Below are 57,671 nucleotides of genomic sequence, written 5' to 3'. Positions count from 1 at the left end.
CTTCGACCTGCACCAGTTCCAGGGAGAATTTGATACCCTCATTGCAGAAGTAGCCAGAAATTTCAGTAAAGGCAACATCTCTCTCCTGCAGTTTATCGATTACTTCAACAGCTACAGCGACAACGCAAAAAATATCAATAAGTTTTTATCCAACCGGGTAAATGCCTACGAAGAACTCAACTATGCAACAGGACAAGAACTATTTAAACTTTAAGCGCATGAAACGGCCTATTATATTCCTCGGCTTTTGTTTATTGGCGGCCATTATATGGAGTGGCTGCAAGGATACCCAGGCAGAAGAAGCCGAGAAAAGTACCTTCGTACTCAGTGATACTATGCTGAAAAATATCCGCATAGACACTGCCCGTATGGAACCGGTACTGAATGAATTGCGGCTTTCCGGTAAGGTAGCACCCAATGGTGGTAAGGTATTGAAAGTATATCCGCTGGTAAGTGGCTATGTGGAAGATATTAAAGTACAGCTGGGCGATTATGTACAGAAAGGACAGGTACTGGCCGTGATACACAGTGCGGAAATTGCCGACTATGAAAAACAACTGGCGCAGGCCAGGTCTGACCGCAATGTGGCAGACAAAAACCTGAAAGTAGCGCAGGACCTGTACGACAGCCGTCTGAGTACCGAAAAAGATGTGGTGAATGCCAAAGGAGAGGTACAAAAATCAGATGCAGAAATCAACCGGCTGAACGACCTCTTTAAAATATATCGCAAAGGAAAAGGCGCCACCTATCTTGTTACCGCACCTATCTCCGGCTATATCATCGAAAAAAACATCAACAACAGTATGGAAATCCGTACCGATAACAGTACGAATATCTTTACCATTTCTGAACTGGATGATGTATGGGTAATGGCCAATGTATTTGAAACAGATATCGCCCGCATCAAAGAAGGATACGAAGCAGACGTGGTAACAGTAAGCTACCCCGATCAGCCCTTCCACGGCAAGATCGACAAGATCTACAACTTCCTGGACCCTGCCACCAAAACCATGCAGGTAAGGATACGTATCGACAATAAAAACATGCTGCTGAAACCGGAGATGTTTGCCACGGTATACGTGACCTATCAGGATAATGACGAGCAGATAGCAGTGCCTTCTGCCGCCATCATTTTTGACAACAGTAAAAACTTTGTGCTGGTATTCAAGGATAAATTCAATATCAGCGTACGTCAGGTAGAAGTAGCCAAAACAGCGGGTGATATCACCTACATCTCTGCCGGATTGAAACCGGAAGAGAAAGTGATTTCAAAAAATCAGCTGCTCATTTACGACGCACTGAAAGACTAATACTGCCATGATTCATCTTACCAGGCTACATATTGCTTTGAGCATCGTTTACAGCCCCTCCTGCGGGCGAAACAACCACTTAAAGTGAAAGACCAGCATGGCTATCTAAAGCACCGGATTTATGAATAAATTCATCAGAAATATTGTAGCATTTTCTCTCAGGAACAAACTGTTTGTTTTTATCAGTGTGGTCACACTGGTGATAGCAGGTGTTTTTTCCTTTTTGCACACACCTATTGAGGCCTTCCCCGATGTCACCAATACACAGATTGTGATTGTGACCAAATGGAATGGCCGCAGCGCCCAGGAAGTGGAACGCTTTGTAACACTTCCTATAGAAGTATCAATGAATGCCGTGCAGAAAAAAACCAGCGTACGTTCTGTTACGATGTTCGGTTTATCTGTGGTGAAAATAATTTTTGACGATGATGTGGAAGATTTTTTCGCCCGGCAACAGGTCAATAATATGCTGGCCAATATTGGATTGCCGGACGGCGCATCGCCCGAAGTACAGCCCCCCTACGGCCCTACCGGAGAAATCTTCCGGTACTACCTGAAAAGCCCCAAACGGGATTCCCGGGAGTTACTTACCTGGCAAAACTGGGTGATAGACCGGCAGCTCCGCAGTGTGCCCGGCATCGCAGATGTGGTAGCCTTTGGCGGACAGGAAAAAATATACGAGATCTCTGCCGATCCCGTACGCCTCGCCAAATATGATATTACGCCGCTGGAATTATACCAGGCCGTCACCAAGAGCAATGTGAATGTTGGTGGCGATGTGATTGAAAAAAACGGACAGGCATACGTTGTAAGAGGTATTGGCCTGCTGAACAGCATCTCCGATATACAGAACATCATTATCCAGAATATCAATGGGGTGCCTTTATTGGTAAAGGACCTCGCCCATGTACATGAAGCATCGGCTCCGCGTGTGGGACAGGTAGGTCTCGACAAAAACGATGACCTCGTGGAAGGCATCGTGGTAATGCGTAAGGGAGAGAATCCCACCGAAGTGCTGCATCGCCTGAAAGATAAACTGAAAGAGCTGAACGAAACGGTGCTGCCGGAAGACATCACCATGGAAACCTTCTATGACCGGGATAACCTCATGGAGTTTTGTACACACACCGTGATGCATAACCTCGTGGAAGGGATCATCTTTGTAACTGTGATCGTCTTTATCTTCATGGCCGACTGGCGTACCACGGTGATTGTATCCATTATCATTCCGCTGGCCCTCCTGTTTGCGTTTATGTGTCTCCGCCTGAAAGGGATGAGTGCCAACCTGCTGTCGATGGGGGCGATAGACTTCGGTATTATCATAGACGGCGCCGTTGTCATGGTGGAAGGCGTATTTGTTATGCTGGATCACAAGGCTACCAAATATGGGATGGCCCGCTTCAACAAAATGGCTAAACTGGGATGGATCAAACAAACCGGTGGAGAGCTGGCCAAAGCGATCTTCTTCTCCAAACTCATTATTATCATCTCCCTCATCCCTATCTTCTCTTTCCAGAAAGTAGAGGGTAAGATGTTTTCTCCGCTGGCCTGGACACTGGGTTTTGCCTTGCTGGGTGCTTTATTGTTTACCCTCACGCTGGTACCCGTATTGTGTTCTATCCTCCTCCATAAAAATGTAAAGGAGAAACACAACGTAGTGGTAATTTTCTTTGACCGCATAGTGACCAGGGGTTTTAACTGGACCTACCGGAACAAGCGTTTAAGCCTCGTGCTGGCACTTTCCTTTATGGTACTCACCTTCTTCTCGGCCCGGTTCCTGGGAACGGAATTCCTGCCGCAGCTGAATGAAGGCTCTCTTTGGGTAACCACCGAATTGCCAATGAGTATGTCGCTCACCGAAAGTACCCGCATGGCACACCTGATCCGTTCGGATCTGGGCAACTTCCCGGAAGTGAAAAAGGTATTATCGCAGGTGGGCCGTTCCAACGATGGTACCGACCCCAATGGCTTCTACTTTGTACAATACCAGGTAGACCTGGCGCCTAAAGCGGAATGGAAACGTGCTATCACGCAGGATGAACTGATTGCGCAAATGGAGCAACGCCTGAAGAAATACCCCGGTATTATCCTCAACTTCTCTCAGCCTATCAGCGACAACGTATCAGAAGCCGTAGCCGGCTTTAAAGCCGCCAATGGCGTGAAGATTTTTGGCAGCGACCTGGTTAAACTGGAAGCCTTATCGCAGCAGGTCATGGCGCAGCTGAAAACTGTACCCGGTATCAAAGATCTGGGGGTGATCCGTAACATCGGGCAACCGGAAATGAGCATTAACCTGGACGACAACAAGATGGCCCAGTATGGCGTTTCTACCGGTGATGCGCAAGCGGTGATTGAAATGGCCATTGGCGGTAAAACAGCTACCCAGCTGTATGAGGGGGAGAAGAAATTCGATATCCGTATCCGTTACGATGAGAATTACCGTAAAACCGAAGAAGACCTGGCCAACCTGATGGTGCCCAGCATCAATAACAACAAGGTACCGCTGAAGGAAATAGCAGATATTAAAACCATTACTGGTCCTGCTTTCATTTATCGCGACAGCAACAAAAGGTTTATCGGGATTAAGTTCTCCGTACGTGACCGCGACCTGGGCAGCACCATTGCGGAAGCACAGGCCAGGATCAACAAAGTGATCAAACTGCCGAAAGGCTACAGTATTGGCTGGACCGGTGAATTTGAAAACCAGGTGCGTGCGACCCAGCGACTGGGACAGGTAGTACCTATCAGTATTGTGGCCATCTTCATGATACTGTTTATCATGCTGGGGAATGTAAAGGATGCCGGCCTTGTACTGATGAATGTACCTTTCGCGTTAATTGGTGGTATCCTGGCATTACATGTGACCCATATGAACTTTGGTATTTCTGCCGGCGTAGGTTTCATTGCCTTGTTTGGTATCTGTATTCAAAACGGGGTGATATTGATTTCGGTATTCCATAAGAACCTGCAGGCGAGGCTAAGCTTGAACGAGTCGATCCGACTGGGCGTACAAAGCCGGATACGGCCTGTGGTGATGACAGCCCTCATGGCGGCTATTGGCCTGGTACCGGCAGCGCTGTCGCACGGCATTGGTTCTGAAACGCAGAAACCCCTGGCGATTGTGGTGATTGGTGGATTAATTACAGCAACTGTACTGACATTGCTGGTATTTCCCATCATTTTCTATGGCGCCTATAAAAACAGAAAAGAAGCATTGGTATAATCCTGACAACAGGAGCTATATAAATTTTTAGTTCGCATATAGGTTGATAGAATGGTTATGGAAAAAGGAAAGGCCAGCTGATGGCTGGCCCCTACTGATTTTGTAATCTCTACTCCGCCCTGCCGAGAAGAAACAACGCGGGGCGGATTTTTTATGTTTAAGCGGTACTATTCCGCTGTTTTTCTTCTTCGTCTGGATTTGTTGAACATCAGTCCTTTTTCTACCCCTTTACGTAAGGCAGCCTGTTCTTCTTCCGGCAATGCATGCACGGTCTGGCAGGCCTCACTGCAGCAGCCATTGTATTTCTCTGCGCAGGCAGCACACTGGATAAACAACAGGTGGCAACCGTCATTGACACAGTTGGTATGGGTATCACAGGGCGCACCACATTGGTGACATTCGCTGATGATTTCGTCTGTAATACGCTCTCCCAGCCTGTCGTCGAACACGAAATTTTTGCCTTTGAATTTAATCGGCAGCTCTTGTTCCCTGGCTTTGTTGGTGTATTCGATGATACCGCCTTCCAGGTGAAAAACATTCTTGAAGCCATGGTGCAACATGTACGCAGATGCCTTCTCACAGCGGATACCACCGGTGCAGTACATGATGATATTCTTGTCTTTTTTGTCTGCCAGCATATCCACTGCCATGGGCAACTGATCGCGGAAGGTATCGGACGGCACTTCAATGGCGCCTTCAAAATGGCCTACTTCAAACTCATAGTGGTTGCGCATATCCACGATCACGGTTTCCGGATCAGCAGATAGTTCATTAAAGGCACGGGCATCTACATAACGGCCTTTGTTGGCCATATCAAATGTAGGATCGTCAATACCGTCTGCCACAATTTTGTCTCTCACTTTAATCTTGAGTACAAAAAACGATTTGCCATCATCATCCACCGCAATATTCAGCCGGATACCATTCAGGAACGGTACTTCATAGAGTTTCGTTTTGAATGTTTCAAAATGATGTTCCGGTACGCTTATCTGCGCGTTGATCCCTTCGTGGGCTACGTAGATACGTCCGAATGCGTCGAGTTTGAAAAGGGTTTCGTAAAGTTCATCCCGGAAAGCCTGGGGATCTTCGATTTTCGCGTACTGGTAGAAGGAGATAGTAACGCGCTTAATTGTTTCCAATGCCAGCCGTTTTTTCAGTTCGGCGGCAGATACTCTGTTGTGTAATGCCATGTTTTTTTGAAATTTTAAGGACACCTGCGTCGTGAACAAAACTTCAAATTACGCACTGATAATCAATGCAATAACTCAAAAATAAAATCCCGTTTAGCTAATATTTGCTGTAGCCATTATTACTTTTTTATGGCTATTGAGGCTGCAAGGTACGAAGTTTCAGCGGAACAATGGCTGGTAGCGCAGGTATCGCTGCTCTAGCCATTATTATTTCGTTGTCCGGTTACGCTGTTTACGCTGGGGATTTCCAGACTGATACGCCAGGCAGACGGTCTGGAATTATCCGCTACCACCCCACCCTCACGCACAGCTGTGCACATTTTTTAGTTGCCTGAAAAAATAATGATGCCCGTCGCTGGATATGGTGATATTCTCTGCAATGCTTTCGCTTGCAATACTATCAACATTATTACATAATTAGTTATCCTTACTAATTAAACACCTGCCAAATCCCTTAATACTGCAGGGTTTAAGGGAGTTACCGCACCTCAACATTTGCGTCCTCCATGCCTCCCCCTACCGTAACAGGCATACTATGTTTCCGGCAGTAGCAAATTGACAGGCGTGGATCAATACGCGGAAAAACAGGTGAAGTTACCCGAAACCCTATTCACATTAAAAATATTTTACACTTGAAAACACGATACCTCAGAACGAGAAAATCCTGACACACTTCATGCCGCAGTCAGGGGTCTAAAAGCAATAATGGGGAGTAGATAGAATAGGCTTAACAACTCAATAACAATCTGCCGCAGGCAGCTAAAATGAACAAACAAACGGGGATAGATAAGCTTAATTTTAGGAATTCCCGGGATCTACTTCCTTACTCCACTGATAGAGTTGTTGTAAGGAAAACCAGGCAATAGCACTGATAATGAAGATATAGCCTATGAAACCAAATGTACGCATGGGAACTGCTCCCGGCAAGTCATTCGTCTCAATAATGTAGGCCACGGTCGCCATTATTATCCCGAAAAGCAATGCAAAAAAGGCAATCCGTTTCATAGTCGTATGGTTTAAAGGATCTGCGGATAATGCCAGGCTACATCCAGGGAAAATAAGCATAATGGGTAGTAGCCTGCTCTACTGTATGATAACATACTTTATAAAAATTTGTTTACAAAGTGCAGAAAAAATATTTATCGATTTATAACTATTTGATAATTATTGTATATAACTTTGCCTATACGTTTTATAACCCCAGTTGGCACCTTTTTTGAAAATTACACTTTTGATAAGTGAATATTGTTTAACCCAAAAAATGTAATGTTATGAGTATTTATGTTACCTACTTTATTTATGCAATTGTTGGAATCTGGATCTACAGGTTACTCGCGTACTTCTTTGATGAGAAAAAAGAACTGAAAAGCAGAAAAAGAACTGTGAAATTCTAATCAGATCGGTATTCATCATACAAATAAGCGATACGGAGATTTTGTTTTAGCCGGATAAGTGGGCAGGAAACAAAATCTCCGCCATCCAACGATTTATTGCTGCGCTTTTACCATACCACCCAGAATGCCCCCAAATCCAACTCTAACGCCTATACGTGTATCTTCTTTCGTCTGATAACCGGCTACTACATCTACCCGGATCATCTTGAATATATTTTCAATACCGCCAAATACTTCCACATAGTTATTGTCGCTATTTACATAGAATGCATTGGAACCAGCTACCAGGTGCCATTTCAAGCGATTGAACAACGGAATTTTATTGGTCAGTAAACCATTGAAATGATGTTCCACATTTGCGGTAGCATAAAACGGCGCAGTAGTACTATACCGGTAATAAGGCGCCAGCTGAAAACTATTGAGGTACTTGGTATTGTAGAAAGTCTGATTACCATTGAAATGCTGGTAATCGGGCAACTGGACATTACGGTCGTTGATAAAACCACCCACACTCACATGATAGCGAAAGGCGCCAAATAATTTAAAGTTCATATCGTCCCGCACGGCAAACTGCCATTTATCAAAGTCGACAATGCTGTTGGCTACATTGGGAATGCCTTTACTATAGGCGATTTCAAATGTCGGATATTTGGAACCAAACGGAATTTTCCGATCCGGCAGTTCTATAAACTGTTGTCCGGGCTGAAAGCGGAAATGCAGATCCAGCACCAAAGCCTGATGCCGGGTAAATGGTATGTTGGAAAATTCGTTTGGATGATTGGGCGTAAACTGTTTACGATCATTCCGGAAAATGACGAAGTCTGTTGTATTTTCTACCGGTATCCTGCTTTCGTAGGTAATACCTGCGGTTAGTTTATCATTTGTCTGAAAGGTACGGCTGTATTGAAGATGGCCAAACCAGTTCTCATACAGTTTCATATAGTTTTCTTTCAGGAGCAGGGTATAAAACTCGTTGGCAATATTATCAATGGGATTATCCTGGTTAAACTGACTGATGCGCTTCCCTCCTGCCAATGTCCAGTTGTTACGGCCATAGCGGTTTTTCAGGCGGCTGCCGTTACTGAAATCAATCTGCGTATAGGCATTCAGGTGAGTATTACTCAAACCATAACGGATAAACGGCGATATTTTCAGTGTATTTTCCTTTCCGGTATTCAGCGTGAGTGTAGGTTCCAACGCCAGTACCAACCCTTCTACCGTATTATATTTCAGCGATTTTAACAACGACTTCACCTGCAGGGAATGATACAGGATAGCGCTATCGCGGCGGAAATAATACTGGTGTTTTACACCATTCCACAACACATCCATCATTTTTACCGGTTTTTGTTTTTGCTGCAGGGAATCCAGCCGGTAGCGGGAAAAAGCGGAATCTCTTTCTGCCTTGGCGATACTGTCTTTCTCGCGGTAATCCTTTACTTCGGCCTGCTCCAGCGGCACCGGACGGATGCTATCCCACCAGCTGCGTGGCTGTTTATCGAAGGCCGTATCATATTTCATGAGGGTCTTATCAAAATAACCGGCAGGCAGGTTAGGCTGCACGTTATAATCACTGTATACATTCACAAAATTACCCGACATACCGAAGCCAAATCGTTTCACGGCGAAGTGCAGCACCTGGTCTTTTATCCGCCAGACCTCCGGTGTAACCGGTACATGCGTTTGGCGGATTTGCAGGGTGTCCATCAGTTCCAACTGGTATTCGTTGGTCAAAATCAGATCGGTACTGTGAATACGCCAGTCTTTATCCGTAATAAAAATATAGCCGGAAAACAGGGGTTCCTGTTTTCGTTTAGGCATTACCTTTATCCGGCTTACCGTATGTCCATCTTCCTGAAACTCCCCTTCCAGCCGGTACTTATAATACGATAATGCATTTTCTGCGATCGGGGAAATATAGCCACGGGGGCCCATCTGCGTGATCACCGCAGATACGTTGTTATCATAAAAGCTGATAATGGCGGGGAAGTCTAACCCCAAGCCACCACCACTTTTCCGGGAGGAGATGACTTCCAGTTTTATTTTGTCGGGCTGGCGGGCTACTATCTTCGTTACAGATTCTGACAGGAACACCATGCCTTTCCCGGCACTGTCTACCCCCATTTCCTTTTTATCCATCTTCTTACCCAGGAAACGATCGGGTACACCATTCATGGCAATGGCGCCTTTGATATAGGACATACAACTGTACTCCTTTACCTGTTGCTGATAAAAGCGGCGTTTCTTAATAGCCTGCCGGATAATGGCATAGGCAGGGTCCTCGCCACCCGCTTTTATCACCACTTCCCGGATTTGCATGTTCACAGGCTCCAGGTGGAAATCGAGCGTTTGCAGCGGTGTACTGAGTTGTACCTCCACAGTGGTTTTACGGTAACCGATATATTGACAGATGAGGGTATAATTTCCGGGGGCCAGCTCCAGCTGATACTGACCGGCTGCATTGGTGGTTGTTCCTGTTGTAGTGCCTTTGATAAATACAGTGGCATATGGGAGGGGTTGATCTTTTTCATTGGTCACCCGGCCACGAATCGTATTGGCCTTACATAACCCGGCAATAAGCAGGCAAAACAGGGCAGATAGGTATTTCATCATGACGTAAAAATACATAGCCGCAGCATATAGGGTATACACTGCGGTTATTTTACCAGAATCTTAACAGCACATGATAATTAAAATCAGGCAGTTGCTTTGGCAGCAGCTTTTGGCGCACGCAGGAAAGCGGCGGTGCTGGCGGCAAAACCAGCTACCAATGCTCCCAGTACGGAACTGACAACTCCAATCAACGGCGCGCTTTTTACCTGTAAGATCATTTCGCTCATACGGTTGGCCAGCAGGTGGTCATTACGTACGTCGGCATAAAATGCCAGCAGCATCCATAACACAAAAACGGACAGGAAAGCACCGAAAAAGGATTTACCCGGAGACAAGGGTAATACCAGGGTTACCAAAAAAGCGACCAGCGCTACACTCCACCAGGGCAGTACCAATCCGGCTACAAATGCCAACAGGAGTATTAACAAAAAATGAGAAGTGGATTTCATGATTGTAATATAACAAAGAAATTAAAAATGACGAATTAAAAAGTGACGTGTGGGAATACCTACACCTCATTATTAATAATTGTTGTCTGGTTTAAACGGGCTATTAAAACACGACCCCGCAAACAAGTATATAAAGTAAGCTTACGCACCTCAAAATAGGGTCATGAAAAAGGGAAAGTGATACCTGCATGATACAATATTACCCAATATGCTTACTACTACCTTAGCACCATGCATGCACTACCTTAGCACAATGAATGCATTCGGATTTTTTGGTTAAAATAATATCAGCAGCGGAGTAAGGAGGAAAGTATCGCGTGGAGATGGTATGCTAAAATAAGCATTTTTTTAGGCCAAAGAAAATAAAGATGGTTCAGCAAATATATCTCATCCTATGTTGCTATCGCATAGCAGATACCCCACCATATTTGCTATATAAAACCGGGAGTAAGCCATAACTCTTATAGCTTACTCCCGGTTAAACATATTTGTAGCTGCCAACAATGATTGCTGATAGCGATGCCTATTTGCTTTTATCGAGCGCCTGCTCAATATCGGCCAGGATATCTTTGATATTTTCCAATCCTACGGAAATACGTATAAGCCCTGGCGTTATACCTACGCTGGCTCTTTCTGCGTCTGTGAGTTTGGCATGTGTAGTACTGGCCGGGTGAGAAGCAATACTACGGCTGTCGCCCAGATTAGCCGTCAGCGACAGGAGCTGCAGGGAATCCAGGAAACGTACCCCTTGTTCCAGCCCGCCTTTCAGTTCAAAGCACACGATACCACCGCCGCCACTCATTTGTTTGGTAGCAATGGCATATTGTGGATGCGTAGGCAGAAACGGATATTTTATGGATAACAGGTGTGGGTTGTTTTCCAGCGCCTGCGCCAGTTTCAACGCACTGTCCGAGTGGCGTTCCATCCGCACGTACAAAGTTTCCAGGCTTTTGCTGAGTACCCAGGCATTAAAAGGCGACATGGCCGGCCCGGTGCTTCTGCAGAAAGTGTGGATGTCTTTAATCAGGTCTTTTCTACCTACAATCACACCTCCCAGTACCCTACCCTGGCCATCGATCCATTTGGTAGCAGAATGCACTACCAGGTGCGCGCCTGCAGCGATGGGCCGCTGTAATACCGGTGTGGCAAAACAGTTATCTACATTGAGGATGATATTGTGTTTATTGGCGATGCCGGCCAGCCATTCCATGTCAATGATCTCCAGACCCGGATTAGACGGGGTTTCCACGTAGATCATCCGGGTATTGGGTTGAATCATGGCTTCGATGGAAGCCGGATCATTCATATCAAAATAGGAATACTCAATCCCCCATTTAGGCAGGAATTTAGTCACCACCGTATGCGTGGAGCCAAAAATGGAACGGGCAGAGAGAATATGATCGCCGGCTTTCAGCAGGGCCATAAAGCTGGCAAAGATGGCACTCATACCGGAAGCAGTAGCGTAACCCGCTTCTGCACCTTCCAGGGCACACATCTTTTGTATAAACTCATCTACATTCGGATTACTGAAACGGCTATAGATGTTGAAGTCGGTTTCATCAGCAAAAGTAGCCCGCATTTCTTCCGCGTCATCAAAACAAAAGCTGGAAGTCAGGAACATCGGTGTAGAGTGTTCCATCTGGTCTGTTCTGGCTGTTTGAATTCTTACGGCGTGGGTATCAGGTTGGTATTGATTCTCTTTATGCATGAATATATGGTGGTTTCTGCAGATTACGCGTTCAGTTTCACTTCCCAGGTCAGTTTGGTATTCGACTGACGCAGGGTTTCCGCTACGGAGCAGTATTTATTCATAGAAAGCTCTACAGCCCGTGCTGCTTTATCCGGATCGATATTACCGGTAAAATGGAAGATGATATGAGCCGTTTCCCATAAAGCTGGTTCTTTCCCTTTTTCTCTTTCTGCATCGATTTCGATACGGAAATCCGTTACTTCCTGGCGTTGCTTTTTGAGGATCATTAACACGTCGATAGCAGAACAGCCTCCCAGTCCCATAATCATCATCTGCATAGGTCTTACCCCATTGTTTTTGCCGCCGTTTTCCACTGATGAATCCATCAGTACTTTGTGACCGCCTTCGTCTACAGCCTCCATGTTAAAGCCGTCGTCTACTCTTTGTAATGCTATCTTCATAGTTAGTTATTTTCTATAGCAAAGATAAAAAATTCACAGCCGAATTACGAATTACTAAACATTTAGGGATGGATATTGTAGTTTTGCGCAAATTTAAAACAGATTGTCGGTTAAGGTTTTCCATAGTACAGCATCATTCCGGTTAGAATCCGGCCAGGTTTTACCCTCCTTGCACATCGCTTACCATACGTATGGTACCATGAATGCAGATGGCAGTAATGTGGTGTGGATATGTCACGCGTTGACCGCCAACAGTGATGTTGCCGACTGGTGGGCCGGACTTACGGGAACCGGCAGGCCCATAGATCCTGCCCGGCATTTTATTGTCTGTGCCAATATTATAGGTTCCTGCTATGGCAGTTCCGGCCCGCACTCCGTTAACCCGGATACCGGGCAACCCTGGTACCATACTTTTCCGGCGGTCACCATCCGCGATATGGTACAGGCGCACATCTTACTGCGGCAACACCTCCGGATTCCCCGAATAGGCCTGCTTGTAGGCGGTTCTATGGGAGGCTATCAGGTATTGGAATGGGCATTGACAGAGCCACAGCTGATCGGCAAACTGTTCCTGCTTTGCACCGGTGCTGCGGAAAGTGCCTGGGGTATTGCTATACATACCGCACAGCGGCTGGCCATAGAGGCAGACCATACCTGGGAAGACCCCACCCCTGCTGCCGGCGCTGCCGGACTCAAGGCGGCACGGGCAATAGGCATGCTGACGTACCGGAACTACCAGACCTTTGTACGTGCACAGTCTGACCCCGACAAGGAAAAAACAGATGGCTTCCGGGCCTCTTCCTATATTAATTATCAGGGCGACAAACTGGTCAAACGTTTCAATGCACAAACCTACTGGCTGCTCACCAAAGCCATGGATAGCCACAATATTGCACGGGGACGTCATGAAGACATTACAGCCGCCCTCTCCCATATTACCCAACCCACCCTGCTGATCGGCATCAGCAGCGATATTTTATGTCCGCCGGAAGAACAACGATTGCTGGCAACTCACCTGCCACAGGCGACCTACCACGAAATAGACTCCACTTACGGACATGATGGCTTCCTCATCGAATTCGAAACCATCGGCACCATTTTAAACGACTGGCTGCACCAGGGATAAACGAAAGTTTCATATAATATATAACAGGACGCTTTTCCAGGAAGAAAAAAGACACCCTTCTTCCTGAAAAAGCGTGCTGCTTTATGTGTAATTCATAATTCTTTCGTTATATTTAACTAAACCAAGTCTAAATCCTCTTTGTATGAAAAGCATTCTAGTCAAAGCTGGTATGGCTTCCCTGTTGCTATTATTATCCCTATATCCGGTAATCTCAGCACAAACGCCCGGTACTATCAGCGGTACTGTCACCGACAAAACAACCGGTACACCTATGCCTGGTGTTACCATTAGTATCAAAGGCGTTACGGCCGGTACCATCACCGGCGCCAACGGATCCTTCCAGCTTAAAACCACGCACGCATTCCCCCTGACACTTGTATTTTCCTATGTTGGTTACAAGTCTGCAGAACAAACTGTCAACAGCGCTACCGAAAAAGTAGCGGTGCAACTGGGCAGTACAGAAATCCTTGGCCAGGAAGTAGTCGTAGCCGCCAGCCGTGTACAGGAAAGTATACTGGAGTCGCCGGTTTCCATTGAAAAACTGGATACCCGCGCCTTAAAAGCTTCTCCTGCACCCAGTTTTTACGATGCCCTCATCAACCTGAAAGGGGTGGAAATGAGTGCACAGAGCTTAACCTTCAAATCAGTGAATACCCGTGGCTTCAACAGCAATGGTAATACGCGGCTGTTGCAACTGAGCGATGGTATGGATAACCAGGCACCCGGACTGAACTTCTCCGTAGGTAATATGGTGGGTATTCCGGAGCTGGATCTGGAAAGCGTAGAACTTATTCCCGGCGCAGCTTCTGCCCTGTATGGTCCCAATGCCCTCAATGGTATTGTACTGATGAACAGTAAAAATCCTTTTCAGTACCAGGGACTCAGTGCACAGGTAAAAACCGGCTTCCTCCAGGATAAAGGCCGCACCAGCGCCACCACCGGTTATTATGATGTATCTGTACGTTATGCAAAAGCATTCAATAATAAATGGGCTTTTAAATTAAATGTTGGTTACCTCCAGGCGAAAGACTGGCAGGCCTATGATCAACGCGATCAGAGTCTCGCCAACGGACATACGTTGCAAAACGGTACCCGCGCCAACAACGAAGGTTACAACGGTGTGAATACCTACGGCGATGAAAACACCGTCAATATGTATAATACCCTGGCATCACAGGCTAATACGCCCGGTTCCGCCCTGGGCGCGCAACTGGCTGGCCTTGCCGGTATGCTGGGTAACACGGTTACTCCCGCTCAGATCCTGAACGCCGCCATTCCCGGGGCAGCCATGGCCGATGTAACCCGCACCGGCTACAACGAATCCGATGTGGTAGACTACAATACCAAAAACCTGAAACTGAACGGCGCCCTGCACTATAAAATCAATAATAACCTGGAAGCCCTGATCCAGGGCAACTTCGGTTATGGTACGTCTGTATATACCGGGGCAGACCGGTACTCCCTCAAGAATTTCATGATGGGACAATACAAAGTAGAACTGAAAGGCAGTGATTTTTATGTACGGTTGTATACTACCCAGGAAAGATCGGGCGACAGCTATGCCGCCGGTACCCTGGCTTCCGGCATTAATGAAGCCTGGAAGAAGAGCACCCAGTGGTATGGTGAATATTTCGGCACTTATGCCGGTGCCGCCCTGCCTGCCTTTGCCAAAGCATATGGTGCGGCACTCGCCGGAGGTGCTACCCCTGCCGCTGCATTAACCACGGCGCAAAACGCACTTGATGCACAGCGCGGCGCCTTTAATACCGCTGCCAGAAATAAAGCCGATCAGGGCCGCTTTCTGCCAGGCTCCAAGGAGTTTAATGATGCGGCAGATGCGGTGAAAAGCAAACCTATCCCCGGCGACGCCACAGGTATAGGCGCTAAATTCACCGATAAAACCAACCTGTATCAGGCAGAGTTCATGTACAACTTCCATCGGTTCATCCACTTCGCTGAAATCCTCGTAGGAGGTAACTACCGGCTGTATACCCTGAACTCCGAAAAAACCATCTTTGCAGTAGATGATAACGGCAAAGAATTCCGGATCAACGAATATGGTGGCTATGTACAGGTGATGAAAAAATTAGCGCAGGAACATTTGAAACTGACCGGATCTATCCGTTACGATAAAAACACCAACTTCAAAGGACAGTTCAGCCCCCGTTTATCGGCGGTATATACTTTCCTGGAAACCCACAACATCCGGGCTTCCTATCAGACCGGTTTCCGTATTCCGCATAACCAGGATCAGTACATCGACCTGCTGACGCCACAGGCAAGGCTCATCGGCGGTCTGCCCTTTTTACGGGAACGTTACGGCCTCAACAAAGGTCCGGTGTATACCCTGCAGTCTGTACAGGCAGGTGCTCCCAAACAATATACTTTCCGTGAATTCCAACCGGAGAAAATCCAGGCATATGAAATCGGCTATAAAGCCCTCATCGCTAAAAAGCTGTTGATTGATGCCTACATCTACAAAAATGATTTCAAAAACATGAATGGCATCCAGGTATTGATACAACCTACCGGAGCCAGCACCCGGAATGTGTTCTCGATCCCGGTAAGCGCAGAAGAAACTGTGAAATCATGGGGTTGGGCACTGGGCCTCGATTACAGCCTGCCAGCTAATTTCACGGCAGGTGGTAACATCTCCTACAACGAACTGACAAATGAAAAGGATCTGGGCAGCTTCCTGGTGATGTACAACACGCCTAAAGTACGGTACAACCTGAATTTCGGTAACCGTAACATTGCCAATACACAGATCGCCTTTAACATCGCCTGGCGCTGGCAGGAAGGTTATATCTGGCAATCATCCTTCGTAGGACCTAATGTAAACGTAGCCGGAAAAAGTGAAATTCCCGCCTATGGCACTCTCGATGCGATGGCCAGCAAATTTTTCCCGAAAGCCAAAACCACTATTAAACTGGGCGGTACCAATATCCTGAATAAAGGATATACGCAGTCATGGGGTAACCCGACAATCGGTTCCCAATGGTATGTGGCGCTGGGTTACAACCTGTAATGCTACAACGGGGCAACCTGTATAAAATAAGAAAGGACGTATGCTGTAGCATACGTCCTTTCTTATTTTATATGGCATTTCTTTTATACAATCTTCCACCAGGAGTCCTCTCCCGCCGCTGGCGGTGGCGTGGTGGCTGCGGCCACAGATGCCGATGCAGCTGGTGCGGGTGTAGGTGCGGGTGTTTCAGTTACTCCTGCGGCAGGTGTTTCCGCAACAGGCAGGGGCTCGCCGGTCCATATCTGACGGGCTTCCGCTTTGATATCTTCCCGTTGTAACAGCGCTGCCAGCGTTGCTTTCAGTTTAGCCCCCTGTTCTGGCTTTACCATGTATACATAGTTGGCATATCCTTCGATGCTGCTGATAATGTTTTTGCCTTTGCCCCAGGTTTTACCTGACAGGCCTGTTTTACCAATCTGGTGCAACAAGGCACGGAAGCGGTGCAGGGTAGTCCGGTCCAGGCTCAGTTTATCATTCACCACAATACCGGTTACTTCCCGGCGGTCGCCTTTCTGCATCACTTTCAGCTTATCAGGATGCAGGGTGAATCCTTCTTCTTTTACCACCTGTTTAACGGCCCATAACAGCTGGCCGGCATCATCTGCCGCCGTTGCCTTGGCAGAGAAAGTCATATCATCCGCATATCGCGTATAGGCGTAACCGTATCTGGCTGCCAGTCCTTCAAAACGCCTGTCCAGTTTAAAACAAATCAGGTTGGTAATGGCCGGGCTGGTAGGCGCGCCCTGTGGCAGGTGACGGGCTGTTTTGGCCACATAGTATTTGCGGTTGTCCAGTGTAATTTCATCTACTTCTGGTTCCGTACAGATTAACCCCAGGATAGTGGCCACCTGTTCGGAATATCCCAGTTTACAGAATAATCCTTTCACGCGTTTATAGGCGATGGAAGGGAAAAAGTCGCGCAGATCAAGATTGATGACAATGTCTTGCCCGATATGCGGCGCGGCATTGGTGACAATTGATTTACCGGGTACGAACCCGTGCGCGGACTCACTATTTTTTATCTTGTAAAGAATATTTTCCAGGATCCAATGCTGTGCTGCTTTCAGCTGGGGCATGGGCGCAGAAATCACCCGGGTACCACCGGATTTTTTAGGGATCTGAAAACGCTGGTAGTGGGTATGCGTACCTGTTTTTCTATTGAATGCGAGGTAACGCAGTTTACCCAACGTGGTACCCATGGCCAGTGCCAGGGCAGTAGCATCGTGGAATAGCGGCAGTCCGAATTTCTCCAGCTGTGCCGTATCAGATACGGTTTTATTCAAACCGGCCGATACTTCCTCTCCCAGGTATACGATCTGTTGCTGGCTGAGTTCTGTCCAGGCAGCAGCGCGTTCCTTTCTTTTTTCTTCGTTCCGCTTTTTGGTCTCCGCTCTTTTGAGTTTTGATTTGGCCATGCGTTCTTTCCGCATGTCGGCCAGCATCTTTTCTTTGTTGCGGTATTTCTGTCTTTCTTCGAGTAACTGGTTCAGTTCACGACGCAGTACCCCTTCCTTGCGGATCAGGGTTTCCGACGGCGATGGCTGTGCTGTATTTTGCGCCCAGAAACCCAGGCGGATCATTTCTTCCAGTATATGTTCCTCTTTGGAGGATGCACGTATTTTATCGTACAGCTGTTGACGGGTTAAGCCTTCGGCCATAATCTCAGCATTTACTTTTTTTGATGAAATCTGTAATCGTCTGAATCAGCGGGGATGTTAATGGGTCCCGGCGATGAAGTGGCTGTTGCAGCCTATGCCCGACCCGGAGAGGGAACAATATTTTTGTAAAGAGGAAAATAGCCTTCGTGCAAACCATTGACTAAATCAATCAACTCCAGGGAGGGGCGTACTATACTGGTATTTAAGCCCCCGGGGCTTATACCGTAAATACCGGTATAGTACGCCCCTCCCAAAGTAAAGATTGCATTTAGTGAAGCATGTATAGTCAATATACCTGAATGACGAAACATCATTCGTCCCTTTTCGGGCGCAAGTGCAATCATTTCCTCTTTACAAAGATCTTGTTATCAACGAGCAGGCAAGTTAGAAAATAATTTCCGGAAATAAAATATATCCGGCAGAATTATTTTCATTTTTATTTTTCTGCATGCGCGATACGCAGGGCCAGCATGTGTTCGCAGGGTCCTTTGTATAATTTATTCGTATTGTAAAAACTACAGTCACAGTGTGCTTCGCTCAATCTTTCGTCGGCATCTATCACTATAACGGGATGGTATACACGATAATCTCCTTTTACATTTCCTTTCAGTTGTATACCTACTCCTGGTAATTCCTGTTCCTTTACTTCTACTTTCTTTTTTTGCACCAGTTCATTGGCCACTGCTTCCTGCGGATTGGAAAAACGCAGGCTTTCCAGCGGCAATGGTTCGCGGCTCAACTCCCGCAGGCGGTAAAATCCGGTATGCAGGTCGTAGATCACTTTACCCGCCTGGGTATAGATACCCAGCGCGCCCAGTACGGTGGCCTTATCCAATCCGGTGGCTGCGGCAATAGCTTCCGGTTTGCCCATCCACCTGGTTTTCAGGTCGGCAAATACTTTCAGTTTGGCACTGTCATCTACTACTGCGCGGGGCGCCATCAGGTCGAACTGTCCGGCACGCGACCAGTCGTTCGCTGTCCACCCGGATAAGCCCAGGGTAAACTGCATATCTCCCAGATCAGCGATGTAGAAAGAAGGCAATCCGTTGCCGGTGAGATGTACCGTGAATTTCTTAGCGATCGGAATAAGTCTTTCCAGAATCAGCAATCTCCTTCTCCCCCATATTCTGATTTCACGGCGCTGCGGACCGCGGTATAACGACCGCGCACATACGATTTCGTGGTTCCAGGGTTCAAAGATGGCCCGTACCGGTTTATCTGGTTCCAGGATAAAACGGATAGAACGGGGCCCCTGCTTTTCTTTAAAGCGGCGTAACCAGAGGCAGAAGTTATAGACGTCCATCGGATGCAGATCGAAGGTGGCTGCCGGTAATGTCATTGCGGAACTTACCTGCAGAAAACCACGTACCCAGCTATCGGGCAGGTCTATCTTCACCTCATGGTATAATTCTTCCTGAGAAGTTTGTACCTGAAATCCTCCCGGATCTATTTTAAAATCAGTTTCCTTATAGTCCCTGATCTTCTGAAATTCGTTGTATAACGCTGCCGAATAATCGATGTTGGTAGTACCACACTCAAATTCGTTGACTTCCTTGAATACGTTGTAGCTGGCGCTCAGCTTACCGTAGGTCGATTCATCCTGACTGAAACATTCAAAGAACATTTCATCGGGATGTACGCTGATCACCGGGTCCAGTACAAACCAGGCATCCCGGTCTTTCTGATACAGGTAGTCGAAGTAATTTTTACGGGCTTTATAAAACGGCGACATCACGCGGTCTTTCTCCGCGCTGATGGTTTGCAGCTCAGCTTTGAGCGCTTCCATACGCTGGTCTGCCGCCTGTTTATCGTAGGCGCCCATAAATTCGGCCAGCCACACGGCTTCCTGTTGCGCAGCCCATTCTTTATAGGCCGTTTTATCTTTCGGTTTGAAACGCAGATCCGATACCACCACATCATGCAGAGCAGAAATGGCTTCCCGGAAAGCAATCTTTTTGTCCAGTTTCCCTACAAAAAAAGTGGGGTCACGGTGGGTATCCGGCGCAAAAGAAATACCGGCAGCAGTAGCATTGCTATATACCTGTGATTGACCGCTATATCTATAGTTAAATAACATAAATGGATTCGCTTTTTAATTTTCTCTAACAGCAGCTGTTTCAATTTGTATCGGCAACGCGATCTCCGGGAAATGCCGGTGAATGTTGCGCATGATTTCGATGCAGCGGGCCTTGTCACCAATAGATACCGTAGCAGATATAGCGGCAATGATGTTACCGATATAGGTAGCGGCAGGCGCTGACCGGAGTGCTTCTTTCTCCAGGAAACGGAAGATCCTTTCTTTGGCGGCGCGTGCTTTATTCACCCGGCTCAGTACCGAACGGAAAAAGTGTTCCAGCTCCTGCAGGTAAGCCAGGTTATCGGCTGCATAATTCTCCAGGTAGCCGGTGGCAAAGAGCTGCATCGCCGCACTGGGGTGCTGGCTTAGTTTCAGCAGGTAGTTTTGTCCGTCTTCTTCCCGGAAGAAACGCATCAGCAGCTCGCGGCCAAATGCCTGGATATCCGGGCGTACGCTATCGGCGATGGCCACCAGCGTTTCCGGTGTCCAGTCATTTTCCGTGAAGTGAGTCCGGAAAAATGTTTTCGCAAAGTCGCGGGTATCGTCCCAGGTGGCATCCAGCAGGCTGATAGCGCCATCGCGTTCATAACGGATGCGGGCCAGCTGCTGTTCAAAGAAACGCCAGCTCCATTCCCGTACCTGGCGCAGTTCGTGGTTACCGGCGGCAATCACCTGTTTTAAGGTCAATGCTTCGGCAGGAATATATTTCTCCAGTACCAGCACGCCGAAGGTCTGGGCTGAGCGGTAGTTGGCATACAATAAACGTAAAGCGGTAGCGGTATCTACGTCGTGCAGGAAGGCTACCAGCTCCTGGCTGAGGACTTCCGCAATATCTTCATGAATACCTTCGGCAGTCTCCTTCCGCATCAACCGGGGTACCAGTTCATTGACGAGATAAACAGCCATCCGGTTATCCAATTGCACCACTTGCGTAATCAGCGGACGGATTCCTTTTCGTACATCCGTATGCGTGGCCACCAGGGTAAACAGCAAGAGTTCCGGGCGGGTTACCAATACACCTGACCCCAGGATACGCAGCATATCCATACCGGATGCGCGTACCGGCGCATAGTCATTGGAGAGGAGATTTTGCAGCAGACTGTCTGACAGCTGTTCAAAATCGAAGTTACCTTCCTTGAGTAGCAGCAGGCGGGCCGCAAAAGCATGACAGGCCGCCACCGGACTTCTCAGGAGGTCTTCAATCACGGAAATAGCCGTTTCTTTCAACGCATGGGCAGCATGTTGCTCCAGCACGCTGCAGGCATCCTGCAGATTAGCCAGGCCTTCTGGCGTTGCCGCCTGCAGCACCAGCAATCCTTCGATCGCGCTGGCACAAAGCTGACGGGCTTTTTCCAGTGGTAATAAGTCCGGCGTCAGTTCTTTACGCACAAACGCACGTACATCTGCATAAGGCGAAAAGATCAGGTGAATGAGGAATTGCATATCGCCCAGGCAAAGTTGCCGCTGCGCTGCAATCCATTCCAGTCCCTGTTTACGGGCCACTTCCAGCGGACTGGCTACCAGGGCATCCAGGAGGCGCAACGAAGGTTGGGCAGGATTATATTTCTCCCGGGCCAGTTCCAGACCGAATAAAGCGGGTATGCTAAAGGTATTGGCGAGGAGTCCGGCGATGACGCCTTCATCCATCTTTTCTTTCAGGTGGTTGTAATCCGGATGTGCTTTCAGCTGCTCCATGGCGAAAATATGCACGACTTCCATTTTGGCGGAAACCAGGAGCTGAATAAATGCCTGTGGCATTTTTTGCCACAACGCCAGGAAAGGCACTTCGCTGGCTGCGGTAGCTGTCACCAGTGGTGTAGCTACATCGGGGCGGAATTCAGGCGGTGTGCCGGAAGTGGCAGCCTGCTTTTCACCACCCAGCCAGCCAAATAATTTGGTGATCAGGTTACCTTTGTTGGCTGTTTTCAGCGCGTCCGGATTGCCTTTCAGCGTGGTCGCAGCGGGCTTTTTACCATCAGCATCTGCCGGCGTTTCAAAATACCATTCCCGTCCATTCTGCTGCAGGTGCAGATCCGGTGCATTTCCCCGGGTAATATAGGTCAGGAATACAGCCTTGGAATTGGCCGGGTATTGTTTATACACAGTGGTATAACGGCCATTGACATACGCATACTGCCGTACTTCGTATTCCTTGCTGGCATCCCTGCTTTCTTCGTATTGCAGCAGTAAAGCCGTTGCCAGCCGCACATACTGCATGTCTTCCTGTGCTCCCATGGCCTGCAGGTTACGCAGTACACGGCGGTTCAGGTAAGTGCGTGTTTTATCGGAGAAAGCCAGTTTGCTGTCCGGACGTTTCAATTCCTTACTGGCTTTGAAGCTTTGTTGCAGCTCGGCCACATAGGCATTGGGAACGTATTCCTCCCCGTCGTAGTCCAGCCGGGTACCCGGATTGGTAAACATGGCGGCTTCGCGTTCAAAACGGGTTGCCAGCAGCCCCACGATCCCTTGGTCATCGCGGAGTTCTGCCTGTTTGAACAGGTGACGGATATGCCGGAAATAGGCAGGCCGCAATGGTAACTGTGTCAGGAAAGCCACCAGGGCTTCTTTTACAGCAGCATTACCAGCAGCTACTATATACAGGTCTTCCAGCAGCGGATACTCTTGTTCCGTGCGTTGAAATACCCTTTGGTGTAATAACACAAAAATTTCGCGGGCGTTGTTGCCGGCGATGGTTTGCTGGAAGACTTCCGGCAGCCGTTGCAAATACGCCTGGATATGCGCTGCTTTTTCTGCCTCCGGCAATGTCAGTAACAACGCGTTGGCAGCCAGCATCCGGATATTGAGCGGATACGAACCGTTGTCGGCGTAGGACTGTAATACCGGAATGGCAGCCGGATCGCCGCATTTACCCAATGCCCACAAGGTGGCATATCGCTGCAGGGCATCTCCCCTTTCTATCAGTTTGATCAGGTAAGGTACTGCTTCGGTTACTTTATATGCACCTGCTTTCCAGATAACACGAGAGGTTTTCCAGGCGGTTTTATAGCCCGACTTTCCATCCAGTGCTCCCTGCAAACGTTTCAGGATAGCGCGGTGTTGTACATTACCTACCTCGTTGGTGTCTACCGGTACGAAGGCCAGATCCTGCACCGCTTCCTGTTCTCCCAGATAGCCTTTGCTTCGTTTTTCTTTTTCAAGCGCATCAAAGATAGTAGTGGCTGCAGCCAATGATACCGGGGTGCTTGTTTTGGTTCCTTCCTTCAGGGCGCCGGAGCGTTTACCATAACGGAAGTTCACCAAATACTGCTCCGGTCCTACTTCACAAAGATCTATTTCATAGGTCTTATCTGAGTTTCCTTCGCGGAAAAAGAGTTTTACATTCCTAACAAATCTCATGAGCTAACATTAAAATAGTCGGCTAAGCTAATAAATAACTGTTAGCCGACAACTTTATTTTTACCTGAACTTTTCTTGACAAGTAACCTTATGATGTATAAAACGTATAGTCCTCCCCGTTAAACGGTCTCTTCTCCCGAAAAAAAAATACGCATGATATAAAAAATAACTTTTTATATCATGCGTACTATAAATTTCTCTTATACAGAGGAATTCGTTTTGTTGTAACCTGCAGTCTTATACGTTGAAACGGAAGTGCATTACATCTCCGTCAGCTACTATATATTCCTTGCCTTCGATACGTAAGCGGCCATTATCCCGACAAGCGGATTCAGAACCATATTTTACGTAGTCTTCGTAGGCAATTACTTCCGCTTTAATAAAGCCTTTCTCAAAGTCAGTGTGGATCACACTCGCAGCCTGCGGTGCTTTCCATCCTTTATGAATAGTCCAGGCGCGTACTTCCTGTACACCCGCTGTAAAGTAGGTGATCAGCTCCAGCAGGTTGTAGGCAGAGCGGATCAGGCGGTTCAGACCTGGTTCGGTCAGACCATATTCGCTCAGGAACAGTTCCTTATCCGCCGGTTCTTCCATTTCGGAGATCTGGGCTTCAATGGTATTGTTCATCACAATTACCTGTGCATGTTCAGCAGCTACGCCTTGTTTTAATGCTTCGGAGTATTTATTACCTGTGTGCAGGGAAGCTTCATCCACATTCGCCACATATAACACTGGTTTTTCCGTCAGCAGGAACAGGTCGGCGATCGCTACCCTGTCTTCTTTGCTGAGTGCCAGTTCACGGATATTGCGACCTTTCTCCAGGTGTTCCTGGCATTTCTTCAGGATTTCAAATTCCGCTTTGGCTTTTGCATCGCCACCGGTTTTTGCCATCTTTTCTGTACGTGCTACTTTCTTTTCAACACTTTCCAGGTCTTTCAGCTGCAGTTCCGTATCGATGATTTCCTTGTCGCCTACCGGGTTAATTGCACCTTCTTCACGGAGGATGTTTTCATCTTCAAAACAACGGATCACGTGAACGATAGCATCTACTTCGCGGATGTTGGCCAGGAATTTATTTCCCAGACCTTCTCCTTTACTGGCGCCTTTTACCAGACCGGCAATATCCACAAACTCAATCGTAGTGGGTACTACCCTGTCAGGCACCACCAGTTCAGCCAGTTTAGCCATCCGCTCATCAGGTACATCTACCTGTCCTACGTTTGGTTCTATCGTACAAAAGCGGTAGTTACTGGCCTGCGCCTTAGCGCTGTTGCTCACCGCATTAAACAAAGTCGATTTCCCTACATTCGGCAATCCTACAATTCCAACTTGCAAAGCCATTTTTTAAAATTTGCGCAAAGATAGGTTAATTTTTGTTTATTTGTTGATTGAATAAACCAATAATCTGATGGCATTAAACTACGTTTGGCTGGGCTTTTTCCTGATTGCATTTGTTGTGGCGGTATTTAAATCTGTGTTTTTGCACGACACTGCTATCTTTGGCCAGATCATGAACGGTATGCTTACCAGCGCTAAAACCGGGGCGGAGATATCCCTGGGGCTGGCCGGCGTGATGACCCTGTGGCTGGGTATTATGCGGATCGGCGAAGTCGCCGGTATGATCAACCGCTTCTCCCGGCTGGTAAATCCCTTCTTCTCCAAGCTGTTTCCGCAGGTCCCGAAAGGGCATCCGGCAATGGGTTCTATGATGATGAACTTCTCCGCCAGTATGCTGGGCCTGGACAATGCCGCTACGCCCATGGGGCTCAAAGCCATGAAAGAGCTGCAGGAAATCAATCCCCATCCGGAGATGGCCAGCAACCCCCAGATTATGTTCCTGGTGCTGAATACCGCCGGGGTGATCCTGATTCCTACTTCGGTGATCGCATTGCGGATGGCGGCCGGTGCAGCCAATCCTGCCGACATCTTCATTCCTACCCTGATCTCTACTTTTGTGGCCTTTATTATAGGTATGTTTACCGTTTCCCTCTACCAGCGCATCAACCTGTTCAAACTGCCGGTATTGGTATTCCTGGCTGGTTTTGTAGCCGTGGTTACCGCACTCTGGTTTTGGGTACGTCAGATGCCGGCTGCAGAAATAGGCCCTAAAACGGCCTCCCTGGGCGGCTTTATCATTTTCGGCATTGTGGTTACTTTTCTCGTGGCCGGGATGGTAAAAAAAATCAATGTATATGATGCCTTTATAGAAGGCGCCAAAGAAGGGTTTCAGGTATCTGTCCGGATCATTCCCTACCTGGTGGGGATGCTGGTGGCTATCAGCGTATTCCGCACCACCGGTTGTATGGACTATATTATTAATGCGATTGCCGCCTTATTTGCGGCGGTGGGTTTCAACACCGATTTCGTACCGGTATTACCGGTAGCCTTTATGAAACCGCTGAGTGGCGGTGGCGCACGGGGACTGATGATTGAAGTGATGAACCAGTACGGTGCAGACTCCTTCCAGGGGAAACTGGCCAGCGTTATACAGGGAACGACGGAAACCACGTTCTACGTATTGGCTGTGTATTTTGGCTCTGTTAATATTAAACTCACCAGATATGCCCTTGCTGCCGGACTGATTGCCGACTTCTGTGGCATGCTGGCAGCCATATTACTGGGTTATTTATTTTTCCATTGATGCAGCGGATTGCTGCTGTATATTTTTCTGATTTCCTATGCAACCACCCAAAAAATTACATGAAGACTGGATAGCGGTCATCCTCGCTTTTCTGACTATCGGCCTGGTTATCGCCGGCCTGCGACCGGCATTGCCCAGGTATAGCTGGAGCAGTGGCGGAGATCTCTGGCACCAGATCAGCGATACTGCCAATCTGCTGAAAGCCGGCACCCTGTTTCTATGGGTACTGGGCAGCTTGCTGCTGGCCCGTTTCCTGGCACGCGACTACCAGCCGGCAGCCTTATTCAGGGGCCTCGTTACCATTGTATTGATTTCTTTGCTGGCACAGCTCATTACTTCCAACAAACAGCTGAAAGACCTGGGACTGGAAGTGGTACTTTTCAGTTTGTTGCTGGGATTGTTTATCAGCAACGTTATCGGGCTACCTGCCTGGGTTAAACCAGCCCTGCAAACGGAATTATATATTAAAATCGGATTGGTACTACTGGGTACCAACGTGATCTTCGGCGATATCCTGGAGGCCGGGCTGTTGGGGATTATTCAGTCGGTACTGGTGGTATTTACGGTATGGTACTTTACTTTCTGGCTCTGTAAGATGCTGGGCCTCGATGATGAATTCCGGATGATGATTTCCAGTGCAGTATCTATATGTGGCGTTTCTGCTGCGATAGCTACCTCCGGTGCCATCGAAGGCGACAATAAAAAATTATCGCATGTGATTTCTCTGGTGATGATTGTGGCGATTCCGATGATGCTGTTTATGCCTTATATCGCCAATTGGGCGGGGATGTCGCCGGCCGTGGCGGGCGCCTGGCTGGGTGGCACCATCGATACTTCCGGGGCTGTGGTAGCTGCCGGCACCGTGCTGGGTAAGGAAGCGCTTAAGTATGCCACGATTGTGAAGTTCTCCCAGAATGTGCTGCTGGGCATTGCCGCCTTCCTGATTTCATTGTACTGGTCATATAATAAGAAGAAGGCCAACTACGAGAAGCCTACCCTCCGCACCATCTGGGACCGGTTCCCGAAATTTGTGCTGGGTTTTATGGCTGCCTCGCTCCTGTTTTCTTTCGTATTGCCGGCACCGGTAGTAGCGGCAGTAAAAGGTCCTTTGAAAGAATTACAGACCTACTGGTTTGCCCTGGCCTTTACCTGTATCGGACTGGAAACCACCTTCAAGGATATTTTCAGTATGGAAAACGGTAAACCGGCATTGGCGTTTATTATTGCTCAGCTGTTCAATATCTTTTTCACCCTGATCGTTGCCTACCTGGTATTTAAATAATTGATAAAGCAGGACAGCTATTATATCACTATAAAAGCTGTCCTGCTTCATTTTTTGTCTTAGTCGTACTTCCCGGTCTTCTCTTCTATCGTTACGTCCTGGTCTTTTTTTATCTGCATTTTTATATACACCAGCAACTGGGAAGCGCCGGCTTTAAAGCATACTTCCTGGGTCTTCCGGACTACTTCCATCAGCTCATCGTAGGTACCTTCCATCACAGTTTCAAAGGGACATACCCTGTACTTTACGCCGGATGCTTTAATGACAGCAATGGCTTCATCCACGACGGCATATACCTCTTCTGAAGGTACGCTGGGAAGGATCTGGAGGGCCAAATTGATCTTATTATTCATCTTTTATTCTTATTTATTAATTTATTGATTATTAGTTATTTAAAATACATTATCTACCAGAATAGTTCAATAAAAACGGTAAAAATTGATTCCATCATTTTCTGTATTTCCGGTCTACACCTCATTTCCGATTCAATCTACCCGACAATCATCTCCCGTAATGAATTGATGATCAATAAAATAAACACTATAAAAACAAACTTCCCCTCATTGCTTCCACTACCCTTTCTTCACCACCTGATACAGGTCATTTCGTATATCCTTCATCGTTTGTACACTCCCAAAAGCATGTAATTCTTTCAGCAATACCAGGTCTACATCTGCGATTACCACCATCTCGGTATTGGGAGTTGATTCGGCCTTCACCCCTGTTACCGGGAAGGCAAAATCAGAAGGCGTCAGTACACAGGACTGTGCATACTGCAGGTCCATATTATTCACCTTCGGCAGGTTACCAATACAACCGGCGATGGCCACATAACATTCATTTTCCACCGCGCGGGCCTGTGCACAGAAACGTACACGGTTATATGCATGCTGGGTATCCGTCATGAAAGGAACAAACAAAATCTGCATCCCCTGTTGTGCCAGAATACGACTGGGTTCCGGAAACTCCACATCATAACAGATCTGTATCCCGATCTTCCCGCAGTCGGTATCAAACACCTGAATGTCATGTCCGCCCTTGATACCCCATGCCGCAACTTCGCCGGGCGTCGGATGTATTTTGATGTACTGGTCCCACGTACCATCACGGCGACACAGATAGGAAATGTTATACAGCACTTCATCAATAACAATCGGCATACTGCCGGAGATGATATTTACATTATAGGCAACGGCATGTTCTACAAACACCTCCCGGATCTGGTCCGTATATTTGGCCAGGCCGCGGATAGCCCCTGCCGGGTCCATCTGGTTAAACTCTTTCATCAGCGGTGCGTTGAACAATTCCGGGAACACGACAAAGTCGGACCCATAATCACTTACGGCGTCAATAAAGTATTCTACCTGTTGCAGGAACCCATCGAGGCTTCCATAATCCCGCATCTGCCATTGCACCAATCCGATGCGCACCGTGGACTTATTATACCGGATGGTGTCCAGGTCCTTTTCATAATAGATATTAAACCATTGGAGTAAGGTAGCAAAGCCTTTGGAGGCTTCGTCGTTGGGCAGGTAATTTTTCAGGATCTTCTTTACCTGGAAATCATTGGAGAACTGAAAAGTAAGAGTGGGGTCATAGATTTCCCGGTCTTGTACCTTTTCGATATACTCCCGGGGAGAAAACCTATCTGCATACTTTTCGTAATTGGGAATACGGCCGCCGGCCACTATCCCCTGCAGGTTCAGCTGCTCACATAAACTTTTCCGGGCATCATACAACCGGCGGGCCAGGCGTTTCCCCCGGTAATCCGGATGTACAAATACTTCGATACCATACAGCACATCGCCTTTTGGATCATGGGTATTAAAGGTATAGTAGCCGGTGATCTGTTCGTAGGTATGGCTATCGCCATACTTACTATAGTTGACGATAATCGCCAGTGCGCACCCTACTACCTTGCCATTAACGGTAACGGCTATCTGTCCGTCCGGAAAAAGGTTGATCAGCCGCTGGATGGTAGGTTCTCTCCAGTAACTGCCAGCCATATCCGCATATGCCGACACCATCGATTCCTTGAGGTCCAGATAATCTGCAACCGTTAGTTTTCTGATTTCTACCGTTTCTGACATACACTTACATTTTTTAGGAGCCCGTAATAATAAATGAACTGTAGCAAATGTAAATGATCAGTAACGAATTATAAACTTTTGGGTAGATGCCCACCGGCTATAACAGCAACGGCTGACCCCAGCAGCATATCGCTGCAGGGCCAGCCCGTTACATCAAAAAACAACTATCTTTTACCGGTTCAACACCTCTTCTATATAGATCACCCGGTTATTCTCCGTTTTCAAAAAGGTTTTGCCGGCCGCCTTAATTTTCAGGATTGCCTTTACCTGGCGGAGCAGGAAAAGTGGCAGATAATATAACGATCCGTAAATACGTTTGTCTTTACTCATTACCGCCACGATAATAAAGTAACTCCAGGCAAACAGACAAATGGCTGCCAGCCAGTATAAGGCAAGTAATGGATTTAACCACAGGTTCAGCAGCATCCACCCCATGGCAGCACCCAGTATCAGAAATAATGGTGGCCGCAACAGATTGATCCCGAAATACACCAGGTTAAAACGACCCCGCCGGATACCGGTGACCAATACATCCCACCCGGTGGCAAAGTATTTAAAGTAAGCATTGATCCAGCGGGTACGTTGTTTTTCGAGCGCTTCGCCGTTCTCTACTTTTTCATCATAGACAATCGCTTCCTGTGCATATGCCAGCAACGGAATCTTCTTCACAATATCTGCCTGGATCTTTTTATCGAAACCGCCCAGGAAATGCTGGTATACAATTTCCTTGTACAAATCGGTTTCAATGGCAATCCCCAGCCCCCATATGTTGGCCGATAAGCCCAGCTCCATCCGCATTTTCCGGTCGGTAAAGTTGTTGAACAGATTACCGGCGGCATCCAGACGGGCAAACAGGCTATCGGTATTTTTAGCCAGCATATTGGTTTGCACAGCGCGATACCCCTTATTAAAATAGGTGTTCAATACCTGCAGATAATCCGGATGAACCAGATTATCTGCATCAAAAATGATCAATACGTCATGATCTTCTTTAAAGTGGTTGATCGCATAATCGATCGACCTGATTTTTGCATTCAATGGTTGTTCCGGTTGCAGCACTACGATCCGGGGATCATTTACCGGCAGGTTCACTTCCGTACAGGCATCTGCCACCACGTAAATACGGAACCGGGAATAATGTTGTTTCAGCAGCGAATCGATCAAGGGAGGTACCAGCGTGAGGTCTTTATGCGCCGTGATAACAGCCGCAAAGTTAAAGGCACGCGGACTGGTACCGGCTACCGGCGGCGTATGAGCATGGCTGCGCCGCCCCCGCAGCACCGCATACAATGCCAGCAATATGGCAGGTTGCAGCAGATAAAAAGCTACTACTACCTGCACTACTACCAGCAGGATGTATAAAAATGAATACACTTATTTCCTGATTGAATGAATATAATATTACCGTTCCTTTACCCAGATGGTAAAAAAGCCTGTGGTACATTGCAATGGCAAGGCATCGGCCAGTTTACAATCCAACTGTTGCAGGAACTTTACCCGGTTGGCTACCAGTGAAAAAGGAAATACATCGGCCAGGAAGTTGGCTTTGCCGTATTTCACAATCCGGAAATTGTGTGCCGCAGATAATTGCTCCAGGTCATTTTTGGTAAAGAACTGTACGTGATCCAGGTTGTCTGCCGCCGATTGTACGGTGGTGCCTTTATACCCCAGGATTTTCTTGATCCGGAGCAGGGCGCGCCAACGCCAGGTATTATTATTACGCATGCGCAGTACCGGTTTGGTCACCAGTGCTTCCCGCGGACCGTTGCCGTTGGGTACGGTTACGACTAAACGACCGGTAGGCTTCAGGGACTGGTACAATACTTTCAGCAGTAAAGACGGCTGATCGAGATGTTCCAGCACTTCACTGCAGATCACGGCATCGTAGGTATTACCGGCAGCTACCAGCTTTTCCGCGCTGATGGCTTCAAAGCGTACATTGGGTCTGCTGGTCAGGCTACGGGCCACCCCTATTGCCTTTTCACTCACATCGATGCCCAGCACATTATACCCCAGCTGTCCCAGGTGCCGGCTGATGATACCGTTGCCACAGCCCACATCCAGTATGGTACCGTTTTCCGGAATCGTATTATGCAGTGCATCCGTTATAAAGTCCAGCCGTTTGCGGTCGGCCATGCGATCGTATTCGTATGTAATGTTTGCCATGACAGTGCTTATACAGTAGCTGCAGCAGTTTCAGGTTTTTTCTCCCAACCCTGCGGCAATTTTTCATAAATCTCAATATTGTCGAACTCTTTACTTTTCCGGGCGCCCACCTCTTTGGCCCACGCCGCCATTTTGCGGATACCTTCGTCCAGGGTGATGCCGCTACCTTCACCAAACACAGCATGTGCTTTGGTATGATCGGAATAAGCATGCATTACTTCGTTTCTGGCCTGGAGGTAATTGATCTGTGGCGTTACATTAAAACATGCACCCACTACTTTCGCCAGCTCATTCACCGTGTAAGGTTTGTCTGCACCAATATTGAATACCTGGTTGTAGGCAGCCGGGGTTACGACAGATTTGGCAATCGGAATTGCTACATCATCAATATAGCTGAATGCACGGGTTTGTTCGCCGTCGCCAAAAATGGTCAGCGACTGGCCCTGCATAATCTGATTCATGAAGATGCCGATCACGTTACGGTATTTATCGCCGATGTTCTGGTTCTCACCATATACGTTATGCGGACGGAAAACAACATAGTTCAGGCCAAACATTTCGTGGGCGGCTTTGAGGTCCAGTTCCACAGCATATTTGGAAACGCCGTACGGATCTTCCGGTGTAGGAATCATATCTTCCCGCATCGGCAGCTGGCCGGCGCCATATACCGCAATAGAAGAGGTGAAAGTGAAACACTTCACCTTATGTTTTACGGATTCATTAATCAGGTTAATGCTTCCGATGAGGTTATTATTATAGTTGAAACGACGTATGAAATGGGATAACCCTTCTGCTGCATAAGCTGCCAGGTGATATACATAATCAAACCGGTAGGTAGCAAACAGTTCACTTACCAATGCTTCATCTGTTACAGAACCCTGTACAAAAACGGCACCTGCCGGAATATGGTCTTCAAACCCACCACTCAGGTCATCGAGGATAATTACTTCATGGCCCATATCCAGGCAATGTTTAGCTACATGAGAGCCAATGAATCCGGCGCCGCCGGTAACGAGAGATTTTATTTTCATAATTTCTTTTTTTCAGACCTGTGAATAGCTTGAGGTAGTAACATTCCAGAAAGTGCCCCGCAGGAATGACTTCAAATGTGCGAACTGTCCTTTTATAGTATACCGCAATACTGATTTCGGAAACGTAAAGAAGGAGAAAAACAAGAGGAAGGTAGTCAGCTGCAGCTTGTTGGTATTTCTGCGCATGTAGAGAATCCGGTTGCGGGTATGGTAATATACCTTCATGGAACTCTCTTTCCCCATCGTAATGGATTCCTTGTGATAAATCAGGCCCGCGGCATTATAATAGATTTTAAAGCCGGCACGGATGATCCGGGCAGACCAGTCTGACTCTTCATAATAGATAAAGAACTTATCCGCAAACATGCCCACCTTTTCGATCACTTCTTTTTTCACCATCATGGCCGCGCCGTGTGCACAATGGGTGGTACCCGACACGTCGTGCTGACCTTTGTCTTCTTCCTGGTTACCGACTGCACCGGTTCTGCCGGTGAGCAGATTCATGGGCCGGAAGCCCGCATACTGAATGACATTCGGATGATGCCAGAACCGGATTTTAGGACATACCACGCCGATAGCCGGGTCCTGGCTAAAAGGAGCCAGCAGCTGTTCTATCAGATCGGGAGTTACTTCCGTATCATTATTGACAATAAACATGTAGTCGCCTTTCGCATGCTGCATGCCCAGGTTATTCCCACCAGTAAAACCGAGGTTTTCGGGGCTGAGGATAATCCGGAGATTCGGATACTGTCCTGCTTCCAGCTGGGCAGTAGGATTTTCTCTGGAACCATTATCCACGATAATGGTTTCAAAGTTCCGGTAGGTCAGTTTTTTGGTAGACTCCAGGAATTCGCAGGTAACAGTTGTTTGATTAAAGTTTAAGGCAATAATGGAAACCAGTGGTGCTGTATTAGGATTCATGTTTATATTCGGTAATATTATTTAAACGGACTAGACATTCTCTTTTTGTACCAGGGCAGCCGGGGTGCTGGCGAGGATACGCATATCATAGATAAAGGAATGTTTACGGGCGTAGTCAATATCCAACCCGATTCTTTCATTCACACTCATATCTTTTTTACCTCGCTTCTTCACCTGCCATAAACCGGTGATGCCTGCCGGCGCAATAAACCGCTGGGCATATTCGTCGGTCGTGAGGGTGTTGGCTTCGTACAGCGGCAGCGGGCGATTACCTACCAGCGACATATCTCCTTTCAGCACATTAAACAACTGAGGCAATTCATCCAGGCTGGTGTTGCGCAGGAAGGTGCCGAATTTGGTAACACGCGGATCGTTGCTCAGTTTGAAGAATACAGGGCCGGCTGTATCCGCCACATCGTATTGATTCAGGTGGGTGAGCTGGTCAACCTGCTTGTCGGCATCGGCCACCATGGTTCTGAATTTATAAAACTTAAACACCTGGTACATTTTACCGGCGCGGGGAGAAACATAAAATATGCTGCCTTTTGATTCCAGCCGGATGATCAGGGCAATAACGGCCATAACAGGGCTGGCCAGCAACAGTAAGGTACCGGAAACGGCTATATCAAAAGCACGTTTCAGGATGTAGTTTAAGCCGGAATTTCCTTTGGAGAAAATACCGAGCCGGGAAGTTTTTTTATAGGGAATTAACGATTTTATTTTTTGTATGAAAGAAATTTTCTGCTGAAACTCTTCCATAGTGGTTTCTGGTGTAATGATACCATCAATGAAACCGGTTTTGACGAGCTGTTCTTTGAGTTCATCATTCATCTTTTCTACGTAGATGAACAATGGAATTTTACCCAGTGCGGGTTTACTGCGCATGTGTTGCACAAATGACTGCAACAAGGACTGTTGCTCTTCGAGGTTAAAAATAATGTATTGGGGAAGCACCTTCATCTCCAGTCTGTCTTTCAGCACTTTTTTCACCACCGACAGCTCATTGACTGTAACGGTCAGCATATCCGGTTTGGAAAGATGACTGTATTGTTTGGCATTGCCTACAGTCAGATAAAACGGCATGACATGTATACCGGGTAATACCAGCATACCAGCATTGCGTTTCTCTTTTTTTCTTTCATTCAACATTAATGGTAAATTGTAAATCATGCTTTGAGGGTTTTACTGATTCGGTTTATAAGAATAGTCGAGGTTTTCGTAATGACCTATGCAGACAATGCTACAGCCACTTCCAGGTTTCTTTCCACCGATATCATCAGCCCTGCAGGATCAAAAGGTTTGCGGATGAATTCAGAATACTTGTAGGCTTCTTTTGCACTCCCTACCGGTGCTTCCGTACCGGATAAAACGATTAAAGGCACGTCGTTATATAAGGCATTTCCATTCAGGTATTTAATCAGCTCCCATCCATCCACACCTGGCATCTGGATATCTGAAATAATCAGATCAGGTTTGTTGCCATTGGCCAGCCATAACATTGCTGTAGGCACGTCCATAGCAGAAACAATTTTGTATTTTTTCCCAAGGATAGCTTCCAGCAAATACCTTATCGGCGCACTATCATCAATGATCAAAACAGTCTTTTTCATCTAATAAATTCTTTAAACTATAGTTTTTATCAGTTAATAATTTCTTTTAAAACTATTAAGCACAAAACGTTACAATAGCAAACCCGAGGCTTACATTGTGAATGCAGAAAATAAGGTCAAAAAATTACGGTATACTATTGCGAGCAAACGCAGAGATACCGCCAACTAAAGCCGACCATATTCAGTTCTACGGGGTTTTCTGGTAAAAAAATGCTGGAAATTCAGAGGAGATGGCAGGTAAAACTATTTGGTTAAAATTATTGATAAATATTGAGTCAGGCAAATTATTTGCCCTTTTTTGCAACCACTCCTTTCAAGCAGCCAGGTATATTTATCATTAACTCGACGCAAATTAGATTATAATCCCTCACTGAAATCTGGAAATTGGTAAATGTTGTATTTTTCCTCGTAAACGGTTGAAATAGTAAAGTAAGTGAATAATATTTTTAGTTTGTCGCTGCTTATAACAAATTAAATTAAAAAAAGTTGACTAAGTTTGCCCTCATCTTCTACCCCTTTGCCAAAGCGCTAACTTTAAAAATAATGGTTGTAATATTCTGGATCAGCTTATTTGTTGTGTTTTATAATTACATAGGATATGGCATTCTTCTCTACCTGCTTGTAAAGGGAAAAAACTTTTTCGCATCCCGCGAAACGCCCGCATCCACTGCTATTGAGCCGGCAGTGACCCTCGTGATAGCCGCCTATAATGAAGCCGGTTTTATTGCTGCAAAAATCCGGAATACCTTCGAACTGGACTATCCACAGGATAAACTGGAGCTCATATGTATTACAGATGGTTCTACCGATCAAACACCAGATATACTACGTAATTATCCTCGTGTAAAATTATTGCATGAAGTACAGCGCAACGGCAAAACGGCTGCACTGAACAGAGCCATGCAACATGTAACCACACCGCTGGTAATATTCTGCGATGCCAATACCTTACTGAACCGGGAAGCCATTCGTAACATCGTCAAACATTATGCTGATGAAACCGTTGGCGGCGTAGCCGGCGAGAAAAAAATCATCCGGTCGGACAACGAAAATACAGCCGGTGCAGGTGAAGGTATCTATTGGAAATACGAATCCTTCCTCAAACGACTGGACGCAGACTGGTACACAGTAGTAGGTGCTGCCGGCGAGTTATTCTCCATTCGTACGGCCTTGTTCCAACCTGTAGAAAAAGAAGTCATCCTGGATGATTTTATTATTTCCCTGCGGATCAATGAAAGAGGCTACCGCATTGCCTATGCACCGGATGCCTATGCAATGGAAACGCCTTCTTCCGATATACGGGAAGAGCATAAACGGAAAGTGCGCATCAGTGCAGGTGGATTTCAGGCAATTGTTAAACTGAAAGCCCTGCTAAATATATTCAGATACCCCAAACTGTCTTTTCAATATATTTCCCATCGTGTGCTGCGCTGGACATTAAGCCCCCTCAGCCTGTTGCTGTTACTCCTCACCAATATTATACTGGTACAGGAAACTGCAGCGTGGTGGTGGTACGGTTGCCTGGTGGCACAACTCTTGTTTTATATCGCTGCCTTTACCGGTTTTGTACTGGCTGAAAAGCAAATAAAAAACCGGCTTTTCCAGATTCCCTTTTATTTCCTGTTTATGAATATTGCCGTTTATCAGGGCTTTTTCAGGTATCTAAAAGGAAACCAGTCAGCTGCGTGGGAGAAATCGAAACGCAGGTAATTATACAGACAGTATCGTGATCGCTTATGTCAACAACTGAATTACGGACCCCCAGGGTCCAGCAACGGATTTATGGATTAGATGCACTGCGTGCGGTGGCTATGCTACTGGGTATTGTGTTGCATGCCACCATCGCCTACAAAGTATTTCCTGAGCCGGGATGGCCGTTTGACAATCGGTTTCATAGCTGGCCCCTTGAAATACTCTATGAGTTTATACACGCCTTCCGGATGCCTTTATTTTACCTGGTAGCCGGCTTCTTTGCCCATATGGTATATCTTAAAACAGGAGAAACAGCGTTTATACAGCACCGTATGAAACGTATCGGACTGCCTTTTATCATCAGTCTGATATTCATATTACCGCTGTCTATGCTGCCTTTCCTGTATAACCGTTATTATATACAGGAACAACACAGCACTGCCGCCTCCTGGCACCTGCTGACCAGCCAGCTGAAACACTGGAACGGCATGGCCCATCTATGGTTTCTCTACTACCTGATGATGTTTTATGTAGCCATGCTGGTACTAAACAGAATACGGATACCACTGGCTATTCGCTTTAATTTTTCCGCTCCCCTGCCATTATTATTGTTAGGCATCATAACTACGCTTATACTGGGTATTTTCTTCGACACCCCTACTGTGGGGGTTTACACCGGTATCATGCCACAGCCGGGCATTTTCGCCTTCTATGGCTTTTTCTTTTTCCTGGGTTACCAGTTGTATACCCGGCAGGAACAATTGGAAGACATCGCCCTCCGCACCTGGCCCAACATCGTTACCGGCCTGGTGCTCACCCTCCTTGTATGTTATCTGTTGTGGGCAGCGCCGCCCCACCTGAATCCCTGGCTGGTGAAAGCTGCTGTGGCATTGCAAACCATCTTTCTGATATTTGGCATCATGGGCTTTTTCCTGAAATACCTGAACAAGGCAAATCAAACGCTCAGATATATATCAGATGCATCTTACTGGATGTATCTCTTCCACATGTGCTGGATTGCCGGCCTACAGCTATACTTCCTGTATACCGGCGTACCCGGATGGTTACGCTTCTGGATGGTGTTGATACTAACACATGTGATTACCCTCCTCACCTATCAGTGGTTTATCCGATATACTTTTATCGGCAACATCCTGCACGGCCCGCGGGAGCGGCCTGCTAAAAAAGCACGCGCAGTCTTGTAGTAAAAAAACTACAACAACCTGCCGGTAAATGTAAACTGATAGATTCTGCCATGTTGCATATCTGCAGGATTGACCGGTACCAGGTATTGCCTGTACTGCGCCAGGAAAGCCGTAATGCTGTCATAGGCAGTTTTATCGCGATACCGGATGGCGGGATCCGGATGCACCATGTCATCCGTGAAATATATTTTATGTCCCTGCCGGATGGTTTTGTCCATTAATACCAGGCAACGGTTAAACGCCTGTTCCGGTGCACCGATACGTGCCTGGGTATAATAAGCGATATACGCCAGTGTCGTACCGGCGCCCAGCGAAAGTACCAGGTCTTCCGGCTGGGTATTGGTTTTCAGCCAGCCGGTACTATAGGCCATATAATCACCTTCCTTTGAGGCAATAATGCGGTAGCCTCCGATCCAGTTATGTAAAAATAGCAACACCACGATCAGCCATAACACTTTCGGCCGGCCGCCATAAAACATGCGCTGTGCACCAAAAGCCAGCAGCAGGATCAGCGGCATCACCAGCATCATCCAGGGTTCCGGTGAAGTGGGATCCAATACCAATAACATGGCTGCATAAATCACTACCCATGCCAGCAGCAGGATTTGCACCGGTAACAACCGGTTGCGGGAAATACTTTTACGATAACGGATCAACGCCCAGAGGATGCTGCCGGCCAATGCGATCACAGTACCCAGGGCTGCATAGTTCCATCCGCCGTTGCGGGCGGCGGCAAAAATTTCTTCTGCAATAACATGCGCCGGGAAATGTTGCTGGATGAATGTCCGGATGACCGGAATACCATAAAGGAAATTAGTAGCCACTACATCACTTCCCAAAACAAACAACGACATTAATGGAGAGCCTTCGGTATAAGTGGCACCGGAAAGCATATAAGGGAGGAATCCCGGCGTAGTGATACCGAACCCGGTATAAACGATATAAAATATACCCACCACCGTTATAGCGCCTGTAAAGCCATATAATAAAAAGGGCTTCCACTGCCGGCTGAATAAAAAGATAAACGGGAAACAAAAAAACAACGGGATCGCATTGGGCTTATATAATAATACGGCTAATCCACCCAGGCTACCTGCCAGTACTGCCTTTAATAATCTGCGGGGTTGCTGCACCGTTCGCATCACCAGGTACAGCACTACGATGCACAACAGGTTAGACAGACTATATACTTCTGCTTCTACGGCATACCGCCAGAAACTGTAGGAAAAAAGCAACAGCAGGCACCCCCATATACTATTGGCAACTGTCAGCAGCAATACCCGTCGCTGAAAACGATAAAATACCAGCAGGGTAACTGTTGCGCATACACTGCTGATATTACACATTACCAGGTAGGCATCTGCCTGCATAAAGCCGAGATGTTGTACCAACAGATAAACACTTTTGGCAAATGGAAGAAACAGCAAATAACGGGGCTCAAATAAACTTACCCAGGTGCCTGTACGCACGGCCAGTGCATAATAAAAGCCGTCGTCATTTTCACTTCTGTTATACGGATATGTAAACAGGAAGAAGCACAGTAATATTAAAAAAGCAATAACATTATAATATATAACTATGTAATGATTCTTTCCTGCCAATTGATTCTCCTGAGTAAATGCAGATGCGTTGGGGTAAGAAAAGAACATGATGATTTTCTCTAATAAGGTTATGGTTGTCAATATCTTTCGCAAGATACGATCTATAATTTTATACAAGTCTTAAAAGATCATTAAGATAAATATCCAGGAGGCTGATGCGGTAATCAACTAAAATGAATGATTCACCGGGTAAATTAATATGTTGACGAAATTCTATCACAACTAAATTCAATTCTTTATAACTTGCGGCATAATAAAAAAATATGCCACGAATTTCAGGCGCGCTTGAGTAGCTAGCGAGAAGAGAGGCGAATACACACTAACTGATTTTTCCATTCCTATTAAGAACCATCGAGGTTCATTTGCTCTTGTATAAGAGACTTGACCCCTTATACATAATTTTTATTGGCCATCTCCATGAAACACTGCGTATGCAGCTGGTTTGTCTTATCTGTTACAACTAAGACATGTCATCGTCGTGCGCTGATAACAATACTTTTATTTTAAGGTTGTCCAATAATTAATTTATGAAAAAATTCTACCACCTACTTTTTTTACTGCTATTCACTAGCATGAACCATTTATGGGCTCAGACGGGTGTATTGGATCCGAATGATCCGATAGTGGAATACAATCAGAGCAGTCCTCCTGCAACACCTCCCTATGGTACATTAGCGAAATGGGTACGCACTTCCCGCTTCAACTGGAACACGAACTCCTACAAAGCTTACTACTACAATGGCTTAGCCTTTCGTTTAAAATTCCCTAAAACCTACACGCCCGGTACTACCAAAAAATATCCCATACTGATCTTCTTTCACGGGGTAGGCGAAAAAGGGAAAATCTACGACAACGAATTCCAGCTATATCATGGTGGGGAAGTCTTTGCCGGCAAAGTAGACAACGGCAGCTTCGATGGCTTTCTGTTGTTTCCGCAGAACCAAAGTGGATTTTTTGGCAATGCACAATACGATGTCATCAACAGTTTGATTAACAATTACCTGATTCCACAGGTAAATGTTGATCCCTGGCGTATATACGTCAACGGGCTTTCCGGCGGTGGTTCCTCTACCTGGGAATACATGATGCGGTATCCTAAACAAGTAGCCACAGCTACGCCGATCAGTGCTGCTTCCGTTAATTTCAAAAGCAGTATCGACATTTACAAATTCACGCCCATCTGGTTATTCCAGGGAGGTAAAGACAACAATCCTGATCCAGGTACCACACAAAATCTCTTTGCGGCAGTAAAAGCAGCCGGTGGTAACATGGATGTAAAAGTATATGAGAATGTGGGGCACTCCTGCTGGTATCAGGCCTGGGCTGAACCCAACTTTTTCCCGTTTCTGCTGAAAGGCCACAAAGCTAATCCATGGCCCTTGTTTGGCAGAACAGAATTTTGCCCTGGTGACCCCATCAGTGTGGTACTGGGTTTAACTGCCGGCTTTGATGCCTATGAATGGCGTAAAGATGGCGAAGTAATTCCGGATGCTACCGGCAATACCCTCACCGTAACAGCCATAGGTACCTATGATGCCCGTATTAAAAACGGCAGCAGCTGGTCTCCCTACTCACCTGTACCCGTAGTGATCCAAACAAAAACAGCGACCATTCCACCGGACATTACCATCCCCGGTATACAAAGTAAAGTGCTTCCAACGCCGGAAGGTAAGACCAGCGTTACCCTGGAAGTACCCATCGGATATGCATCCTATTCGTGGAGAAAAACCACGGATACCGCCACTGAACTGGGTAAGGCCAACACCTTCTCTGCCAGTGCGCCCGGAGGTTATGTGGTAAAAGTAATGGAGCAATACGGATGCGCCAGCGCCTTCTCCAATCCATTCCAGGTGATCAGTGCCAGCGGCGCCAACACACCAGCTCCTGCATCCGGACTAACAGCCCTCGCTGCAGGTAAAACACAGGTGGAGTTAAACTGGACCCGTAATCCGAACGCACCGAATCCGGAAACAGGATACGAAATCTATCGTTCCACCACTACCGGTAGCGGTTACACGCTCGCCGCCATTACGGAGGCAGGAACAGTCAACTATACTGACAATGGCTTAAATGCCAATACCCGGTATTATTACATTATCCGCGCAGTAAACAACAATGGCGCTGCAGCTGTCAGCAACGAAGCCAATGCCAAAACACTGGTAGATAATATCAATCCTACTTCTCCGATGAACCTGCGCATTACCGGTACTTCTTCCAACTATGTGGATTTAGCCTGGGAAGCTGCTACCGATGATGTAGGCGTTGATAAATACGACATTTATATTAACGGTATTAAGTCCTACGTTGTACCAGGTACACAAACTACCTTCACGGCCTACAACCTGACCAAAGGACAGCAATACACCTTTGTGGTAAAAGCACGTGACCTGGTCGGTAATATTTCTCCGGCCAGCAACCAGGCCGCTACACAGGCTGTACTGAAAGGACTGACCTACCGTGTATACAATGGTACCTTCACCAAGATGCCCGACTTCACCACCCTTACCAATCCGGTTGCTACCGGCATTGCACCGGCGGTAGACTTAAGCATCAGAAAGGCTGATACCAAGTACGCCATCATCTGGCAAGGCTTTATTAATATACCTGTAAGCGGCAGTTATACTTTTGGTACTACTTCCGATGACGGTAGCAAAATATATATCAACAAAGCCTACAGCGCTACTGCTACACCTACCATCGATCATGGAGGCCCCCACGGTACCACTTCCAAAGAGGCAACGCTGAACCTCACTGCAGGGATCTATCCGTTCACCGCTACCTACTTCCAGCAATCCGGCGGACAAGCCATGGATGTATACTGGAAAAACACAGCCAACGGTATTACTACTGCCAAAAGCATTGCACCGGAATTCTTCCGGGAAAGTATAGCGGTTCCCGGTAACCCACCGGCAGCAGTTTCCGGTATTGATGTTACCGCCCTGTCGTATGATAAGATCCGTGTAAACTGGAACGATAACAGCAATAATGAAAAAGGATTTGAAATATACCGCGCCAATAATCCGGCGGGGCCCTATTCCACTATCTATACCACAGCTGCCAATGTAACCAGCTTTACAGACAGTGCACTGGTTCCGCAAACAACCTATTATTATAAGGTACTGGCGGTAAACCAATATGGAGATGCCGGCTTTAGCCAGGATAACTATGGTGCACTGGCCTACTCTTTTTATTATACCACCGGTAATGGTACGCTGCCTGATTTCAATACCCTCACGCCTATTACTTCAGGGTATACCAACACCGTCAGCTTAACGCCTGCTACCAGGGGTACTAACTTCTCCCTGTTGTTCAAAGGCATTATCAATATACCCACTACCGGCGCCTATACTTTCTATACCCGCTCTGATGATGGTAGTGTTATGCTGATCGACGGCGCACAGATCGTGAATAACAACTATTCACAAGGGGTTACAGAAAGATCGGGTAACGTAAACCTTACAGCAGGTACCCACCTGTTTCAGGTAGGTTATTCCCAGGGTAGCGGTAGTTCTTATTTAAAAGTAAGCTACAGAGGTCCGAATATTGTGAAACAGGAAATTCCGGATTCTGCTTACGTGAATAACAAAATGAGAGCGACTACCCTGGCGCTTCCAGGCTCTCCGTTATCACCCAGTGCCCTCGTAGCTGCCTCGCTCACGCCTACCCGTATTAAACTCACCTGGAATGATAATTCCAACAATGAAACCGGGTTTGAAGTATACCGGGCTAACAGCAGCGGCGGTACCTACACCCTGATCGGTACACTGGATGCAGCTATCAATACCTATCTGGATACCACTTTGTCTGCCAACACCGCCTACTACTACAAGGTGCGTGCAATGAATGCAGGCGGTTACTCCGGCATGAGTAATGAAGCCAGCGTCACTACTCTCAACAACGCGCCGGTATTCAGCAGCCAGCTGAAAGATTATGCCATTCACTACAGCACGCCGCTGGTCATTAATATTACCGCAACAGATGCTGATGATGAACCGCTCAATTTCACCGGTACGAATATCCCTGCTTTCGGTACCCTCACAGATAATGGCAATGGTACGGCGAGCCTCACTTTCACCCCAACTGAAAATGACCTCGGCATATACAACGACATTAAAGTAACGGTACAGGATCAGCACCAGGGTATCACCTCACAAACCTTTAAACTCACAGTAAAAAATACCTATCCGCCGGTATTGTCTACCATCAATAACATAAATGTTAATAGTGGTGCTACTGCGCAGATACCACTCACCGCTACCAACAATAACGTAGGGGATGTACTGACCTGGAGTGTAAACGGATTGCCTGCTTTTGCTACCTTCAACAGCGATGGTAATACCGCCGGTATTTCCCTGGCACCTGGTAATGCAGATGCCGGCATCTATCCGGTAAGCGTTACCATCAATGGTAATGGCGGTACCGATACCAGAACATTCTCCATCACCGTGAATGCCATCAACCCCAACAAACGGGTGTATATCAACTTTACAGATGGCGTAACGGTAGCTGGCGGTTACTGGAACAACACCACCAAACAACCAGTGCTGAATGACCAGTACAGCAACCTGAAAGATTCTTCCAATCAGCCTACCACACTCGGCTTCCAGATTATGACGCCGTGGCAGAACCTGACCAATGGCAGCAATACCCTGGGTGCTACTACCGGCAACAACTCCGGCGTATATCCGGATGTGGTAATGCAAACGGCTTACTGGAGTACTACTGTTAAACAAACCATTAAGTTCACCGGACTGAAAACCGGCGCCGACTATAAATATGCCTTTACTTTCTTCGGCAGCCGCGGCGGTGTAACAGACAACCGTACTTCGTTGTATACCATCAACGGCGCATCGGTATCCCTGAATGCAGCCAGTAACAAAACCAATACGGTGACGCTCTACAATGTAGTGCCTAATGCCAATGGAGAAGTTACCCTGGACATGCAGAATGCACCCGGTTCCCAATATTCCTATCTGAATGCGCTGGTGATAGATCTGCTCTACGATGATCATACCCCACCGGCCAAACCAGGTAATATCAGTGCACAGCAGGCAGCGAAAGGAGTGAAAGTAAGCTGGACAGATTTCTCCTATAATGAAACCGGTTTTGAAGTATACCGTGCCGATTCCCTGCATGGCGCCTATACCCTGCTGACCAATCCGGCTACCAATGCCAATGTAACCAGCTACATTGACTCTACTGCCAAAGCCAATGCTACCTACGCCTACACTGTGAAAGCAGTGAATACCTATGGCAGCAGAAGCAGCGACAGCATCTTAATTACCACCGGCAACAATAACCCGGTATTACCGGCCATCAGCAATGTAACGCTGAAAACCGGCGACACATTAAAAATCAGTCTCAGGGCTACCGATGATCCGGAAGACCAGCTTACTTTCTCTGCGAGCGGACTCCCGGCTTTTGCTACCCTCACAGATAATGGCAACGGTACCGGCTTACTGACACTGCTGCCTGGCAACAACGCTGCCGGTAACTATAACAACATTACCGTTAAAGTAGCAGATAACAACGGCGGCAGCGCTACCCGTACCTTTAACATTGCCGTGAAAGACAGAAACATCACAGCTGTTTACATAAATGTTAATGATGCCAATCCGGCCGGCACACCATGGAATAATGTCAATGCAACACCCGGCGCCGGTAAAACACTGAGCAACCTGCTGGATGAATACGGCACGGCTACCGGTATCAACCTGGTACAGGTAGATGCTATCCAGGGCTTCAATAGCCTCGGTGCTACCACCGGCAATAACAGCGGTGTCTATCCGGACGCGGTGATGCAAACCAACTACTTTGAAGGCAGCGATAATGCACGTAAGCTGCGGTTGACCAATGTACCTTCAGGTAAAAAATACAACCTGGTATTCTTTGGCAGCAGATCCGGCGCTACCGATAATAAAAACACGGATTATACTGCAGGCGGACAAACCGTTACCTTAAACGCAGCATCCAATACCCGCAACACCGCACAGATCAATGGTCTTAGCCCGGATGCAGACGGTAATATTGAATTTACCTTCAAACGCAGCAGCGGCTCCAGTTATGGTTACCTCGCTGCCATCGTATTACAATCGTATATCGACAACGGTCTTCCGGCGGCTCCGAACAACCTCTATGCAGTAGGTACTTCCAAAAGTGCGATCAAACTGACATGGACCGACCGCGCCAGCAATGAAAGCGGTTATGAAGTATGGCGTTCCAATACAGCAGAAGGTGCCTATTCCTTAATCACCACGGTAGGTGCAAATGTGGTAACTTATCAGGATAATGGTCTGGGCAGCAATACCACGTACTATTATAAGGTAAGAGCCGTAGCAGGAAACATCAACTCTGAATACAGCAATACGGCCAATGCAGCTACCTACGCCTATACTGTGTTCCTGAACTTTAACCGCGATAATCCGGCGGATGCACCATGGAATAATACGAATAACGTACCCATGCCGAACCAGGTGTTCGATAATTTGTTAAACGATGAGGGAAATAAATCCGGCGTATCTGTTACTATCGTAAATAACTTCAGCGGAGAAAATCCGTTTGGGATGAATACCGGTAATAACAGTGGTGTATATCCTGATAATGTGATCAGAAGTACCTACTGGCTGGATTATGGAATCGCCGCCAAACTGCGGATAGACGGTTTAAATCAGTCACAGGCCTACTCTTTCACTTTCTTTGGCAGCCGGGAAGGTGGCGGCGACCGTACCACAGTATATACCATCAATGGTAACAGTGTGTCGCTGAATTGCTCCAATAATATCAACCAGACCGTTACATTAAGTGATATTCGTCCGGATGCCAATGGCGGTGTATTCCTGGATGTAACGTTAGGGCCAACTGCTACCTATGGTTACCTCGGTGCCCTGGTGATCAGTGGTTACAATGCCAAAGAGCCGGATGCAGCCAAAAAGAAACTGCAGTCACTCGTTCAGAACAAAGCAGTAGGTGCAGCCATACTGACCAACAAAAACAGTAGTGGTAATACCATCGCTGACAAGGAAAAAACAGAAATTTTAAATGTTTATCCAAATCCATTTAAAGACCAGGTATATTTACAGATAAATAATACCGGCAGCCCCAAAAATCTGCTGGTGAAATTGTTTACCTCAGACGGAAAATTGGTTAGCGCCAAACAACTCTCCCAGGTAGCTCCCGGAACACAGGTGATCAAAGTGCCATTCGACAATGCCGGAAGTCTCTCTATGGGTGTGTATATACTGCAGATTACAAATGGAAACAAACAGGTTCAAACATTCAAACTAATTAAAAACTAACAGGTCACACGGTTCGGAAAAATCCGGTCGCTGTACCGGATTTTTTCGGACCTATCAGATTATTTTTTTTCATTCTTTATAGAATCCGCCAATATGGATCTTATTTATTTATTTAAGTCGTTGATTCGTAGAAAATGGTTTATCCTTTTCAGTACGTTGTTTGCTATCGTCGCAGCCTTTTTGCTTACCCTCAACCAGGAACGGATGTACAAGTCTGTAGCCCAGATGGCTACTGGCTTTACAACGAATGATGTGGTGAAACTGAAAGATGAAAATTTTAACATCTATGAGATAGATGTGAAATTCAACAATGTGGTAGAAGCCCTTCAATCCTCCAAGGTATTAAGCATGGTAGCCTATACCCTGCTGCTGCATGATCTCGAACACCCTGAAAAACCATATCGTCATCTGACGGCGGAAGAAAAGAAAGAAGATGCATACCGGAATCTGAACATCGCCAAAGCCATTCCGATCTTAAAAAACAAATACAGCACCGAATCATTACTCAGTTCTTATGATCCGGAAGAAAGAAAAATACAGGACGCCCTGAAGCTGTACAAATACGACCTCGAAACCATGCGCAAACTCATGTACGCAGGTCGGGTACAACGCACCGATTACATCGACATCCAATACCGTTCCGTACAACCGGAACTGGCAGCCTACGTGGTGAACCAGCTGTGTGCAGAATTTCTCCGCGGTAATGAGTCATCAAGAACCCTGCAAACCGTGCAGTCTATTGAAACCCTCTCCAAACTGGTAGAACAAAAAAGAGAAGAACTGGACGCGAAACTGTCCAAGATAAAAACCCAGGGCAGCCTGGACGTCTCCCTGGAAAGCACCAGCAAACTGGGACAGATCAGCAACTTTGAAAACAAACTGGCTGACGAGAACGCCACCCTCAATGTGGCTACCATGGCCTTACAGCAGATCAATACCAAACTGGCTGAAATGGAGCGTACCAATGCGCAGACCAGCAGCAGCACCTCTTCTGCCAATGCAGAACTCAGCAACCTGCGTAACCAGAAAAACAGTGCCTACAATGAATATGTAAATAAAGGTTCCAACGACCAGGAGCTGTATGCGAAGTATGTGAAACTGAAAAACGATTATAACGCCAAACTGTCCAGCATGGCCAGTGCGGCGCCAGCTACCGGCAGTGTATCCAAAGCGGATCTGCAACAACGCAAAAGCGACCTGGAAGTACAGATCTCTTCTGCCCGGCAGAACATTGCCCAATACCAGCAAAGCATCCGTGGCCTCAACAGCCAGGTAGGTGCTGCCGCTTCCAGAGGTGCTACCAACGTAGCCCTGCAGAAAGAACTGGATATGGCACAACAGGAATATGAAAATATTAAAAGCCGCTACGATGCGGCCATGAACAATAAAATTGCCCCGCAGGATAATTTCCGTCAAACCTTATACGGACAACCCGCGGTAGAACCCGAACCCTCCAAAAGGCTCATCATCGTGGCCCTTTCCGGTATGTGTATGTTCCTCTTCGGTTGCGTACTGGTCATCCTGCTGGAATACATTGATGTATCCATCAAAACACCGTCTCACTTCCTGCGGGCCATCGACCTCCGGTTGCTGAGTGTACTGAATAAACTTAACCTGAAAAAAACGCCGTTGCAGCAGGTTTTCCAGGTCAACAATGCTAAAAATACGAATGCAGCCCTCTTTCTGGAGAACATGCGTAAACTGCGGTATGAAATAGAAAGCCAGGATGCCGGCATCTTCCTTTTCACCAGCACCAGAAACGGGGAAGGTAAAACCACCATCATCAAAGCGTTGGCACAAAGCTTCAGCTTAAGCAGAAAAAAAGTACTGATCATCGATACCAACTTTTCCAATAATACCCTGACACGCGATTTCAATGCGATGCCTGAACTGGAAAACTTCCAGCTGGCAGCCAACAGCTATCACTACGATAAAATAAAACCAATTATTACGACTACTGATATTGAAGGCGTAGACATTATTGGTTGTGCCGGCGGAGACTATACGCCTGCAGAAATACTGGGTGCCGACAACCTGCTGTTACTGCTGCCACACCTACGTAAAACATATGATTATATTTTACTGGAAGGCGCCGCACTCAATCAAAGATCCGATTCAAAAGAGTTACTGCATTACACCGAAATGGCTGTAAGTATAGTAGCGGCTACATCTACCATTAAACAAACAGATAAAGAAAGCATTCAATTCCTGCAAACATTAAACGGAAAATTCGCCGGTGCCGTACTAAACAATGTACAGTATGAGAATATGAATGCGTGATAAGTACACACCCATGAAATTGTTTAACCTGCATACCATCAATAGTACGGGTCGCCTGGCATGGATAGATTATGCACGCGCCATTGCCATCATCCTGGTACTATACCGTCATATTTTTGAAGGACTGTCAAGGGCGGCCCTGAGCCAGGAAACCTTTGCCGGACTGGAACACGCGAACATTATTTTTTATAGTTTCCGGATGCCGTTGTTTTTTATTCTCTCCGGCGCCTTTATAGCAAAGAGCCTGCAGAGAAAAGGCGTAGCAGCCCTCATCCGGAATAAATTCGATGTGTTGTTTTACCCGTATGTGCTGTGGGCAACGCTCCAGATCACGATTCAATTGCTGTTAAGTCATTTTGTAAATGCCAGCAGAAGCCTGATTGATTATACCTACATCTTTACCTATCCCAGGAATGTGGACCAGTTCTGGTACCTGCTTGCCCTGTTTAATGTAAGTGTGCTGTATATCTTCACCCGGGCCCGCCTGCGGTTATCTATATACTGGCAGCTGGCACTGGGCATCGCCATGTACCTGTACTCCGATTATTTATCGGTACAGCATACAGATGTAGGCCTGCTCTATGACATTCTCCACTTCTACGTATTTTTTGCACTCGGCGATTTTATCGGCCATCAGCTGCTCGATGAAAAAAATACAGCCAGATTCAGCTCCTGGTGGTTGTTCCTGTCGCTGTTACCTGTTTTTGTAGCCGGTCAGTATTATTTTCTGCAGAAAAATCTGGCGATGGAGAACCACCTCTTTGTAGAGCATCATCAGCCATTGCTGTTTGCAGCCATTGCCATCAGCGGATGCGCGTTCATATATAATGTTTCGTTTATCCTGCAACGTTACCAGGTACTGAAATTCCTGCGCGTCATTGGTCATCATTCCCTGTACATCTACCTTACCCATGTACTGATTGCCTCTGCCACCCGGATACTCCTGGTAAAACTGTTTGGTATTACCTATCTCCCGCTGTTGCTGACGATTTGTATTATTACCGCTATTATCATTTCCATTGCGTTATACAATATAGCCATGCATTATGGTTGCTGGTGGCTCTATAGCCTGGAGCGTCCCAAAAACAAATTACAGCAGCCAGCACCCGTCATCATTAAACATACACAGCACAGGATATGAGCGATCAGAAATATACATATTGGTTAAAGTCAGGCATTTTCAGCGGTATGCAGAAGGTGGCAGTTTTACTTTTCGGTATCGGCAGCGTATTAATACTCACCCGTACCCTCAGTAAACCGGATATGGGTGTCTGGAACCTGTTCCTGGCTTACACCGGCTTAATTGAAATCGTACGGCAGTCATTGATCAAAAATGCGGTCATCAAATATATCAACAGTACACAACCTACTTTACACGCAGCCATACAAGGGGCAGCGCTGACCATGAACATCATGATCACAGTAGTAATTGGTTTGCTGATTGCCTGTTTTATTGCGCCCCTGAGCCGCGTGTTGCAGGCCCCGGCATTAAGCGACGTGATGTACCTGTTTCTGCCGGGTTTACTGATGCTCATCCCCTTTTCTCATTTTGAGTGGATACAAAATGCCAACGCAGATTTCCGGGGGGTGTTCTGGGCTTATCTCACCCGCCAGGGTATATCATTCTGCTGCATCGTGGCAGACCTGCTGCTAACCGGCCATGTTTCCCTCACGGCACTGATTCTCTATTTCAATATAGGGTTGTTTGCCGGCATGGTGGTATCCGGTTTTTTCGCCGCCAGATTCCTGCACCGTACTATGCAGTATGACCGCTTCTGGATCAGAAGACTCTGGCACTACGGCAAGTTTGTATTTGGTACCAACATCAGCTCTTCCCTGTTCCGGAATACCGACCAGTTTATTATCTCCTCTTGTATTTCCACTTCCGCAGTCGCGCTGTACAGTGTATGCCTGCGGATATCCAACCTGATAGATGTACCATCACAGGTATTGGGAGATATCCTGTTTCCCAAAAGTGCCCGGATGATGGAAAGCGGCAATATGGAAAAAGTGCGGTTCTATTATGAGAAAGCAGTAGGCAGCATATTGGCGATTGCCGTACCGGTAAGCATTGTCATCTTTACTTTCCCAAAACTGATTATCGGCATCATCGCAGGGGCAGGCTATACCGAAGCCAGTGTATTGTTACAGATCACTGTATTGTACGGATTATTCCTGCCTTTTATCAAACAGTTTGGCACTATTATGGATTCCATCGGCCAGCCACGCACCAACTTTATAGTAATGACCATTACCGCTGTACTGAACATTGGTATCTGTCTGTTTTTTACTACCCGGTTCGGCGTACAAGGTACCGCCTATGGCATGATGGTATCCTATGGAATATGCTTCATTATAACACAGACCATCCTTTATAGAAAATTACAGGTTAGTATAGGGCGCGTATGTCGTTACATGCTGCTCTTCTATCCTGATATGTTATCAGTATTTCAGGAGCGATTCCTGTTAAAATGGAAGACAAGATGATCAGCGGGAAAGACATTGTTATAGTAGGATTACAATCCTGGGACATTACCATCGGCAGTAATTGCAAGAACATTGCAACCGAACTGGCGCGCCATAACAGGGTGCTGTACGTAAACCGTGCACCCGACAGAATTTCGTTGATCCGTTCCCGTAAGGACCCTAAAGTGCGGCATGCGGTAGACAGTCTCCGTAAAAAAACGGCCGACCTCCAACAGATCAGCGATACCATGTGGACGCTGGCGCCGCGCACCTTGCTGGAATCTGTTACCTGGATTCCTTTTACCGGTTTGTTTGATTACTGCAACCGGGTAAACAACCAGCGTATTGCCACAGAAATTAACAAAGCCACACAGCAATTGGGGTTCAGCGACATTATCCTGTTTACCGATAATGATTTTTTCCGGGCATTTTATTTACCGGAGATGTTACAAAATATATCCGGCTCCATTTATTATATCCGGGATAATCTCACCAGTCAGCCCTATTTCAAGAAACATGGCGGCCGTCTGGAACGGGCACTGATGAAGAAGTCCACGATGGTAGCAGCTAATTCTGCCTACCTCGCCAATTATGCCCGGCAATATAATCCGGCGTCTTTTGACATTGGACAAGGATGTGACTTTGATTACCTGCCGGCTGTTTCCCCTTCCCGTACACCGGATAGTATTGCTCATTATCCGCCACCGGTAATCGGATATGTAGGTGCACTGACTGCTACCCGCCTCAGTATTCCTATCCTGGAACAGATCGCCACCCAGCGGCCTGCCTGGAATATTGTACTCGTAGGGCCGGAAGACGATGCCTTTAAAAACAGTTCCCTGCACCAGCTGCCCAATGTACATTTCATAGGTAGCAAAGCACCAGCCGTACTACCGGCCTACATCGCCACGTTCGATGTCTGCATCAACCCGCAGGCATTAAACGAAATGACGATTGGTAATTATCCCCGGAAGATTGATGAGTACCTGGCCATGGGTAAACCCGTAGTGGCTACCCATACAGAAACCATGCAGCTCTTTGCCGATTATGTAAGCCTTTGCCACGATGCCGACGGATACATTACAGCCATCGAAAATATTCTTTCGCAACCGGAAAATCCGGAAGTGATTGCGGGCAGAAAAACATTTGCACTGTCACATACCTGGGCCAACAGCGTGGCGCTGATGAGCAGCCACTATCAATCCCTCGTAAACCAATAAATAATATGGAAGGAAACAGATTTAGTGACGACAATATACTGGAGATCATCGTAACCATTTTCGTAGCTTTTACGATGGTCCTGCTTTTCGTTAAAATAATGTTCTTCTGAAAAATAACTATCACACAGTGAGTACTTATTACCCGGATAAAAAAGGCAATTATTTCAAACAGCTGTCGGCCGCACTGGAGAAACAGGTATTACAATTACACCTGAATACCCCCTTCGGCTACCTGCTGATGGGACTGATGGCATTAGCCATGGCCTTTATTATTGCCAAAATTAATTTCCTACTGGGTATTATCATCGCAGGCGGACTGATTGGCGGCACTGCCGTTGTAGTGAGTCTGTTGCATACAGAACTCGGGTTTTATATGTCGATGATACTTTCTGTATTTGTATTTTTTCTCAACCGCCTCGTAGATGATATGCTGCCGGTAGGTACTGCCGTAGACCTGTTGGTAGGCACTACTTTCCTCGGTATTTATCTGCGTAAAACCGTGCAGAAAGAAAAATACTGGCGCTATTCCCGGAACCCCATTACCTGGATCTACCTGATTTATCTGGCTTACCTGATGATACAACTGTTTAATCCGGATATGCAGTCTTTCGCGGGCTGGGGACAGGTATTCAGAAAAGCCGTAAGCTTGCTGCTGATTTATTTTATTGCCCTGCATATATTCACCCGTGTAGCCGTTATCAAACGTTTCTTCAAAGTGTGGCTGGTGATGGCGGTGATTTGCGGCGCCTATGCCTGCTTTCAGCAATGGCATGGCCTGCTGGGATTTGAAGAACACTGGGTGATGATGGACCCGATTCGTTATGGCCTTTATTTTCAGGGAGGTACCATCCGCAAATTTTCGTTCCTCTCCGACCCTACCGCCTTTGGTATATTGATGGCCAGCTCCATGGTATTTGCCCTTTTACTGGCCATCGGGCAACCCGATACCGGTAAACGCAACTGGTTGCTGGTAGCCAGCGGTGTGATGGCATTGGGGATGGCATTTTCAGGTACACGTACCGCCTATGCCGTGATACCGGCCGGTATTGTCATCTTTGTGCTGATGACCATCACCAGTAAAAAAACGATGGCATTCACGGTAATGTTCCTCATGTTTTTTATGGTACTTATTTTCGGACCGTTTCATAGCATCGGTACGGTCAACCGCATCCGCACAGCATTTGAATTTTCTGAAGATGAATCCCTGAATGTGCGGGATAAAAACCGGCAGTACATACAACCTTATATCTGGGCACATCCGATCGGAGGTGGCGTAAATACCAGTGGCGCCTCCGGCAAACAATACAATCCCGAACACCCGCTGGCAGGCTTTCCGCCAGACAGCGGCTATCTGAAAGCAGCTATCGAAACCGGCTGGATAGGGCTGGCACTTACCTGTCTGATGTACTTTATTGTATTGCAGCGCGGCATACGTGGATTTTATCAATGTCGCAGCAAAGAGTTTCGGAATATCTATGCCGCCAGCGTGGCCGCCATTTTCATCTATGTCGTTGCGCACTATGCCCAGGTTGCCATCGGGCAGATTCCCGGTGCATTTTTCTTCTATGGTCTATATGCCGTTATCATAAAACTTAAAACTTTTGAACAACCAGAAAATGTATAAACAAATCAATATGAAAAGTACCTCAATTGTAAGTTGTGTGCTGCTGTTTTCAGCATTATCCACCGCAGTGAATGCACAAGTTAAAGTAGCAGGAAAAACAACACCACAGGCAGCGTCTGCAGCTGTACCGGCCAATACACAAAACAATATTCAGGAAAAACTGGTAGAGCTGGCGATGAACAATCCGCGCTTAAAAGCGGCACGGCTGGAAAGAGATAAAACCGTATACGAGTTAAATAAAGCCAATGCCAACTGGCTGAACTATGTGACCGTGGGCGCCAACCTGAATGAAGTTTCCCTGAGAATGTACAAAGGAGAAAACAACAATACCCAGAACCTCTACTATCCTTTATGGAACGTAGGTATCAGTGTACCTTTGGGCTCTCTTATCTCCAAACCCAATGATGTAAAGATTGCCCGTAAAAACGTAGAACTGGCTACCCAGCAACAGGAACTGCTGAGCAGAAATGTACGGGCGGTGGTATTATCAAAATATCAGAATTATCTGCTGAAAAAGGAATTACTCACTTTACAGAATGAGATTACGGAAGATGATTATGCTGCTTTCTCCCAGGCGGAACAAAAATTCTCCACCGGCGGTATTACCTATGATGAATACAGCATCAGCTCTAAAAGGTACAATGCGGAACTGGTAAAGAAAATTACCCTGGAAACAGATTTATCCCAGGCCAAACTGGATCTCGAAGAAATTATAGGAATTAAACTGGAAGAAGCACTACTGGCGGCTTCTGCGGAAAGAAGATAATATAAAATGCCGATCCGTTGTTTGTTCCCGCAAAAATGTGATCATAACGCTTATGTGTACACGATTATTTCTATTTGTCGCACTCTGTCTGCACTTTACTACCTCAATGGGCCAACGGAACCTGCAAAAAACAACGGTAAAGATTTCTCCTTATCATACCAGTGGAGCTTTTCTGCAATTACCGGATGATTATAGCAGTACGAATAAAAAATACCCGCTGATTTTATTTCTGCATGGAAAAAGTAAATCCGGCAGTGACCTCGACAAACTCACCCTGGAAGGTATTCCTTTCTGGCTGGATAAAGGGCTCCAGCTATCGGCTGTAAACCCGGTGGATAAACAATTGTATAAGTTTATTACCATCGCTCCCCAGGCGCTTAACTGGGGACTGTCTCCGGCTGCGGTTAACCAGGTACTGAATGATGTGATAGCCCGTTACCGGGTAGACGTTTCCCGTATTTATATCACGGGCTACAGCGCCGGCGGATGGGCTACTATGATGGCGATTACCGATAACCAGCAGCTGACGTCCCGTTTTGCTGCAGCGGTACCAATGTCGCCCGCCAACATTGAAGACAGTAACCTGGTACATTTCAAAATGATAGCCAAAGCCAACCTGCATTGCTGGTATTTTGCCGGATCAGCGGAACCACATTACCTCGAAAATGTGCAACGCTATATCGACAGTACCAACAAATATAAAACAGGGCTTACCCGGTTAACGGATCAGCAACAGCGGCATTGCTGCTGGAAGCAGTTTTATGATCCGCACTTTAAAGAAAAAGGAATGAATATTTACGAGTGGATGCTCCAGTACAAACAGGGGCAGGTACCGGTAACGCCTGCACGTAGTCAGGCTGCAACCAAATAATATCAGGAGCGGCAGTTCAGTCCATAGTGGCTGAACTGCCCGTTACTAACCGGCTTCATAAATCCGGCGCATCTTCTGCGCCGCAGCTTCCCAGCTGTATTTACGTGCATTGGCAAAACCCCGCTCCTGCAGTCCGGCGGTAGCAGCAGGTACATGCAATGCCTGCGCAATCGCTTCTCCGATACTTGCTGCATCATACGGGTCCGCAAAAATGGCCGCATCCCCGGCAATTTCCGGCATACAGGAAGTATTGGAAGTCACTACCGGCGTACCACAGGCTTGCGCCTCCAGTAACGGCAAACCGAAGCTTTCCCGCAAGGAAGGATACAGGTACAGGCTGGCCAGCGAATACACCGCCGGCAGGTCCTTATAGGCGATATAATCCAAGATCTGCAACCGGGGCAGGATATCTTCCAGCTGCAGCTCTTTGATCTGCTGCCGGATATACGTATTACTGGAATCCGTAATCACCAGTTTGATAGTAGTAGCAGGATACTGGCGGCAATACCAGGCAAAGGCTGCCAGCGTATTAGGCGTATTTTTCTTCGGCGCCGGGTTGGCGAAAAACAGGATAAAGGACGCTGGTAACTTATAACGCTCCCGGGAGGCGGCCAGCGCCACCGGGTCGGTGATTTGCCGGAACATACCACTCACGCCGTTGTGTACCACGGTTACCTGTTCTGGTGGCGTTCCCAGCGTTTTTATGATGTTATTGGCTTCATATCCCGACACAGTAATCAGTTGATGCTTCCGGGCTACCCGTGGCACAATAGCTCTTCTGTACAGGTTACCGAAATTCTGATAAGTCGTTCCCTTAAAATTCACGGACTCCATGAAAATCACATCATGCAGGGTAATCACCGTACGCACGCCGGGAAATAAGGGCGCCGTATTGGCGGTGCAATGCAATACATCCGGCCGGTACTGCCGGATAGCACGCGGCAGCGATACCTGTTCCCAGATGGGATAAGGCCGTGCAGGAAGTTTGATGATATGAAAATTCTCTGTAGCGGTGATACAGGTATCATCGGTATCTTCTTTTACAAAGATGTAGTATTCGTTTTGCTTATCTATTTGCTGCAGGTGTTTAATCAGCTCCAGTGCGACAATTTCTACTCCATGTTTTTTGGGTCTGAACAATCGTTGCGCCTCAATACCAATTTTCATGTAGTGCCGGGGATTTAGAAAGTGATGACGATACCGCAAGGTACTCAACTATTTGCAAATCATTTACTGGTTGGCCTTTATAAATTTCTTCACCACATTCAGGTTTTTGCCATCCGTCGCTTTCAGTACATACATCCCTCCTGCCAGTTCGCTGATATCAATGCCCT

The 57,671-nt window shown here is 47.0% G+C and carries 39 protein-coding genes (2 of these 39 running past the window's edge); 17 read left to right on the top strand and 22 right to left on the bottom strand.

What is annotated here, in order from left to right; translation table 11 throughout:
* The 3 genes from OL444_RS18485 to OL444_RS18475 all read left to right on the top strand — a co-directional run.
* Window positions 1-214: the 3' portion of a TolC family protein gene (locus tag OL444_RS18485; RefSeq protein ID WP_264730810.1), read on the top strand. Its footprint begins 1,064 nt before the window's first position; only the last 214 of its 1,278 coding nucleotides appear in the window; its start codon lies off the left edge, out of view; it ends in the stop codon at window positions 212-214.
* Window positions 215-218: 4 nt separating this feature from the next.
* Window positions 219-1,310 (top strand): efflux RND transporter periplasmic adaptor subunit, encoded by a 1,092-nt coding sequence (locus OL444_RS18480; protein ID WP_264730812.1) that lies wholly within the window; start codon window positions 219-221, stop codon window positions 1,308-1,310.
* 121 nt (window positions 1,311-1,431) lie between these two features.
* Window positions 1,432-4,533, top strand: a complete 3,102-nt coding sequence (locus tag OL444_RS18475; RefSeq protein WP_264730814.1) for an efflux RND transporter permease subunit — start codon at window positions 1,432-1,434, stop codon at window positions 4,531-4,533.
* A gap of 167 nt (window positions 4,534-4,700) precedes the next feature.
* On the opposite strand, the gene trhO is transcribed toward OL444_RS18475, so the two are convergent.
* The 7 genes from trhO to OL444_RS18440 form a co-directional block, all read right to left on the bottom strand.
* A complete protein-coding gene (gene trhO / locus OL444_RS18470; protein WP_264730816.1) occupies window positions 4,701-5,723 on the bottom strand; it encodes an oxygen-dependent tRNA uridine(34) hydroxylase TrhO in 1,023 nt (340 codons plus the stop codon).
* Between the two features lie 197 nt (window positions 5,724-5,920).
* The gene (locus OL444_RS18465; protein ID WP_264730818.1) at window positions 5,921-6,043 is read right to left on the bottom strand and encodes a hypothetical protein; all 123 of its coding nucleotides are present in this window, start codon (window positions 6,041-6,043) and stop codon (window positions 5,921-5,923) included.
* A gap of 478 nt (window positions 6,044-6,521) precedes the next feature.
* Window positions 6,522-6,728 carry a hypothetical protein gene (locus OL444_RS18460; RefSeq protein ID WP_264730820.1) on the bottom strand — a complete coding sequence of 69 codons (207 nt, stop codon included), beginning with the start codon at window positions 6,726-6,728 and terminating at the stop codon, window positions 6,522-6,524.
* A gap of 482 nt (window positions 6,729-7,210) precedes the next feature.
* Entirely contained in the window at window positions 7,211-9,730 is a 2,520-nt protein-coding gene (locus tag OL444_RS18455) for a DUF5686 and carboxypeptidase regulatory-like domain-containing protein (RefSeq protein WP_264730822.1), read from the bottom strand.
* An 83-nt stretch (window positions 9,731-9,813) separates the two neighbouring features.
* Window positions 9,814-10,179, bottom strand: coding sequence for a hypothetical protein (locus OL444_RS18450; protein ID WP_264730823.1), 366 nt, complete (start codon window positions 10,177-10,179; stop codon window positions 9,814-9,816).
* A gap of 523 nt (window positions 10,180-10,702) precedes the next feature.
* Window positions 10,703-11,887 carry an O-succinylhomoserine sulfhydrylase gene (locus OL444_RS18445; protein WP_264730824.1) on the bottom strand — a complete coding sequence of 395 codons (1,185 nt, stop codon included), beginning with the start codon at window positions 11,885-11,887 and terminating at the stop codon, window positions 10,703-10,705.
* A 23-nt stretch (window positions 11,888-11,910) separates the two neighbouring features.
* Window positions 11,911-12,330: an OsmC family protein gene (locus OL444_RS18440; RefSeq protein ID WP_264730825.1), complete on the bottom strand. Its 420-nt coding sequence runs from the start codon at window positions 12,328-12,330 to the stop codon at window positions 11,911-11,913.
* A 103-nt stretch (window positions 12,331-12,433) separates the two neighbouring features.
* Here OL444_RS18440 and metX point away from each other — a divergent pair, with 103 nt between their 5' ends.
* Together metX and OL444_RS18430 are read left to right on the top strand one after the other, a co-directional pair.
* Window positions 12,434-13,456 carry a homoserine O-acetyltransferase MetX gene (metX, locus tag OL444_RS18435; RefSeq protein ID WP_264730826.1) on the top strand — a complete coding sequence of 341 codons (1,023 nt, stop codon included), beginning with the start codon at window positions 12,434-12,436 and terminating at the stop codon, window positions 13,454-13,456.
* Between the two features lie 142 nt (window positions 13,457-13,598).
* On the top strand, window positions 13,599-16,484 hold the full coding sequence (locus tag OL444_RS18430; protein WP_264730827.1) for a TonB-dependent receptor: 2,886 nt from the start codon (window positions 13,599-13,601) through the stop codon (window positions 16,482-16,484).
* A gap of 83 nt (window positions 16,485-16,567) precedes the next feature.
* Here OL444_RS18430 and OL444_RS18425 read toward each other — a convergent pair whose 3' ends face one another.
* The 4 genes from OL444_RS18425 to ychF all read right to left on the bottom strand — a co-directional run bounded on the left by OL444_RS18425 (window position 16,568) and on the right by ychF (window position 24,917).
* Window positions 16,568-18,142: a reverse transcriptase family protein gene (locus tag OL444_RS18425; protein ID WP_264730828.1), complete on the bottom strand. Its 1,575-nt coding sequence runs from the start codon at window positions 18,140-18,142 to the stop codon at window positions 16,568-16,570.
* A 436-nt stretch (window positions 18,143-18,578) separates the two neighbouring features.
* On the bottom strand, window positions 18,579-20,219 hold the full coding sequence (locus OL444_RS18420; RefSeq protein ID WP_264730829.1) for an SWIM zinc finger family protein: 1,641 nt from the start codon (window positions 20,217-20,219) through the stop codon (window positions 18,579-18,581).
* A 15-nt stretch (window positions 20,220-20,234) separates the two neighbouring features.
* A complete protein-coding gene (locus tag OL444_RS18415; protein ID WP_264730830.1) occupies window positions 20,235-23,576 on the bottom strand; it encodes a HEAT repeat domain-containing protein in 3,342 nt (1,113 codons plus the stop codon).
* Window positions 23,577-23,813: 237 nt separating this feature from the next.
* Window positions 23,814-24,917 carry a redox-regulated ATPase YchF gene (gene ychF / locus OL444_RS18410; RefSeq protein ID WP_264730831.1) on the bottom strand — a complete coding sequence of 368 codons (1,104 nt, stop codon included), beginning with the start codon at window positions 24,915-24,917 and terminating at the stop codon, window positions 23,814-23,816.
* Between the two features lie 67 nt (window positions 24,918-24,984).
* Between ychF and OL444_RS18405 the strand changes: the two genes are divergently transcribed.
* Together OL444_RS18405 and OL444_RS18400 are read left to right on the top strand one after the other, a co-directional pair.
* The gene (locus OL444_RS18405) at window positions 24,985-26,217 is read left to right on the top strand and encodes a spore maturation protein (protein ID WP_264730832.1); all 1,233 of its coding nucleotides are present in this window, start codon (window positions 24,985-24,987) and stop codon (window positions 26,215-26,217) included.
* A gap of 37 nt (window positions 26,218-26,254) precedes the next feature.
* On the top strand, window positions 26,255-27,499 hold the full coding sequence (locus OL444_RS18400) for a YeiH family protein (protein ID WP_264730833.1): 1,245 nt from the start codon (window positions 26,255-26,257) through the stop codon (window positions 27,497-27,499).
* 59 nt (window positions 27,500-27,558) lie between these two features.
* Here OL444_RS18400 and OL444_RS18395 read toward each other — a convergent pair whose 3' ends face one another.
* The 8 genes from OL444_RS18395 to OL444_RS18360 form a co-directional block, all read right to left on the bottom strand.
* Window positions 27,559-27,852: a thiamine-binding protein gene (locus OL444_RS18395; RefSeq protein ID WP_264730834.1), complete on the bottom strand. Its 294-nt coding sequence runs from the start codon at window positions 27,850-27,852 to the stop codon at window positions 27,559-27,561.
* A gap of 219 nt (window positions 27,853-28,071) precedes the next feature.
* A complete protein-coding gene (locus OL444_RS18390) occupies window positions 28,072-29,589 on the bottom strand; it encodes a bifunctional GNAT family N-acetyltransferase/carbon-nitrogen hydrolase family protein (RefSeq protein ID WP_264730835.1) in 1,518 nt (505 codons plus the stop codon).
* Between the two features lie 171 nt (window positions 29,590-29,760).
* Window positions 29,761-30,963 carry a glycosyltransferase gene (locus tag OL444_RS18385; protein WP_264730836.1) on the bottom strand — a complete coding sequence of 401 codons (1,203 nt, stop codon included), beginning with the start codon at window positions 30,961-30,963 and terminating at the stop codon, window positions 29,761-29,763.
* 27 nt (window positions 30,964-30,990) lie between these two features.
* Window positions 30,991-31,755, bottom strand: coding sequence for a class I SAM-dependent methyltransferase (locus OL444_RS18380; RefSeq protein ID WP_264730837.1), 765 nt, complete (start codon window positions 31,753-31,755; stop codon window positions 30,991-30,993).
* Window positions 31,756-31,763: 8 nt separating this feature from the next.
* Complete coding sequence (locus OL444_RS18375) at window positions 31,764-32,786, bottom strand: NAD-dependent epimerase/dehydratase family protein (RefSeq protein ID WP_264730838.1); 1,023 nt, start codon at window positions 32,784-32,786, stop codon at window positions 31,764-31,766.
* Between the two features lie 12 nt (window positions 32,787-32,798).
* The gene (locus tag OL444_RS18370; RefSeq protein WP_264730839.1) at window positions 32,799-33,707 is read right to left on the bottom strand and encodes a glycosyltransferase family 2 protein; all 909 of its coding nucleotides are present in this window, start codon (window positions 33,705-33,707) and stop codon (window positions 32,799-32,801) included.
* A 30-nt stretch (window positions 33,708-33,737) separates the two neighbouring features.
* Window positions 33,738-34,877 (bottom strand): sugar transferase, encoded by a 1,140-nt coding sequence (locus tag OL444_RS18365; protein WP_264730840.1) that lies wholly within the window; start codon window positions 34,875-34,877, stop codon window positions 33,738-33,740.
* A gap of 56 nt (window positions 34,878-34,933) precedes the next feature.
* Window positions 34,934-35,317: a response regulator gene (locus OL444_RS18360; protein ID WP_264730841.1), complete on the bottom strand. Its 384-nt coding sequence runs from the start codon at window positions 35,315-35,317 to the stop codon at window positions 34,934-34,936.
* Between the two features lie 543 nt (window positions 35,318-35,860).
* On the opposite strand from OL444_RS18360, the gene OL444_RS18355 reads away from it, so the two are divergent.
* Window positions 35,861-37,027: a glycosyltransferase family 2 protein gene (locus OL444_RS18355; RefSeq protein WP_264752030.1), complete on the top strand. Its 1,167-nt coding sequence runs from the start codon at window positions 35,861-35,863 to the stop codon at window positions 37,025-37,027.
* Between the two features lie 26 nt (window positions 37,028-37,053).
* Window positions 37,054-38,214, top strand: a complete 1,161-nt coding sequence (locus OL444_RS18350; protein WP_264730843.1) for an acyltransferase family protein — start codon at window positions 37,054-37,056, stop codon at window positions 38,212-38,214.
* An 8-nt stretch (window positions 38,215-38,222) separates the two neighbouring features.
* Here the strand turns inward: OL444_RS18350 and OL444_RS18345 are convergent, their stop codons facing one another.
* Window positions 38,223-39,683 carry a protein O-mannosyl-transferase family gene (locus tag OL444_RS18345; RefSeq protein WP_264730844.1) on the bottom strand — a complete coding sequence of 487 codons (1,461 nt, stop codon included), beginning with the start codon at window positions 39,681-39,683 and terminating at the stop codon, window positions 38,223-38,225.
* A 704-nt stretch (window positions 39,684-40,387) separates the two neighbouring features.
* On the opposite strand from OL444_RS18345, the gene OL444_RS18340 reads away from it, so the two are divergent.
* From OL444_RS18340 to OL444_RS18305, 8 genes are all read left to right on the top strand, one after another.
* Window positions 40,388-47,110, top strand: coding sequence for a fibronectin type III domain-containing protein (locus OL444_RS18340; protein WP_264730845.1), 6,723 nt, complete (start codon window positions 40,388-40,390; stop codon window positions 47,108-47,110).
* A 93-nt stretch (window positions 47,111-47,203) separates the two neighbouring features.
* A complete protein-coding gene (locus tag OL444_RS18335) occupies window positions 47,204-49,390 on the top strand; it encodes a GumC family protein (RefSeq protein WP_264730846.1) in 2,187 nt (728 codons plus the stop codon).
* Between the two features lie 13 nt (window positions 49,391-49,403).
* Window positions 49,404-50,531 carry an acyltransferase family protein gene (locus OL444_RS18330; protein WP_264730847.1) on the top strand — a complete coding sequence of 376 codons (1,128 nt, stop codon included), beginning with the start codon at window positions 49,404-49,406 and terminating at the stop codon, window positions 50,529-50,531.
* Window positions 50,528-51,877 carry a lipopolysaccharide biosynthesis protein gene (locus tag OL444_RS18325; protein WP_264730848.1) on the top strand — a complete coding sequence of 450 codons (1,350 nt, stop codon included), beginning with the start codon at window positions 50,528-50,530 and terminating at the stop codon, window positions 51,875-51,877. The genes OL444_RS18330 and OL444_RS18325 overlap by 4 nt, the downstream gene beginning before the upstream one ends.
* Window positions 51,862-53,076: a glycosyltransferase gene (locus OL444_RS18320; protein WP_264730849.1), complete on the top strand. Its 1,215-nt coding sequence runs from the start codon at window positions 51,862-51,864 to the stop codon at window positions 53,074-53,076. The genes OL444_RS18325 and OL444_RS18320 overlap by 16 nt, the downstream gene beginning before the upstream one ends.
* Window positions 53,077-53,203: 127 nt before the next feature.
* Complete coding sequence (locus OL444_RS18315; protein ID WP_264730850.1) at window positions 53,204-54,700, top strand: O-antigen ligase family protein; 1,497 nt, start codon at window positions 53,204-53,206, stop codon at window positions 54,698-54,700.
* A gap of 10 nt (window positions 54,701-54,710) precedes the next feature.
* On the top strand, window positions 54,711-55,466 hold the full coding sequence (locus OL444_RS18310) for a TolC family protein (protein ID WP_264730851.1): 756 nt from the start codon (window positions 54,711-54,713) through the stop codon (window positions 55,464-55,466).
* A 106-nt stretch (window positions 55,467-55,572) separates the two neighbouring features.
* On the top strand, window positions 55,573-56,337 hold the full coding sequence (locus tag OL444_RS18305) for a carboxylesterase family protein (RefSeq protein WP_264730852.1): 765 nt from the start codon (window positions 55,573-55,575) through the stop codon (window positions 56,335-56,337).
* 45 nt (window positions 56,338-56,382) lie between these two features.
* Here the strand turns inward: OL444_RS18305 and OL444_RS18300 are convergent, their stop codons facing one another.
* Both OL444_RS18300 and OL444_RS18295 read right to left on the bottom strand, forming a co-directional pair.
* Window positions 56,383-57,504, bottom strand: coding sequence for a glycosyltransferase family 4 protein (locus OL444_RS18300; RefSeq protein WP_264730853.1), 1,122 nt, complete (start codon window positions 57,502-57,504; stop codon window positions 56,383-56,385).
* Between the two features lie 63 nt (window positions 57,505-57,567).
* On the bottom strand, window positions 57,568-57,671 hold the end of the coding sequence (locus OL444_RS18295; RefSeq protein ID WP_264730854.1) for a PKD domain-containing protein. The gene runs 4,897 nt beyond the window's last position; the window shows 104 of its 5,001 coding nt (coding positions 4,898-5,001); its start codon lies off the right edge, out of view; it ends in the stop codon at window positions 57,568-57,570.

This window comes from Chitinophaga nivalis, assembly GCF_025989125.1.
GTDB lineage: Bacteria > Bacteroidota > Bacteroidia > Chitinophagales > Chitinophagaceae > Chitinophaga > Chitinophaga nivalis.
Note: the sequence above shows the minus strand (reverse complement) of the source record. Positions and strands in the feature narration are given on the sequence as shown.

Bases quoted from the DNA above. Each gene is read 5' to 3' on its own strand.
- OL444_RS18340 (WP_264730845.1), top strand. From the start codon at position 40,388: ATGAACCATTTATGGGCTCAGACGGGTGTATTGGATCCGAATGATCCG.
- OL444_RS18405 (WP_264730832.1), top strand. From the start codon at position 24,985: ATGGCATTAAACTACGTTTGGCTGGGCTTTTTCCTGATTGCATTTGTT.
- OL444_RS18360 (WP_264730841.1), bottom strand. From the start codon at position 35,317: ATGAAAAAGACTGTTTTGATCATTGATGATAGTGCGCCGATAAGGTAT.
- OL444_RS18415 (WP_264730830.1), bottom strand. From the start codon at position 23,576: ATGAGATTTGTTAGGAATGTAAAACTCTTTTTCCGCGAAGGAAACTCA.
- OL444_RS18380 (WP_264730837.1), bottom strand. From the start codon at position 31,755: ATGGCAAACATTACATACGAATACGATCGCATGGCCGACCGCAAACGG.
- OL444_RS18330 (WP_264730847.1), top strand. From the start codon at position 49,404: ATGAAATTGTTTAACCTGCATACCATCAATAGTACGGGTCGCCTGGCA.
- OL444_RS18430 (WP_264730827.1), top strand. From the start codon at position 13,599: ATGAAAAGCATTCTAGTCAAAGCTGGTATGGCTTCCCTGTTGCTATTA.
- OL444_RS18445 (WP_264730824.1), bottom strand. From the start codon at position 11,887: ATGCATAAAGAGAATCAATACCAACCTGATACCCACGCCGTAAGAATT.
- OL444_RS18425 (WP_264730828.1), bottom strand. From the start codon at position 18,142: ATGGCCGAAGGCTTAACCCGTCAACAGCTGTACGATAAAATACGTGCA.
- OL444_RS18395 (WP_264730834.1), bottom strand. From the start codon at position 27,852: ATGAATAATAAGATCAATTTGGCCCTCCAGATCCTTCCCAGCGTACCT.
- OL444_RS18350 (WP_264730843.1), top strand. From the start codon at position 37,054: ATGTCAACAACTGAATTACGGACCCCCAGGGTCCAGCAACGGATTTAT.
- OL444_RS18355 (WP_264752030.1), top strand. From the start codon at position 35,861: ATGGTTGTAATATTCTGGATCAGCTTATTTGTTGTGTTTTATAATTAC.
- OL444_RS18370 (WP_264730839.1), bottom strand. From the start codon at position 33,707: ATGAATCCTAATACAGCACCACTGGTTTCCATTATTGCCTTAAACTTT.
- ychF (WP_264730831.1), bottom strand. From the start codon at position 24,917: ATGGCTTTGCAAGTTGGAATTGTAGGATTGCCGAATGTAGGGAAATCG.
- OL444_RS18325 (WP_264730848.1), top strand. From the start codon at position 50,528: ATGAGCGATCAGAAATATACATATTGGTTAAAGTCAGGCATTTTCAGC.
- OL444_RS18400 (WP_264730833.1), top strand. From the start codon at position 26,255: ATGCAACCACCCAAAAAATTACATGAAGACTGGATAGCGGTCATCCTC.
- OL444_RS18455 (WP_264730822.1), bottom strand. From the start codon at position 9,730: ATGATGAAATACCTATCTGCCCTGTTTTGCCTGCTTATTGCCGGGTTA.
- OL444_RS18300 (WP_264730853.1), bottom strand. From the start codon at position 57,504: ATGAAAATTGGTATTGAGGCGCAACGATTGTTCAGACCCAAAAAACAT.
- OL444_RS18390 (WP_264730835.1), bottom strand. From the start codon at position 29,589: ATGTCAGAAACGGTAGAAATCAGAAAACTAACGGTTGCAGATTATCTG.
- OL444_RS18335 (WP_264730846.1), top strand. From the start codon at position 47,204: ATGGATCTTATTTATTTATTTAAGTCGTTGATTCGTAGAAAATGGTTT.
- OL444_RS18365 (WP_264730840.1), bottom strand. From the start codon at position 34,877: ATGATTTACAATTTACCATTAATGTTGAATGAAAGAAAAAAAGAGAAA.
- OL444_RS18475 (WP_264730814.1), top strand. From the start codon at position 1,432: ATGAATAAATTCATCAGAAATATTGTAGCATTTTCTCTCAGGAACAAA.
- OL444_RS18305 (WP_264730852.1), top strand. From the start codon at position 55,573: ATGGGCCAACGGAACCTGCAAAAAACAACGGTAAAGATTTCTCCTTAT.
- trhO (WP_264730816.1), bottom strand. From the start codon at position 5,723: ATGGCATTACACAACAGAGTATCTGCCGCCGAACTGAAAAAACGGCTG.
- OL444_RS18465 (WP_264730818.1), bottom strand. From the start codon at position 6,043: ATGTGCACAGCTGTGCGTGAGGGTGGGGTGGTAGCGGATAATTCCAGA.
- OL444_RS18375 (WP_264730838.1), bottom strand. From the start codon at position 32,786: ATGAAAATAAAATCTCTCGTTACCGGCGGCGCCGGATTCATTGGCTCT.
- OL444_RS18480 (WP_264730812.1), top strand. From the start codon at position 219: ATGAAACGGCCTATTATATTCCTCGGCTTTTGTTTATTGGCGGCCATT.
- OL444_RS18320 (WP_264730849.1), top strand. From the start codon at position 51,862: ATGGAAGACAAGATGATCAGCGGGAAAGACATTGTTATAGTAGGATTA.
- OL444_RS18310 (WP_264730851.1), top strand. From the start codon at position 54,711: ATGAAAAGTACCTCAATTGTAAGTTGTGTGCTGCTGTTTTCAGCATTA.
- OL444_RS18420 (WP_264730829.1), bottom strand. From the start codon at position 20,219: ATGTTATTTAACTATAGATATAGCGGTCAATCACAGGTATATAGCAAT.
- OL444_RS18450 (WP_264730823.1), bottom strand. From the start codon at position 10,179: ATGAAATCCACTTCTCATTTTTTGTTAATACTCCTGTTGGCATTTGTA.
- OL444_RS18440 (WP_264730825.1), bottom strand. From the start codon at position 12,330: ATGAAGATAGCATTACAAAGAGTAGACGACGGCTTTAACATGGAGGCT.
- OL444_RS18460 (WP_264730820.1), bottom strand. From the start codon at position 6,728: ATGAAACGGATTGCCTTTTTTGCATTGCTTTTCGGGATAATAATGGCG.